Consider the following 56,152-nt stretch of genomic DNA (forward strand, 5'->3'; position numbering starts at 1 on the left):
AAAACAGCCTTCCGGAACGCCCAGAACCGGCAAAATCCACCTATATAAAACGAAAAACCTCGGGTTTGTGCGAACCCGAGGTTTTTCATGTCCTAGTTTATGTGCAAACTGTGATTTAAGTGTACTTTTTTTCTCACCTAAGGGCAAGATGTGAACGACATATTCGAAAAAAATGTCATAATTTGTTCACAAACGTAAGATTTTCTTGTTTTTATACTGATAAAGCTTCTTTCAGTTCATCTTTCGAGCGTTCCCACATGCCTGCGTCGTGGGTTTGCAGAAAGCCCTTCAGGATGCCTTTTGACTTGTCGTCCATATGATCAAGAACGATTTTACGCTTGATGGATTTATCCATATTGTTTACATGCTCAGGCATCGACTTGTAGCCTCTCCGCTTTTCGCGGTTCACGACAAGCTCACAAGCGGTCACGCCGGCGTAATAAGGACCGGTATCTAAACGGTCGATGGTCACCCAGATCAACCAGTACAGCTTGCCGCCTGCAGAGTCTTCACGATTGTTCGTGAATTTGATCCCTTTTTCGATCGGGCTTCTCGCATGCATCGCTCCAACTTCGATCGTCGCCACCCCTTCTTCGACGTCGACCATGACCGGCGACACATTATCAAGGCTCAAGGATCCTACCCCGTAGCCGCCGTGGCCGTCTGTCGGATCACTTTTGATGATGTTGAATCCAATGTTCTTTTTCTTTTCCATGAATCTACACTCCTTTAGCTAAAGATAGAAAATATCGTTGTAAAAATCACACTGAACGCCTGATTCGTTGCAGTCATTCCGCCTTGCAGCAGCGGCCAGATCGTATATTCATCAAGTGGCGTGATCACGATGATCAGAAATAACAGCACCCCGTACTGCTCATACTGGGTCATTTTTGCCCTGATGTGATTCGGTGACAGGTCCTCTATGATCCGGTACCCGTCAAGAGGCGGGAACGGTAAGAGGTTAAAGATGAACAGCAGTACATTCAGATACACGATCATCTGTAAAAGATCGATGACAAAGGGTGGAACCCCGACTCCGCCGGTCACCCCTACAAAGAAGTAGAAAAAACCAAAGGCGATGAAAGCGAGCAAGAAGTTACTCAGTGGGCCCGCCACTGAAACGAGCACTCCCGCCAGGCGCGGATTCTTGAAGCGGGATCTCATGACCGGCACAGGACGCGCCCAGCCAAACCCGGCAATTAATATTAAAATGGTCCCCAGCGGGTCCAAGTGTTGAATCGGATTCAATGTCAGTCTTCCCTGATCCTTCGCGGTCGTATCCCCGAATTTGTATGCCACAAAGGCGTGGGCAAATTCATGAACCGTAAAGGCCATGACGAGGGCGATCACCACAAACGGCAGCTCCTCCAACCGGAACACGGAAATCGACTCAAAAAGCTGGCTAAATAATTCCAAAGTATGTACTCCTTTTAAAAAAAGTTTTACTTCCTTATTCCACAGTATACAGAAAAATCCCTGCAAGCATGACGATCCACAAAAATTCTGTTTCCATCATACCAAACTTGCTCTCTCTCCCGCCAACCCTTACATTTAAAAGGTGGGCAGCAAAAACAAGCTCACCTCAAATTGTACCAAATCCACCAGTCAGGAGCGAACGATAATGCCTTATATCACAGTAAAAATGCTCGAAGGTCGCACGGAAGAACAAAAACGTGCCCTCGTCGAAAAAGTGACCGAAGCCGTAAGCGAAACCACCGGTGCACCGGAAGAGAAAATCGTTGTCTTCATTGAAGAAATGACCAAGGGCCACTATGCCGTAGGCGGAAAAAGACTGAGCGATCAATAACGAAAAGCGGAAGCGGCTTGATCAGAGGCGACCAGCATAAGACAATCCTGCCGGAAAGGCGTTCTTACCCTTTTTGGCAGGATCATCTTATGCCCCGGTTCCTCAAGTCCCTCTCCCATGAAAAAAAGGGGTAACTTCCACAAATGAAGAATACTATATACTAACCCCTACGAAAGGACGGAGGAGAGTGCATTTGAATATTGGCGACGTCATTTTCCAATTGGTCATGATGGCTTTACTGGTTGCCATGATGGTTGTCGTTTACATGATTGCAAAGAGCTTTCGGAACAGAAGGATCGAACAGCGGAAGCATGATAAGCAAATCGAGGAAAAGCTCGATCAGATCCTCGAGAAGATGGATCAAACGAAATAAATCCGCTGAAATCGTTGCGCCTATCGTGACGATTTTTTGTTTGGACATAAAAAGGGATCAGCCGCTGGCATTGATCCCTTTTTCATTCATATAGGAACGTCCGCTACTGGACGATTTTTTTCGTTTTTAGTCCTTCAATGTAGGCGAAGGCTTCGTCGATTTCTTCTTCTGTGTATTTCTGCTTGCTCTTGAGTGTGAATACTTTCTCCACTACTTCTTCTTTTGGCAGGCTGTCAAAATATAAGACTGTCGAAACAAGTTCAAGAAAGCGTGCTGATTGAGTATTCATATCCGTCAGGCAATCTTCCAGACAGGGCATCTCTTTTTCATAGATCCGCAGGAAGTCTTCCCCTTCTTTGGTGACGGCGTACCGGTACTGATAGTATCCGCCTTTTTTCTCCTTCACTTCGGAGATGAAGCCCATATTGCACAGCTCCTCCACCCGGAGCGTCAACTCTTCTGAATACGGCCCGTAAAAATGAAATTGGAATTTTTCCTGAAATGGAAATTCAAGCTTCTTGGCGATGAATATCATCTTCTGAAGCTTCTTTCTCCCCACCACTTCACCCGAGGCTAAGAAGGCACTCATTAATTTCGCATGATCTTTCAACAATGTACGTCATCTCCTACTCCTAGTATTGCGTTTTTCAGGTCCTCATTGGCTGCAGTGTCTTAAGTCAGTTCTAGAATCGTACGTATTTGTCTCTTGATGTTTTTCTTCGTTGATTCGTCATATAGTAAATCCACCGGATAATACAGTTTATGGTCTGTTCGCCGTTTGCCGGAAATCGAGTCGACGATGTCCGACTGCCGTGATAATTCACGGAGCTCTTCATTCCGCATCAGCAGGTGGATCGGAAGGCGTTCTTCTTCCTCGCCCGGTCTGTAGAAGTCGTACGGAAGATCAGATGATGAGTCCACGACCAGATAATACTCGGGGTCGATCCCGGCTTTTTTGAAGAGGGCTTCCAGCTCACTGTGCTTCTTGTATTCCTTCGCCGGATCGAATTCAACGTACTTGAATAAGTTCCGGTTCATGAACCGCTCGCATAAGTCACGCAGGATCGGATCGTCTTCTTCCTGCCAAATCTGGAAATAGTACATGACGACGGCCTCATCGAGCTTCAGATAATCTGCCAGGGACACATCCCCTTCAAACAGTGAATAAAAATGGATCGGCTTTTGCTTAAATGTATAATCGTCCTCATAAAGCTCCTTCGCCCTATGGAGGATCTTCGTCAAGATCACTTCAGCGCTCCGTGTGACCGGGTGGAAGTACACCTGCCAGTACATTTGGTAACGGCTCATAATGTAGTCTTCCACGGCATGCATGCCGCTCTGCTTAATGACGACCTGATCCTCACGCGGTCTCATGACCCGAAGGATCCGCTCCATATCAAAATGCCCATAGCTGACCCCTGTAAAATAGGCGTCACGCTGCAGATAATCCATCCGGTCCGCATCGATCTGGCTTGAAATCAGGCTGACGACCAGCTTATTCTTATACGTCTTCCCGATCACCTCTGCCACATGCTTCGCAAAATCCGGCCCGACCTTAGAGAGGACCTCATTCACTTCTGTATCACCTAAAATGATCGCCTGGGTGAAATGCTCGTGGTCCAGGTGAAACACCTTTTCGAAGGAATGGGAAAACGGACCGTGTCCGAGATCATGCAGTAACGCTGCGCACAGGGATAAGAGACGCTCATCCTGGTTCCACTCGGGCCTGCCGTCGAATACATCATCCACGATGCGGCGGATGATCTCATACACGCCAAGGGAATGATTGAAACGGCTGTGCTCCGCCCCGTGAAAGGTCAAATAGGTGGTTCCCAGCTGCCTGATCCTGCGAAGTCGTTGAAACTCTTTCGTCCCAATCAAATCCCAAATCACGCGATCCCTTACATGAACATACCGATGAACAGGGTCTTTAAATACTTTTTCTTCATGTAATTTCTGCTTGGCATACTCCATCTTCAACCCTCTTCCTAAACTAGCATATTTCTATTATAGCGACTTTTTTCCTCGTCTTCATCTCGAAACTTGTCGAAAAAAATAGGTATTTGGCTTATGAATGACGGCCTGCAAGCACTCTCCCTAATACAAAAAAATTTCAAGAAAGTGCGCCTCTTGACAAGAACATATGTTTCAATCATGTTCCCCGACCGTTCCTATTTATTTCTCTATCCCATTACAAGTTTCCTTTTTCAAAGACGACCAAACCTTTATTTATTTTTTCAGGGGAAAAGAAAAAACTCCCTTTGAGGAAGTTTCCTTTTATTTCTTTATTTTCTTGATCACTTTTTCCATTAGTTCATCTTCCGTCAAAGCCGCTACAGGACGATTATTCACAAACGCGAATGTCTTCTTCCGCCCCGGACCACAATAAGACTGGCACGCAATGTCAATCGGTGCCTCCGGGTCAAGTTCTTTTAATTTGGGAATTAAGGTTTTTAAGTTAACGGCCTGACAATCATCGCAAACACGAAATTCATTTGCCACCTGCCAACAACCCTTTCTATCTATTGAAATGGATATGTTACGTCCTAAACATCGATTTATAGAATACAGTTTTCCGCGATGATTTGCAAGAGAACATCGTTTCCAATTCGGGAAAACCGCTCCCTACCCAACGAAACTAGCAGACAGAAAATAATTTTAACATATTCGTATAAAAACCCTTTAAATGGTCCATCCTTTAACCAACGAATACTTTAAGTAAAATTTGGGAGTTGAGAAGAAATGATGATGAAAACAAGACAGGATGCCTGGACGGAAGAAAATGACCTGCTTTTAGCCGAAACCGTCTTGCGTCATGTACGGGAAGGCAGCACACAATTGAATGCCTTTGAAGAAGTCGGCGACAAGCTGAACCGGACGTCCGCCGCATGCGGATTCCGCTGGAACGCAGTCGTCCGCCACCAATACGAGAAAGCTCTTCAACTAGCAAAAAAACAGCGCAAACAGCGGCACCGCATACTTGGAAAAGACCAGGGCGGCAAGAAAAAGCTCCTTTACCAGCCACCTGCCCCTTCATTCGAAGATTTAGATGCTATGTCTCTATCAATGTCTGAAGCTGAAGAAGAAATGGAATTCGCCGAATACGAAAACTACGTCCCGGAAACAGAGCAGCTCGGAAAACAACCCGAAGAAGCACCGGCCAATTTCAATGTCGAAGCAGCAGAAGAGCAAGTCTTCACCCAACAGCAGGCGCCAGCCCCTAACCACGGGATCAAGGCAGCCGGAATCAAAGGCGACATGACCCTCGAAAAAGTCATCGCCTACCTGCAAAACCTGGCTCAATCCAACCTGAGTTCCGACTATATCAAAATCGAGAATCAGAGATTGAAACAAGAAATCGCAGACATCCGCAAAGAAAATGCAGAGCTTGAAAAGAAAGTCGCATCCCTGGAAAACAACTCAGTCACGATGCAGGAAGACTACGAAACACTTATGCAAATCATGAACCGTGCCCGAAAACTCGTCCTCTTCGACGAAGACGACGCCAAGGCACCCCGCTTCAAAATGGACCGTAACGGTAATTTAGAAAAAGTAGCTGAATAATGAGGACTATAAGCCGGTGCTCCCGTGTGGGGTGCCGGTTTTTGAGAGAATCAGATGCTTTTTCCTTTCTTAGCGTATGGTTTGCTTCAAGATCGGAATGCCGCAGCGGCCGATTGCGTCGTTTTCAAGTGGTATTGCGTCAAAGACAACGGTCATTGCGTCATTTTTCTTTTATTTGCGTCTAAACCGGCCTTGATTGCGTCAACATTTCCTTTTATGCGTCTTTTTCCATTTCCATACAAAAAGCCGGATCCCCCTCAGGAATCCGGCTTTCATCTATTTCAATACCTTTTCATTCCGCTCAACGACCCGCTGATAATACATTTCATACATTCCGTACTCTTCCCCTTGAAGGGCACTACTGTAAAATGACCCGCTGAACCCTTTCAGCGACTGCAGGAAGCGGAGCATCACATCCTGAACCGTCAGCTCCACCCCGAACAATTCCGATAGTGATGCCATCACATCCGGTTCGATTACAGGGAATGTGAACTTCGTCGTCTCACCCTTCAGGCCCGTCTCATAGAATTGCTTAATCAGCTCCGCACGTTTAGAACCGCTCCCATTGACGCACAGGTACACCTGAACGGCCACCCCGTTTCTGATCCGGCGCTGGGAAATCCCTGCGAACTTCTGGTCATTGATGCTTAAATCATAGCTTCCGGGACAGTAAGATGCCGAAATCTCCTTCGCCTCGATCTTCATGCCGAAATCCTTGAACATATCCTCGACCAGCAGCCACATTGCATCATAACCCCTGTTTATATCGATCCCTTTTTCAGAATCGGGGAAGACCAATGAAAGGTTCAACACCCCTTCATCCAGCACGACCGCCAATCCCCCGGAATTTCTTACAATATATTGATAGCCTGCCTCTTCCAAACCTTTTAACGCCTCTGAAAGAAACGGCAGCTTCGTATCCTGAATGCCGAGCACCACCGTTTGATGATGAACCCACGAGCGCGCCGTCGGATCAGACTGTCCCGCACCGATTGCCGTACACAGCGTATCATCCATGGCAAACGACTGCAGGGCACCGAACATCGGCCCTAAACTTGATTGATCAACCACTCTCCATCGGTCTTGACGGAGCAGTGCATATGCTTTTTCCTTATCCATCACGCTTCTCCTTCGCTTACAACATGCGAGCTCATTATATCATATTATGGCGGGGTTGCTGAACGTGGGGGCGCGTTTGTCAGTTGAAATTGGGAAGATATTTGTCAGTTGAATTCTGGCAGTAATTTGTCTGTTAAACCCATGCACGTTTTTGTCAGACAAACTTCTCCACTATTTTGTCAGGCAACTCATACATTTGCCTGTTAAAAAAACCAGCATTTTCAACTGACAAACAATCCCGTTTTTTTAACAGGCAAAATCAATTGGCAAAATCAAACCAAAAAAACCGAATCCCCCAAAAGGATCCGGCTCAATCAACCACGATTACAGCGCCTGTGCAGCCGTAATCAATGCTAGTTTATATACGTCTTCTTCGTTGCAGCCACGTGAAAGGTCGTTCACAGGGGCGTTCAGTCCTTGAAGGATTGGGCCGACTGCTTCGAAGTTCCCTAGGCGTTGGGCGATTTTGTAGCCGATGTTTCCAGCTTCAAGGCTTGGGAATACGAATACGTTCGCGTTTCCTTGGATGTCGGCGCCCGGTGCTTTTTTCTCTGCCACTGATGGAACGAAAGCAGCGTCGAATTGGAATTCGCCGTCGATTGTCAGTTCTGGTGCTTTTTCTTTGGCGATTGAAACAGCTTCAACGACTTTTTCTGTTTCAGGCGACTTGGCAGAACCTTTTGTAGAGAAGCTCAGCATCGCAACACGTGGATCGATGTCGAACATGTCTGCTGTTTTCGCACTTTCGACCGCGATTTCAGCAAGATCCTGGCTGTCTGGGGAGATGTTGATCGCACAGTCAGCGAACACATACTTTTCTTCTTCGCGCACCATGATGAATACGCCGGATGTTTTGCGGACGCCTTCTTTTGTTTTGATGATCTGAAGGGCAGGGCGAACCGTATCAGCCGTTGAGTGGGCTGCTCCGCTTACAAGGCCGTGAGCCTGTCCTGTGTAGACAAGCATTGTCCCGAAGTAGTTGCCGTCAAGCAGGATTTTCTTCGCATCTTCTTCAGATGCCTTCCCTTTGCGGCGTTCTACGAATGCTTTGACAAGCTCGTCCATTCCAGGGAATGATGCCGGGTCAACGATGTCACAACCGTCAAGCTTTACGCCCAGGCGGTCTGCTTTGCCGTTGATTTCTTCCACGTTACCGACGACGATCGGTGTCAGGATGCCGTCACCCGCTAAACGGGATGCTGCAGTCAGGATGCGCTCGTCTGTTCCTTCAGGGAAAACGATTTTTAATTCTTTGCCTTTCACTTTATCTGTAAGTGTTGTAAATAAATTGCTCAATAGAGGTACCTCCTTGGTTTATACATATCCAATCTTAGAATACTCTTCTCATATAGGAATTCAAGAAAAAGGCGAAATGTTATCGGTTTCACGGTAAAAGTCTTTGTTTTCTAATAATTTCTATACCCGATTGGATCTGCGGTTAAGCTTATGTATGTCTTCATTTAGTGTGTTCCAGAATACCAGGGGCTATCCGGCTTTTGTGCCAGTTTATCGACATTGGGTTTCGGATTCCTACTCTGCTGCCAAACTATGATATAGTAGAGTTGGGAAAAGTACTTAAAGGAGTGATTACAGTGGCAGAACCGGCACAAACATTAGATGGTTGGTATTCCCTGCATGATTTTCGTGCGATGGACTGGACTTCATGGAAGATGCTTCCGAGTGAGGAAAGAGACTCGGCGATTTCTGAATTCCACGGTTTCTTAGATCGATTGAACAGTACGCAGGACGCAAAGGAAGGCAGTCATGCCCTTTATACAATCGTTGGGCAAAAGGCTGACTTTATGCTTATGATCCTTCGTCCGACAATGGAAGAATTGAATGAGCTTGAAAATGAGTTTAACAAGCTGAAAATTGCTGAATTTACGGTCCCTACATATTCTTATGTGTCTGTGGTTGAGCTTGGCAATTACATGCCTTCCGAGGGTGATCCATACGACAATCCATATGTACAGGAGCGTATCTACCCGATCCTTCCGAAAGCGAATCATATTTGCTTCTACCCGATGGATAAGCGTCGCCAGGGGAATGATAACTGGTACATGCTTCCGATGGAGGAGCGTCGTGACATGATGAGAAGTCATGGCATGATCGGCCGCCAGTACGCTGGAAAAGTAAAACAGATCATTACAGGTTCTGTTGGTTTCGATGATTACGAGTGGGGCGTCACGCTGTTCGCAGATGATGTGCTTCAGTTCAAAAAGCTTGTGTACGAGATGCGTTTTGACGAAGTGAGTGCCCGCTATGGTGAATTCGGTACTTTCTATGTAGGGAATCTGCTGAAAGAAGAAGCGATTTCGAAATTCCTTCATGTGAACTAAAGATATGCCAAACGACAAGCTCCTTGCAGCTTGTCGTTTTTTTATGCTTTCTTTACTGACGAAGTACGAATATATCCCCCCACCCCCTCATAGACATGAAATAGTGAAACAGAAAGCGTCTTCTAGAAATGAGGTGGGAAGATGGCTGTGATCCCTTACAACGAAAAGGAAGTAAAGCTCCTGGCCCGGCTGATGAGGGCTGAAGCCGAGGGTGAAGGGCAGCTTGGTATGTTGATGGTCGGGAACGTGGGCGTCAACCGGGTGCGCTCCGACTGCCTTGACTTCAAGAAACTCGCTTCGCTCCAAGATATGGTGTTCCAGAGTCCCGGCGGTTTCGAGGCCACACAGAAAGGCTATTTTTATCAGCGTGCGAGGCAGAAAGAAATTGATTTAGCGAGAAAGACCATTAAAGGAGGCAGATATCACCCGGCCCAGTATTCCTTATGGTTTTTTAAGCCGGCAGGGGACTGTCCCGATAAATGGTATAACCAATCCAATTCGGGGCGATTCAAGTCCCACTGTTTCTATCAACCTACTCAAGGTGATTGTCCGAAAGTGTATTAACGTTAATCAAAGGAGGTATTCGGTTTGGCGAACCAACAATCAAACCCCTATATGCAAGGGTATAATCAATCTGCATATAATCCATACGGGCAATATTATGGAGGCGGTCAAGGGCAGGGTCAGGGACAGTACTATCCTCAACAGCAGGGTGGCGGTCTCCAGGTGCCCCAGCCGATGAATGCCCCTGCTCCTTCCCAAAATGTGCAGGGCATGCTTCCCATCGAAGAATCTTATATCGAAAATATCCTTCGCCTGAATAAGGGGAAGGTGGCCACGGTTTATACGACATTTGAAAATAATAAGGAATGGAATGCGAAAATTTTCAAAGGGCTCATTGAAGCGGCAGGCCGTGATCATTTGATCATCAGTGATCCGCAGACAGGTACCCGCTACCTCATTCCAATGATTTATCTCGACTACATTACCTTTGATGAAGAAATTGAATATGAATATCCTTATGGGGCTGGAGGCTCCATGCAAGGCTATTCGCAACGATGAAAAAAATACCCGGCAGGGAGAACTCTCCTTGCCGGGTATTTTCATTTATAATGTTTTCGCTGCGAAGAGGATCAGAAGCACCCATGCGGCGAGAAAGCTGACTCCGCCGAGTGGGGTGATCGCTCCCAGCACCTTTACGCCTGTGATGCTGAGGACGTATAGGCTTCCGGAGAATAAAATCGTACCGATCAGCATTAGCCAGCCTGACCAGGAAAGCAGTGAAGTCGGGGTGACATTCCCCATCAGCACGCCGACGATGATGATTCCGATGGCATGAAACATTTGATAAAGAACGCCTGTATTCCAAATATCAATGTATTTCTGTGAAATCTTCCCTTCCAGTGCGTGTGCACCGAAAGCTCCTAAAGCGACCGATAAAAATGCGTTGATCGCCCCGATGATGATAAATGTTTTCATGGTGACCCTCCTAGCGAGAATTAAAAGTCAAACAGTGAACTCCCATTGGCACCGTCATCTGTTTCAAGCGGCTCTTCCTCTTGAATCGAAACGGGCTTTTGGGTTACCTGTGGTTCCTGCACATACGGCATCGTCTGCCGGGATTGGGAAAATGATGGTGCAGGCGCACTGACACTGTCTTCCTCCAGCAGCAATTCGCATAATGCTTTTATAGAATAAACATGCTCACGGATGTGCTGGGACTTCTCTGCTGCCTTTGCTTTCCCGAGTTCATGTTCTATTTTTTTGATGAATGATTGATGAGGGATATTCACAATCGATGACTCCTTCCACAAAATCTTACAATATGTACGGCTTTACCTACTTCATTATCCTAATTCTTATTGAAAGATTTCGCAAATGTCATCTTTGTTTGGCCTTGAATTTAAGGCATGGGCTTCCAGACGATCGAAATACGACGAGTGAAGGCATCGCTTTCGATTTAAACCCGTACCCTTTGCATCCCCGGGGATGGGCCGGCTCCCAGGTTGTGTAAAAATGCTGGCATTGAAAGCAGTTGATGCGCGCTTCCTTTTTCACCTGGTGTCCTCCTTCCAGTGTTTCACGTGAAACATCCTGTGGTTATTCTATGCACCAGTCGATTTCTCCCATTCCCTGTTCACGTAAAAAACCGTTGGCTTGTGAAAATGGCCGGCTTCCAAAGAATCCCCTGTGGGCAGACAGCGGACTTGGATGGGGAGCCGTCACAATGAAGTGCTTCGAGGCGTCGATGAGTTTCTTCTTCCCCTGTGCCGGTTTCCCCCACAGCATAAATACCACCGGTTTATCCCGTTCATTCAATAGAGAAATGACCTGATCCGTCAACCGTTCCCATCCTTTCCCCCTATGTGAGTGTGCTTTTCCGTCCTGAACGGTGAGGACCGTATTCAGCAACAGGACACCTTGTTCTGCCCACTTGACCAATGAGCCGTGGGAAGGAATGTCGCAGCCGATGTCATCATGTAGCTCCTTGTACATATTTCTGAGGGACGGGGGGATTTTCACCCCTTTTTTCACAGAAAAGCTCAATCCTTCCGCCTGGTTCGGTCCGTGGTATGGATCTTGTCCGAGTATCACGACCTTCACATCCCCGTATGCCGTGTAATGAAACGCATTGAAGATATCCTGCATGGACGGATGGACGGTCCCGGATGCATACTCCCCCTTCAGCCAGTTTCGGAGATTAAGATAGTATTCCTTCTGGAGTTCATCCTCCAGTACTTCAGCCCAGTCGTTATGAAAAATCGTCGACACGATCACACATCCTTTCTAATCTTGGAATTCGATCGTCATACTGTAGCCTAATTGTTCAAAGAGACCCTTCAATGACTTTTCGGCGTTTTTCTCTGCCGCCACGAGGATCCCCTGCTCGACCGCTTCCTGACTGATTTGATCCTTCGCTACTTCTGCAAGGGCGAAGCCTTCATTCCAGTCTACATCGTTTCGAAAAATCCCTTCTACAGAAAACGTCTGGATGTTGTCTGTATCAATCGAAGGTTCCTGCAGAATCACAGCCCTCGGCACAGTCAGCCGGATCTCCTTCTTCTCTTCATCGACTACGATATCGTCTTCCCCGATTCCTTGCAAATCAACCCCTGCAAGGACGGTCCCCGGTACAACCATCAGAAGCTTCCGTTTCGTTCCGGGAAGATCTGTATTGATTTCTTTACCGAACAATCGATTATCCTCCTGTTGAATCACGGCCTTCACAAATCCCTGTGCCGTTGCCAATGAACTCATTTCCTGGATCCTCTCCACAAACGAACCCTTTTCTTCTGTAAACGTCGAGCCTGACAGCCAGCTGTAGACCCCGATCGATGCCCCTCCGATAAGGAGGACAAGGACGGACAATAAGATTACCACCCTGCTTTTCCAAAGGGACAGAAGTGATGTGGCTATCCTCCACGGGGGCACCTGCCTGCTTCTTCTATGATCAATGGCCATCGCGCTGCTCGTTTCTCTCTCAGATGTTTTCAACTCTTCCAGGATTGCTTCTATTTCTTGTATCTTCTTTGCTTGATTCGACACATTTCTTCACCTCCCTTCTATTATAGAAAATAATGTAGAATCTTGGAAACAATAATTCTCTTAAATGAATTTCTATATTATGGAAAGTTTTAGAGGGGAAGAATCGGGAATACAAGGGACAAGCAACGAAATTCTTTCAGGAGGTATGCAAAATGTATAAAGTTCAAACAGCGGAAAATGTGGTAGAGGTAAAAAAAGAAATCGAAGCTCTGGCAAGCGAAGGCTTTTCAAAAGATGAAATCTACGTATTTGCCCACGACAAACACCGTTCCGAGCATATTACAGAAGCGACTGATACAGACTCCCCTGGACTGAAAGAGCAAGGCATCATCGAATCACTCGGCAACCTGTTCAACCGGCGCGGGGATGAGCTCAGAACCAAGATGAAAGCGGTCGGGCTGAACCAGGCGGAAGCCGATGCTTATGAAGAAGAATTGGATAAAGGAAAGCTTGTCATCGTCGCCTCCAAGGAAGCGACCGATAATGACGCTAAACCTTACTGACCTTACGGGGACGTCGAAAGAGATTCTTTCGGCGTCTTTTTCCTATAGGAAACGATGGAATTTGTATTTCCATGGGGGTTATTATATCCTTTAGTCAGACTTTTAGCATGTTAACAAGCTATTTTCATAGGAGGAATTTAACGATGACATTGAAGAAAACCCTGACGATTGCCGGGTCCGATACAAGCGGCGGCGCCGGGATCCAAGCCGACCTGAAGACCTTCCAGGAGCACGGCGTTTACGGTATGACAGCCCTCACTACGGTCGTGACGATGGATCCCCACAATCATTGGCATCATAACGTTCATCCACTAGCTATCGATACGTTGGAAGCACAATTGGAAACCGTCCTTTCTGTCGGCATCGACGCCATGAAGACAGGGATGCTCGGAACAGTCGAAATCATTGAACTTGCCGCGAAGAAAATCGATGAATTCGGTTTGAATCAGGTCGTCGTTGACCCGGTCATGGTATGTAAAGGGGAAGATGAAGTCCTGAATCCGGAGACGACGGTCGCGATGAGAGAGCACCTTCTCAAGCGTGCCACAGTCGTGACGCCTAATCTGTTCGAAGCAGGTCAGCTTGCTGAGACCGGTCCGATCAAGACCATCGACGATATGAAGACAGCTGCCAAGCGAATCCACGAATTGGGCGCAAGCAATGTCGTCATCAAAGGTGGAAAGCAGCTGCAGCATGACAAAGCACTGGACCTCTTCTACGATGGAAATGAATTCATCCTGCTCGAAGAAGAAAAGGTAGACACCACGTACAACCACGGAGCAGGCTGTACATTTGCGGCAGCCATCACGTCGAACCTTGCAAACGGACAAGACGTAAAAGAAGCAGTCCAAAACGCCAAAACCTTCGTCACAGCAGCCATCAAACACGGCTTCAAGCTGAACGAATACGTCGGCCCCGTCATGCACGGAGCATACAACGCATTAGAAAAATAACCAACAACCCGGTGCCAGGCACTGAACTCCCCGTTCAATGCCCGGCACCTTTCCCTTCATGGGGACGGACCTCTGAAAAATCCCTTTCCCCACTGAATTCATCACCATCATCCACTCCCCTCACCTCAATCATACTTTTCGCAATCACTCATGAATTTTAGTAAGATAGTACATAATGGTTAAGAGTCTTTTCTGTACTTAAGGAGGAAAAAGAATGGAACCGATCAAAATGGCCGATGTGCAGGGCTTCATCAACAAGCTTGCACAACAGGACGTTTATATACATTTGGAAACAACGAACGGAGCCTATGCTTCTCACTTCAACGAAGGCTTCTTTTCTGCCGGAGCTTACATACGGAATGGAAAAGTCAACTATGAGCACGGAAAGATCATCGGGGACGGACCTTACCGTGTCGGCCTGAAGATCGAACTAGGCTGGATTTATGCTGAAGGGCTGACTCATTATGAATTCGATGAATACGGACGCCTCCTGCTTGCAGGACATGGCGGGGACGGAAAGCTCGCCGTTGCACTGGAGATCAGTCCGACACCTTTCGCATAACCACCGATCACTTATATGATGAGAAAAGGAGAGGTCATAATGGAAAAAGAAAGACAGCTGCTCGTCATCTTCCCCCATCCGGACGATGAAGCATTCGGCGTTTCAGGGACCATTTCAACCCATGTGAATAACGGGACACCGGTCACATACGCCTGCCTCACCCTGGGGGAAATGGGGAGAAACTTAGGAAATCCGCCATTTGCGACGAGAGAATCCCTTCCGCTGATCCGGAAGAAAGAACTTAAAAAAGCGGCAGAAGTCATGGGTATCCAGGATCTACGCATGCTGGGTTACCGGGATAAAACACTGGAATTTGAAAATGACGATAAGCTTACGGATATGGTGACCGGGTTAATCGAAGAAGTAAATCCGTCGCTGATCATCACCTTCTATCCCGACTACTCTGTCCATCCGGATCACGAGGCGACAGCAAGGGCCGTCGTCCGGGCCGTCCGCCGCATGCCTGAAGGATCAAGACCGAAACTCCACTGCCTTGCCTTCTCGAAAAATTGCGAAGAGCACTTGGGCAAACCGGATGTCCTTGTCGACATCACACCGGTCAAGGACCAAAAGATCGGTGCCATGAAGGCACACATCTCACAAACTGCATGGATGCTTAAAGACTTGGAAAAGGGCATTGAGCAGAAGGATCCGGAAGCGCTGAAATGGGTGACCGTTGAACGATTCTGGAGCTATCAATGGGAGAACGATACTGTACGATAATGAAAGGGTTTGGCTTCTTGCCAAGCCTTTTTTTGTTCCCTTCTAAATTTAATGAGTATGCATAAATTATAATATGAGTGATTACTCACTTTACAAATCCCGCCATCTATTTTATATTAAAAGTGAGTAATCACTCACTAACCTCTGAAAGGTGTGATCCAAATGACATCCATCATCCAACTTCGGGAGATTTCTAAATCATTCGGCTTCCAGGATGTATTAAAAAACGTTTCACTCGATATCCCAAAAGGTAATATCTATGGCTTATTAGGTCCGTCCGGGTCAGGCAAAACGACGATGATCAAGCTGATGATCGGACTTGAGACACCCTCGAACGGAAGCGTGACCTTTAAAGGGAATAAGCTGAAAGCAAATGAGCTTTATCCTCACATCGGATATATGGCTCAATCAGATGCCCTTTATGATGAACTGACAGCAAAAGAGAATCTCTCCTTCATGGCATCCCTGTATGGGTTGAAGAAAGCAGAGAGAAAGGCTCAGATAGAAAAAGTGATGGAAACAGTCGATCTCCTTGATCATCTGAACAAGCCTGTCCATCAATACTCCGGCGGAATGAAGCGGAGACTTTCCCTTGCCATCGCCCTCTTACATGACCCGGAAGTGCTGTTTCTCGATGAACCGACCGTCGGGATCGATCCTGTACTCCGCAAAGAAATCTGGGACAGCTTCCACCGCCTGAAGAGCGAGGGACGGACCTTGATCATCACGACACACGTCATGGATGAAGCAGAAAGATGCGACCTCCTCGGTCTTTTGCAGCACGGTGAAATCATTTCAAGCGATACACCGGCTGCGATCAAAGAAAGCCACGGGGTATCGTCCATTGAAGATGTATTCTTATTAAATGGAGGTGTTTCCGTTGAGAATTAAAGGATTTGTCATTCGCATCCTCCAGCAGCTCCTCCGGGATAAACGTACACTGGCACTGATGTTCCTTGCACCACTTTTGATCCTCAGCATGCTGTCACTTGTATTTGACTCTAAGGATTATGAAGCCAAGGTAGCCATCGTGGATCTCCCACAGCAGCTAGAAGCAAAATTCGATTCTAAGGATTTTGAAACCTATTCAAGTGCTGATCAAGCTTTGAAAGATGTGAAAAACGGCGAGCTTGACGGCTATATATCTTTTGAGGACCCTGCATCCCCTTCAATCACCATTGAAGGAAGTGACCCTACCGTCAACGGGGCCGTCATGAAGAAGATCCAAACCCTGTTCCCAACAGGCTCAAACAACCTGTCAGATGATGTGAACTATGTGTACGGAAATAAGGACATGGAAATGTTCGATTCCTTCGGTCCGGTGCTCCTTGGATTCTTTGTCTTTTTCTTCGTCTTTTTAATCAGCGGGGTATCTTTCCTGCGGGAGCGGACGACAGGAACACTTGAAAGGCTGCTCGCTTCCCCGGTGAAAATTTGGGAAATGGTCATCAGTTACGTCATCGGCTTCGGGATCGTGACACTCCTGCAGGCATCCTTGATTTCCTGGTATTCGATTTATGTGTTGGACATGATGATGATGGGAAGCTTCTTCCATGTGCTGATTATTATCGTGTCGTTATCCTTCACTGCCCTGACGCTGGGAATATTGTTGTCGGCTTTTGCCAAGAATGAATTACAGATGATGCAGTTCATTCCGATCGTGGTCGTTCCACAGATTTTTTTCTCCGGGTTATTCAACCTGGATACGATATCCGACTGGCTCAGCTGGATCGGTCCTGTCACGCCCCTTTATTATGCTGCTGAAGCACTTCGGGATGTGATGATCCGGGGAGCTGCATTTGAGGATCTGCTCTTTTACTTAGCTGTCCTGATCGGGTTCTCTTTACTCTTTATCATCCTGAATGTTGCAGCCCTGAGAAAATACCGTAAAATATAAGGTAAGTAATTCTCTTATTAGGAGAACGAGAAGTTAGGGGTTTATGTATGTTAGAAGACGACAATTTATTCAAGCATCTCTTCGATCAGGAAGAAAAATTGACCGATAAACAGCAGAAGATTGTGGAAGCGGCCATTGAAATGTTCGCTGAAAAAGGCTATGCCGCCACCTCAACCAGTCAGATCGCCAAAAAAGCAGGCGTCGCAGAAGGAACGATTTTCAGGCATTACAAAACGAAGAAGGATCTCCTTCTGTCCATCGTTTCGCCTACGATGGCTAAAATGATCGCCCCGTTTGTAATCCGGGATCTCAATAAGGTGCTCGACGCCAAATATGACCGGTACGAAGATTTTCTCAAAGCGCTTCTTCTCAACCGACATGAATTCCTGAAGGATAATATGACCGCTTTTAGAATCCTCATCCAGGAGATTCCGTTCCATCCTGAACTGAAGGAACAGTTCAAAGAACATATCGCGGAAAAAGTGTTCGAAAAACTCATCCGCCTGGTGGATCTTTATAAAGAGAAAGGCCAGATTATAGACTTACCCACCCCGGCAGTCGTACGCTTTTCGGCCACCAGCATTTTCGGACTGCTCCTTGTCAGGTATCTCTTCCTTCCAGAAGCTGACTGGAACGATGAGAAGGAGATCGAGATGACGGTGGAGATGGTGATGAAGGGGATTGGAAAAGAGTAGCTGATTGAAGAGGACGCCAAACAATTTGGCGTCCTCTTTCATTTTTTGACGGAATTCATTCTCAACTCCCCCCACCGTTTTCCCCCTCCCCCAAACGGGTAAAGCCTACTATCTATCAACAAGGAGGGTAAAAAGATTAGTTTCCTATTTCATGAAAATACGTTGATTGACCAGCATATCCTCATCACTGGAGCGACCGGCGGCATCGGGTATGAAACGGCGAAAGGGGCGGTTCAGGCGGGAGCAAAAGTCACGATCACCGGCCGGAACGAAGATAAGCTGAAGGAATTGCAGGACGCATGCGGGGATCCGGATAAGGTCCTCTCCTATAAAGCAGACCTTACGAGCGATGATGACCGGAAGAAGCTGCTGGCAGCGGCCGAAGAAGTTCACGGCCCCATCACGGGACTGGTGAATTCTGCCGGGATTGGCGGTGGTGATATCGTGGAAAGTTTGTCAGAAGATGATTTACGAAACATCATGGAACTCAATTATTTTTCATTGGTCCAGCTTTCTCAGGACGTCTACCGGAAGATGAAGGAGCTAAAGAAAGGCTCGATCGTCAACATTTCTTCTCTGTCCGGACTGCGTGGTACCCATGGAAACAGTGCGTACAGCGCTTCAAAGTTTGCGGTGACCGGATTCACCCAGGCCTTTGCCCATGAGGCGATTGAACATCAAGTGCGGGTGAACGCCGTCTGTCCAGGCTATGTTGATACAGAGATGGGGCGTAACGCCATCCAGTCGAAAGGGGAACGTGAAGGGCGGAGCTATGAGGAACAGCTGAAAGTGGCTGAGGAAAGCATCCCTTCCGGCCGGTTGACCTCACCTGTCGAAGTCGCGAACACGATCGTGTATCTATTGAGCGATGCTGCCGGGAACATCGTCGGCGAGTCGGTGAAAATCTCAGGCGGCAGTGTCATGCGCTGATTAAGCAATAAGGTGCAAGGGCCCGGAGACCCTTGCACCTTAATTTTCCCCTTGGGAGCCTTCCTGAATTTTCTTTTTGATTTCTTCGATGTATTTTTTCTTTTCTTTTTCATCGGTCAGTTGAGGACCCGCTTTGTCCTGGAGATATTTTTGGAGAGCCTTCTGAATCTCTTCCGGGGAGGCATCTTCTGAAATCACACCGTTCTTCTTCAGCATTTCTATGATCTTCTCATCGTTGGCCAGTACGTCCATATTTGTCTCGACCGCCTCTCCTTCAGCTTCGGATTGCTTCTGAGCGTCGTTCTCCGGCTGTTCGTCTGCCATGCAGCCATTCAACAGGAGGGGAAAAAGCAGGATTAAGAAAAAACATTTTGCTTTCATGTCGTCACTTCCCTTTCTTTTGGGATAGAGTCTGTATCATTCTTATTATATACGATTCCCTTAAATCCCTTCATTTAGTTAATATGTGGGGAAAAAGGGAAAATTAGTGCATTTCCACCTTACCTCACCTTCCCATTTATGGTTTAATAGATAGTACGATGGAACGATATTAAAGAAGAAGGTTGTGAATTCATCCCCGTCCTCTTCTTTATAAAGTAAAAGCTGAGAGAGTTTTCTCCTCTTTTTTTTACTTTAAAATCGAACATACGTTCTATTGGTGGTGAAAAAATGGATTCGTTGATTAGTAAATTTTATCGTCATTATCCTCATCTCAAACAGAATAAAGCCGTTGATTCCTTTATCAGCCAACCGAACAATCAGGAAATGATAGAAGATTTCTTAGAACAGCCGAGCGCCCATAAGGAAGATCGACTAAACGAAGCATTTAAAGCCCATTACTTTGATATCCGCTTTACCTCTTATGTCAGTTCATCCCTCTATTTTCACAGTGTAAACTTTGACAAGTCTGCAAGGAAATACAGTGAAAGGCACCCTTTGACATTGGATAACAAAGAGAATCAGGAAGGCGGGGCATTCGTCGATCTTATCCCTGATCCTGCTGCTGACATCGCACCTTTCACGAACTTTTCGACTTTGACAGAGTGCCTGGAGAATGAAGGGCTGCTGAAAGCATTTGAATCGCTGACCGACAGGCAGAAACATATACTAGATCTCGCTTATGTGCAGGAATTCAGTGATACAGACATCGCCAAGGTGCTTGGCGTATCCCAGCAGGCTGTCTCGAAAGTTCACCGAAAAGCATTGCGCACATTAAAAACCATTTTAGAAAAAGGAGAATCATAACCGATGGGAATTCTATATGATCTTGTGAAAGAAGCAAAGGGCAATTCAGAATATGAAACGAACGTCATTGAAACATTTGAGCCGAAAATAAAGAAGTCCCTGTACTTAACCAGAAGTGAAAACAGGGAAGATCTCGAGCAGGAGCTGAAGATGAAGGTAATCAGGTATGTCAGGGATTATTCACTGGAGAATGTCCCCGGATTATTCGATTTAAACAGAAAGTAAAGAAGGACGGGCACCCCAATCCCGGTGGGTGCCCGTCTTTTTTTATGGGAAAATAAATTTCCTTTTCAGGTTGTCATTTTCATCCCCCATCCTTCTTTATACAGTGTAAGGCAAACAAAACGGAGTGAGCGGGATTGGGATGGTCGTTCTCACTCTTCATCCCCTTTGCCTGAAAACATTTAAAGGGAGCGATGATGAATGAATTGGACAAGAACATTACGACAAGGTGATTCAGGAAGTGATGTAAAGGAACTTCAGATCAGGGTTGCAGGATGGGCGGCAGGTTCCCCTTCCAAAACTCATGTGGCGGTCGATGGTGCATTCGGACCGGGTACGGAGGCTGCTGTGAAACGATTCCAAAGTGCATATGGTCTGTCGGCTGACGGTGTAGCCGGACCGAATACCCACAGCCAGCTGAACGCCCTTGAAGACAGTGATGGTTCGACGGTCCACTTTTCTTTCAGTGAATTCCACTCCAAGGACGGAAGCGGGTTCTCAGGAGGAAATGTCGGCTCAACTCAAGTGAAGGAGAACGTGCGACGACTCATGTACAAGCTTGAAGCCCTCCGCAAAAAATTGGGGAATCCGCCAGTCGTCATCAACTCCGGTTTCAGAAGCATCGCCCATAATAAAAGCGTAGGCGGCGCTTCGAACAGCATGCACACCTACGGGATCGCAGCCGATGTCGACCCATCAGGACATACCCCTTCCCAAGTGGCAGAAGTCGCCAAGACATGCGGATTCAGCGGCATCATCAAGTACTCGACCTTCGTCCATAACGACAGCCGCATCGAATATCCATACGGCGCTGCGTCATATTACTGGGATTAAATCATAAAAGGGGGAATGACTCATGCCAATCATTGTACTCGATCCTGGACACGGAGGAACCGACCCAGGTGCAACCGGTAATGGACTTCAGGAAAAGAATCTCACCTTAACGATCGGACAAAAAGTGAAGCAAAGGCTCGAAGCAACCTATATCGTCGATGTCAGAATGACGAGGGAAACGGATCGATACGTCGGATTATCTGAGCGTGCAGCCTACGCGAACAGTCTTGGAGCAGCTTACTTTGTCTCCCTCCACCACAATGCAGGCGGTGGCACCGGCTTTGAAAGCTATATTTATCCAGGGACAGGTTCTTCTGAAACCGGCAGGCGCCAGGATGTCCTCCACGGAGAAATTATGACATTCCTCTCAGGTTACGGCGTTCGGGACCGGGGCCAGAAGGAAGCGAACTTTGCCGTGCTGAGAGAAACGGCCATGCCGGCCATCCTGCTAGAAAATCTCTTTATCGACACGGTGAATGACGCGAATCTATTAAAAAATCCAACCTTCATTTCCGGTCTATCTAACGCGGTCGCAACAGGCATCGCCAAAGCGCTGAATCTCTGACAATCGTACAGGCTTGCACATAATGATAAAAGGAGGAACTACAATGGACTATTCCGTGTTCGTTCAACTGCTCGGAAATTTCGGATTCCCCATTGCCGTCACACTCTTCCTATTGGTAAAGCTTGAAAAGAAACTGGAAAAGCTTGAACACGCCATTCATGCCCTGTCAAAATCATTCAGCGAAAATGATAAATAGCCTGTCATCCTTTCTGATCATTCTTCTTGGAATCTAGTGATTTCAAACAGGCAATATCCATGCCTCCTACATACACAATAGTAGGAGGTGTTTTCTATTAAAAAAATCATACTATTTTCAGATACCGGCATAGATGATGCGATTGCCTTGATCTATGCCTTGAAAAATCCGGCCCTTGATGTGGTGGCGATCGTGAGCGGCTTCGGTAATACCGACAGAAACAAGAGCTACCGTAATGCTGAATATCTATTGAAGCTGGCCGGCAGGTCGGATATTCCGGTCATCGCCGGAAGTACCGGTCCTTTGAACGGGGACGAGCCTGAATACTTTCCTGATATACACGGTGTCGAAGGTCTCGGACCGATTTTGCCGCCGGTGCCTGAGGAAAAGTACCGGTACAAAACCAATTTCAGTAAGCTGTTTAAATTGATTAAACATCGGGATGAGATTACGATCGTCAATGTAGGGAGATGTACGTCCCTTGCGATTGCATGGTTGCTGAGTCCTGAGGTGATGGGATTGGTGAAGGAGACGTATCTCATGGGAGGTGCATTCCTTGTTCCCGGAAACGTGACTGAAGTCGCCGAGGCGAATTTCTTCGGGGATGCAACAGCAGCGGACATTGTGTGCAGGCATGCGCCGAACCTGACCGTGATTCCCCTCAATGTCACAAGGAAAGCATTGCTTACCCCAGGGGAGGTTGATTTCATCGCTTCTCGGGCAAGGACCCCGCTCGACCGCATCATCAAACCGCTCCTGGATTTTTACTACAATGCCTATCAGCAACTGGAGCCGGGGATTCCAGGGACGCCCCAGCATGATTTGTCCGCCGTCATGGCAGCGGTGCCGGTAGACGGACTCTTCACCTACGAAAAAAGAACAATCCGCGTCCAGCATGAAGGGAGCTATGCCAACGGATTAAGCATCGCCGATTTCAGGCCCGGAAGCAGGGACTGCTTCGGGACAGACTGTTCACGGATCGCAGTCGAAATCAATGAAAATATTTTCACACAAAATGTATTAGACGTTTTAACAAAGAAAGCAGAGTGATCCCAAAACATGAAGCCGCTTGTTCAGGGCTTCATGTTTTTCATTTACCCTGTATAGGACAATCTACGACCCGGGAAGCCTTAGAGTAAGGAGGCGGTGCAAATGGATACATTTGAAGTCATTTCTCTGATGCTCAGCTTTGGGATGTTTGTGATTGCCATCTTGAAATATAAAGATCATGATGAAAATAAGAATTCGTAAAGGGTTCGGGGGCTAAAACTAAAAATGAAGCTCACCTGAAACTGATGTTAATGCTTCCCTCTCCGTGGATGGGAATCAACAGCCGGGATCTGGACCCATATTAAAAAATCCGAACGATCTCCACATTCATCAACGAATGCGGAACGATCGTCCGGATTTTCTTTCTCTATGTCTCGTCCTCTTTTTATTCTTCCAATGAAAAAGACGTCAAATCCACCTTATACAACGTATCATCCTTCTCACGGGGGATGCCCCGGCCATCGGTGTTATTTGTGATGAAGTATAGGAAATCCCCTTCAACCCTTACATCACGGACCCTGCCAAAACCGGTGAGCAGTTCTGTAACTTTTCGTGTTTCACTATCAAAAACTTTCACGCTTTGACCGGCCAGGGAAGCAAATAGAAGATCCTGATGCCACCGGTCGATACCTGACGGCGCCCAAGAAGGCTCTCCTGAATGGGCGAGCGGGGAAGTCATTGATTTGCTTCTTTCATCCCCTGTCACCTCCGGCCAGCCATAATTACTGCCGGCTTCGATCAGGTTGATTTCATCATAGCCGTTCGGTCCATGCTCTGTTTCGTACAGATTTCCGTCCTCAGTCCATACGAGGCCTTGAGGGTTTCGATGTCCGTAACTGTAGACGTAGGAACCCTTGAAGGGATTATCCTCCGGAATGCTCCCGTCCAGATTCATGCGGAGTATCTTGCCGCCCAGGTATGAAATGTCTTGAGCATTTTCCTTTTCCGTTGCATCTCCGGTTGTGATATAGAGCTTGTGATCGGGACCGATCCCGAGCCGCCCTCCGTGATGATATTGGCCGCTTGGTATTCTGTCGAGCAGCACGTCTTCTTCGATCCATTGATTTCCGGAACGCCTCAATTTGACCACCCGGTTGTAACTGTCCCCATCATCCTCGTACGTATAGTAGGCAAAGGCTTCCCCGGCTCCACCAAAGTCAGGGTCAAGTACAAATCCCAGCAGCCCTGCTTCCGGACGCTTGGATAAGGGTTGTGAAAACTTGGTCGTGACGAAGGACTTCTTACCATCCTTTACTTCGACAATGCCTCCGGTCCTTTGGGTAAGGTAGAAAACATCATCCCATTTCTGGATCTCCCAGGGGATGGAGAGGTTGTCTGCGATGACGGTCGCCTCCACACTTGGCTTGATGGCTGATTCACTTTCTTCCTGCTGTACATTCTGCTGTCCTGATTGGCATCCACTGAGCAGTAAGAGCCCAATGACGATTATCCCGATTATAGATTTACGGTTTCTCATGTCATATCTCCCTTTAACAGTTTTTAACCAGTATGGACAACATGGGTATTTTCGTTACATTCTCTCTGGTTGAAGTGCCTCCTGGATCGCTTTGGCGACGCCGTCTTCCTTGTTTGTTGCCGTGGTGATCGGGCAGAATTCTATAATCTGATCGAGGGCATTTCCCATCGCCACCGGTCTTCCAACCACCTTCATCATCGAAAGGTCATTAAGGTTGTCTCCCATGGCCATGGCATCTTCCACTGACAGCCCTTTGTCTCGTAGTAGATTCTCCAGCGCCACACCTTTTTGTGCATCTATGCTGTTCACTTCCAGGTTTTCTTTACCTGATGAACTGATGGCAACGCCTGAAATGTTCTGTAATTTCTCGTTTGCTTCCGTTAATGTTTTCTTATCATAGGAAAAGACAAGGAACTTATATACTAGCTTTGAAGCATCTTCAAGAACGACTGCATAATCTTCGACAACCTGGATGTGGCCTTTTTCAAAGCGTTCCCTCGCAGCCTGTCTCACCTGCTCCCTGCTGATGTCCGGGTTGGCCGTCGTATAAATGTCGACAATGAGTTCGATCCCCATCTCTTCATCCTCTGTATACGTCCCCTGATCTGTATATATTTCGAAGTAGACGCCTGTTTCACGCAGGGCTGATGTGATATTTTTTGCCAGTGCATCCTCGATCGCCGCTTGATAGACAATTTCCCCCTCTTTATTTCGGACTTCAGCGCCGTTTGCACAAATGATGTCACAGGAAATCCCTGCGTCCGCTATGACGTAGCGGGCTTCTTCGTACGACCTGCCTGTTGCGACGATCACTTCTACTCCCCGCTCTTGTGCATCGAGGATCGCTTGCTTATTGGCAGCGCTGATTTCCTGCAACTCATTTAATAACGTACCGTCCATATCTGTCGTAATACTTGTAATCATGTATGGTCACTCTCCTAGTCTGTATTGTTAATTTAGTCATTGTATCACGAAACATTCGGCACTTTGTACTGAATAAGCTCCCATTTTATGAATACACCGGGAATATTAGGGTATGAGAATATAGAGAACGTTTGTCTTATAAGTCAGGAGGGTTTATTCATGGGTAATCGTACATATTTGAACAAAGTTTTTTGGATTTCTGCCATCATCGTATCTATTTTGGTTGTGTTCGGGGCTGCTTTTCCGAAGCTTTTTGCTTCCGGGGCAAACGCTGCTTTCCAATTTACAACCTATTCGTTTGGCTGGTTTTATCTTTCTGCCGTCTTTTTCTTCGTACTCTTCCTTCTTTTCCTGATGGGGAGTAAATACGGGAAAATCCGTTTGGGAAAAGATGATGAACGTCCGAAATATCCATTTTTCACATGGATCGGCATGTTATTCTCGGCTGGATTCGGGATCGGCCTTGTATTCTGGGGGATAGCCGAGCCGATGAGTCATTTCTTTGAAACGCCGATACCGGGTGTGGAGGCGCAAACAGAAGAAGCGGCCCGCCTTGCCATGGGCTATTCCTTCTTCCACTGGGGCATCAGTCAGTGGTCGGTGTTTACGATTGTCGGATTGATCATTGCTTATTTTCAGTTCAGGAAGGGAGAGAACGGACTCGTTTCCACTTCCCTGTCCCCTATGATCGGGAAGGGAAAAAGGACGCAGGGAATCAAGAATACCATCGATATCCTTGCTGTCATCGCCACCGTCATGGGGGTTGCAACTTCCCTTGGGCTTGGGATCCTCCAGATCAACGGAGGGTTGAATGCAGTATTCGGCATAAGTGACGGCACCCTTTCTCAATTACTTATTGTGCTCATCTTACTCATCCTTTATCTCGCTTCATCCACCACAGGTCTCGATAAAGGGATCAAATGGCTCAGTAACCTGAATTTATCATTGGCCCTTCTATTGATGTTGTTTGTCTTCATCGTCGGTCCTACCGTGTTTATTCTAAATACGTTCACACTTGGAATCGGCGACTATATTTCGAACTTCATCCGTTACAGCTTGCGCCTGACTCCATACCAGGGAGGCACCTGGGTACAGGACTGGACCATCTTCTATTGGGCATGGGTCATCGCCTGGTCACCATTCGTAGGGGCTTTCATCGCCCGGGTATCCAGGGGACGGACTATCAGGGAATTCATCATCGGGGTCCTGGTCGTTCCGCCGCTGATCGCCCTCATGTGGATTGCAGTCTTTGGAGGGACAGCCCTTCATCTTGACCTGTTCAACGGCACCTCGATTGCCGAAGGGGTGAATAAAGACGTGACGAGCGCCTTGTTCACGACCTACGGGGAGCTCCCATTCACAATGGTTCTGTCCGTGCTGTCCATCTTACTGATCTTTACTTTCTTGATCACTTCCGCCGATTCTGCGACCTATATTCTCAGCAGCATGACGACGGAAGGGAGCATGAATCCTCCGATGGTAGTCAAGATTGTCTGGGGTGTGCTGATCGCGGCGATCGCGGCAGTATTGCTGCTTTCGAGCGGGCTTGAAGGCTTACAAACCGCCTCCCTCGTTTCCGCGCTGCCTTTCACACTCATCCTCATCCTGATGTGTGTGACCTTATTCAGGCTTCTACGGAGTGAACTGAAGAAAAAGGACCGCGCCGCCAAGAAATAATCTTATGCGCCTGAACCCATAAAAGGGACAGGCGTTTTTTTTGTTTCATATTTTATCTGGTAATGAAAGGGTTTTCACTTTCTGTTATAGAAGAATAGGAAAGATGAAGATTTTACTTAAGGGGGAGAAAGATGAAAGCACTTATATCATTATCGAACAAAATCATGCAGCGCTATCTGCCTGACCCATTTTTATTCGTGGTCATTCTGACGCTGGCCGTTTTTGGATTGGGGCTGCTTTTCACCGACAGCACAAGCCTTCAGATGGTTGAATATTGGGGGAATGGTTTCTGGAGCCTTCTTGCCTTTTCCATGCAGATGGTCCTCGTTCTCGTGACCGGATACGTTTTGGCCAGCAGTCCATTATTCAAAAAGTTCCTGGGTTTTCTTGCCGGGTTTGCGAAGTCACCCGGTTCTGCCATTGTGATCGTCACGCTCGTGTCGATGATGGCAAGCTGGATCAACTGGGGATTCGGACTTGTAATCGGGGCATTATTTGCGAAAGAATTGGCGAAACGGGTGAAGGGCGTCGATTATCGATTGCTGATTGCGAGTGCCTACTCCGGATTTGTTGTCTGGCATGCCGGGTTCTCCGGATCGATCCCGCTGTCGATCGCCACAAATGATCATCCATTCCAGGATCTCATCGGGGTCATTTCTACAAGTGAAACGATTTTTGCAACATCGACGCTGATCATTGTTCTTGCTTTATTCATCATCCTGCCAATCACCAACAGGATGTTGATGCCTTCTAAAGAAGAAACGGTCACCGTCGATCCTGAAATCTTCCATGAGACGGCTGCCTCACTCGAGAAAGCAGCGCTGACGCCTGCCGACCGCCTCGAGAACAGCAGGAGCCTGTCGATCATTGTCTCTGTGCTCGGGATTGCCTTTTTATTCTCATACTTTGTTCAAAAAGGATTCGCCATCAACCTTGATATCGTCAATTTCCTCTTTTTATTTCTCGGGATCCTTTTTCACGGGACACCGAAAAGATTCCTGGCTAGCGTCCAGGAAGCCATTAAAGGGGCGAGCGGCATCGTCATTCAATTTCCGTTTTATGCGGGCATCATGGGAATGATGACTGCTTCAGGGCTTGCCGTTGTGATGAGTGAGGCCTTCGTGTCGATTTCAAACGACGTCACCTTTTATTTCTTCGCCTTCCTCAGCGCCGGAATCGTCAACTTCTTCGTCCCGTCCGGAGGCGGACAGTGGGCCGTACAGGCACCAATCATGCTCGATGCAGCCCAGACCCTCGATGCCTCTGTGGCCAAAACCGCCATGGCCGTCGCCTGGGGAGATGCATGGACCAACCTGATCCAGCCATTCTGGGCATTGCCTGCTTTAGCCATCGCCGGATTGAAGGCAAAGGATATCATGGGGTATTGCGTGATCATCCTGATCATAAGCGGTGTGGTCATTTCAATGGGTTTATTATTCTTATAACAAGGGAATCCGGACGAGATTTTCGTCCGGATCTTTTTATTCCAGATGCTTTCTTTCACAATAAAAAAGGCTGATCCCAGGAGAGGACAGCCGTTTATGTATAGTGTTCATTATACTCTATCATATTTACCTTTTTAGCGGACACTTTCCCTTCTCTCCAGCTCACCTTCCAGCATCTCTAAAAACTCTTCTTCCAACCCTTCCTCCTGGGCTAATTGGTAGATATTAGCCAATTGTTCTTCTGTCAGTTTCGTTAAAGATGTCATCACTTACAACTCCTGCCTCACCAAGGTATGGGTTCTTTATACCCCCGGAATTAAAAGCTAAACCTTATTTCTGAAAAATATTTTTATTTTTTATAGAAAGGATCAGGCTACTTATTTTCAAAATATATTTAAATTTTTCAATAATTTTAGTAGAATAGAAACATACTGAGAGATAGCGCTTTCTTTTTGTTGTTTTCTTTAAAAAACCGGTTTATTCATGCTTTAGGTTTCACCTTCTCATCTTACGGGAATACCAACTGTGGATTACATACGAAGCAACCCGTAACTTACTATGGACAATTAAATATGTATGCATTAGAATGAATAATGTTTCATTTTAAGCAACAACTACATCTGAGGTGAATTTATGAATCAACAACGCTTTACGGCCACAAGCCATTTACGATTTATCATCCCTTCCCTTTTGGGAATTTTTCTATTTATGACACCAGTTCCAGGAGAAGACGGGATCACGATCCCGATTGCGATTTTCTCCGGCATGCTGCAAGATGCGATCGGAGGCTATGTACCGGCTATCATGACAGGATTGATCATCCTGACTGTATTGGGCACGTTCCTTACAAAGCTTGCGCGACCGGCATTCATTGGGAAATCACCATTTTTCACCACTCTGTTTGACGTAAGACCTGTATGGGTGTTCGTTCGGTTGATCGGTGCCATCTTTGCCGTCATGACCCTGTTCAAGTTAGGGCCTGAATGGGTTTGGTCCGACGCGACAGGCGGTCTTCTGCTAAACCCGGACGGCCTTCTGACGATTTTGTTTTCAGTGTTTTTATTTGCAGGACTGTTTCTGCCATTATTATTAAATTTCGGGTTATTAGAATTATTTGGCGCTCTTTTGACGAAAGTGATGCGTCCCGTATTTGGCCTTCCCGGCCGTTCTTCGATCGATTGCCTGGCTTCATGGTTAGGTGACGGTACAATCGGGGTACTGCTGACAAGCAAGCAATATGAGGATGGATACTATACGAAGAAGGAAGCTGCGATCATCGGTACAACGTTCTCTGTCGTTTCTATTACATTCTGTCTTGTCGTCATTTCAGAAGTCGGACTCGGTGAATACTTCATCCCGTTCTATCTGACAGTCGCGATTTCAGGTGTCCTGGCCGCAATCATTCTGCCAAGAATCCCGCCGCTGTCCCGTAAGCCGGACACATACTATAACGGTCAAGAAGGAAAGAACACGATGGAAGTGATTCCGGAAGGGTATAGCCGTGTCGGTTACGGATATGAGCAGGCACTTATCCAGGCAAAGAACAACAACAGCGCCTCTAAATTCTTCTCTGACGGAATGAAGAATGTACTTGATATGTGGATGGGTGTTGCCCCGATCGTTATGGCGATCGGTACAACGGCACTGATTGTAGCGGAGAATACGAAGTTCTTCGAATACATCGGCATGCCGCTCATCCCGATCCTTGAGCTCCTTCAGATCCCTGAAGCGACGGAAGCATCACGCTCTATCCTTGTCGGTTTCGCCGATATGTTCCTTCCAGCCATCTTTGGTTCTGGAATTGAGAGTGAACTCACGCGCTTTGTGATCGCTTGTTTATCAGTTACACAATTGATCTACATGTCTGAAGTCGGCGGACTGCTGCTCGGGTCCAAGATTCCAGTTGATTTCAAGGATCTCGTCATCATCTTCTTACAGCGTACGTTCTTGACGTTGCTAGTTATTGTAGCAATTGCTCATATGATCTTTTAATTGAAAAGCCCCCGGGATCCGTATTGGATCCCGGGGGCTTATTTAGTTATGAACACTTACGCTTTCTCCACGGGAAAGGTGATTTCCACACATGTCCCTTTATTTTCTTCCGACTCGATTGACAGTGAGCCTTTGTGGTCTTCTATAATCTTTTGGCTGATTGTCAGGCCGAGGCCCATCCCTTTTTCTTTCAAGGTGAAGAACGGCTCTCCAAGCTTCTTCAAACGCTCAGGGGGAATCCCTGTTCCCTCGTCTTGAACGGAAATGGTGAGGGAATTTTTCCGGATGACCCAGTCGACGTCGATATCCCCTTCTTCCATCGCTTCAATCGCATTTTTTAATATATTGATGAACACCTGAATGCACTGATTCTTATCACCGACAACATACATGGGGGACGAAGGCAGGTGGACGTTCAAGGTGATTCCCTTCAGGAGTGCTTCATGGCCCATCACCTTAATGACGTAGCGGAGGACTTCACTCATGTCAAAGGGCTGATATTCCCTCATTTGCGGCTTCGACAGAATGAGCAGCTCCCCTACGATCTGATTGATCCTGTCCATCTCGGAAGACATGACCGTCAAGTAATGGTCCGATACATGCTCATTTTCTTCCAACAATTGAATGAATCCCTTGATGCTCGTGAGGGGATTCCTGATTTCATGGGCGATTCCGGCTGCAAGCTCCCCGACAACAGACAGCTTCTCCTTTCTCAGCAGCATGTCTTCTGTCATCTTCTGCTGGGAGATATCCCGCCCGATAATAACAAGTCCTTTTCTCGTCCGGTTTGGATGAAAAAGGGGGACTTTGATGACATCGAAAGTCTTGTAATCTCCGTTCGGCAGGTAGAATGACTCTTCGCAACGTGTCATCTCCCCTGCTTTCCAGGACTTTTCATCAGATTCTGCACAAAAATTGAAGGCGTCTTTAAAGAAGGGAACCGATTCGCCTAGCTCCTCGTCTGTTTTGCCTTCATAATCGATTTCTTCCAGATCATAGAGCTTCCGTCCGAATTGATTGACCTTCAGCCATCGTCCGTCCCCGTCCTTGAAACAGACGAAGTCCGGCAGGGCATGAAGGAGGGTCGAAAGCTGGCTTTCTTCTTCCAACAACACACGGTAGCTGGTGAGGAAGGACTTTACCTCTTTCATCAACAGGGCAAGGACAGCCATCCCCGCTGCAGATAAAAGGAGGGTCGCGATCACAAGCCATGTTTTTTCCAATACGAAAACGGAGATGACCTGAAGAATGAATAGAGCCATCAAGGTCCATATTTTATTGTAAAATGGTCGTTTTGCCTCTATCATTTTTGTCACCCGTTTCGTTCTTTATGAATGGCTGATGTGGTAAGTTGCTTTTTACTAGTGTCAGATGGTTGATGTCCTATTCATGTGTATAGGGTCCCTTGCTCAATAAAGATTAAAAATATAAGGTCCGATTGATGTGATATAAAATAAGACATAGATGCCCATGAAGTAAAAGGCGCCTGCGAATGATCCCCACTCCGGATCACGGCCTTTTTTCCAGATGATCCAGGTCATGGCACTTATGAGCAGTAATAAAATATAACTGCTTCCAGGGAAGATGAAATAGTCAGGTGCCACCTGATAAAAGTAAGCGTTCATCGCATTGCCTGTGTAACTGACCGGCATGAAAAGGAACAGGATAACAGCCACATATTCTGCCCAGCTGATTCCGTCTTTTTCAAATACGTTTGGCCTGAAAATATATAACAGGATCAGAAGGAACAGAGACGGCAGGAACCAGTAAAAGGAGGTGAGGATCGTGACAAGGCTGCTGAACATCATCAGCACACCGTTGTTCACCGCTTCTCTCACCGATCTTTTTGTCCAGCTGGTGCTTTCTGACACCACTTGCTTATCCTGGGAGGCACCGTATAGTTCATATGTACCACCATCATAATTCAGCCAAACCATGGATTGGCCTGTCAGTTGAACAGGGTAATATGTGACATGCTTGGTTGTGCTGACAGGGGATGCTTCTAACTGATTTTCATTTTGATAAGGTGCCACATACAGGCGGATCGAGCTGTTATCCCCGATCTGCTGGCCTTCAGACGTGAACATGACAGCATCGGTTCCGTTTGCGTCCACGAATTGGACACTGGACGGGCTCATGAGCTTCTCACCGCTGGAATGGTTGATGAATTCCATCTTTTCCCCGGCAAGGAGCTTTGCACCCACTTCATCTAGTGGTGCCTGAACCTTATACACACTGTAAGAAAGTGCTCCCTGGGTCCTTGATTTCTCATTATAAAAGAGGACGAGATGCCCATCCGCTTCTTTAAACGTCAGCCCTTCTGTTTTCTTATTCGGGGCCGTGTTGATGAGTAGAAAAGGATTTTTGCTGATTTGCTGATCACTGTTCATATAGTGCACAAAGTCATGGCTGTCGTCCTTTTTCACCTGAATGACGGAACTTCCATCTTCATTGATGTGAATATCGGAAATGTCAGAACTGAATTGGTGGACTTCATTTGAGGTTCCGTCTTTCAGTCTGTATTCATACAGCCTTGCACCTTTCCAATAAAAGACGTGGTCTGGTCCTGTCCCTAATCCCGTGATGCCTTCAGCGAGTATGTTATCTCGTTTATTGGTTGTCAGAGTAAGATTCCCATCCCTGTAGTATATGACGTCCTTCCCGTCCGTCCAATAAGGGTAGCCCCTTGTGATTTTCGTATCGATGACATCGTCTTTTGAAACCTTCATCTGATCATTGATTGACAGGGCATGGATCTCCCCTTCACTCGACACATACAGCGCTCCATTTTGAGCAAACACCTGAGGTTTTTCTTCCGATGTGAAAGCAAGCGGGAGCGAACGGCTCCAACCTTCCTGCGGGAGTTCTTTTACCAGGAAAAGCTGGTGAATGAACAATGCAGCAACAAATAGGAGCATCACTCCTATCGGTATTCCGATCATTTTTATTTTTTCTCTCATCTGGATCCCCCTATTGCGAAATATTAGACTTCTGAATTTTAGCACAATTCAGGGTATTTTTCACCATTTTCTTCCACATAAGAGAATTGCTATCTATGATTATATCATTGAGTTTGATTTTTGTAACTATTTGTCACTTTGTGTCGTAATGAGGTTAACTTAATTAGTTGAAGAGGAACGAAAGAACCCATAATAAAAGCTGTTTTCGTACACATTGTGGCTTTTAAACAAGCGAGATGCGGTTGATTTCCGCTCCAGATGCTCGCTTTCCGCGGGGATGGCGGTGAGCCTCCTCGGACTTCGTCGAGGCCACTGATAATATGCCGATTATAAAAATTTAATGAGTGTTTTAGAACAAAAAAAGAGTGGATCTTGGGATTTCTATCCCAAGATCCACTCTTTTCCTTTGTTTATTCTTACTTTTTGTCATTTATTAGTTTTATGATTCGTTTGATATTTACCGCGAAGATGGAAGTGGCGCCTTGTATTTGCATACCTAATAGACCCGCGGCGTGGGCTTTATTGTACCCGTGTCTATTTTTAAGTTCACTATTCTTAGCTTCTATTTTATATCGGGAACGTGCGAGTTCTTTGAACTCTTCAGAATGTTGGAAGCTCTCGTGCTCCGAATGTTCCTTTGACTTAATGGTCAGAGAGTAGCTCTTTGTCTTCGCCCCTTCTGTGTAACACCCCTCTCGTATCGGACACTTTTTACATTTTTCTATGTCCCAATAGAACTTAATTCTTGTGTTGCGATTTTTATCTCTCTTTTTAATGTGCCCGTCGTTTTTAGACAAATGGCCTGCCGGGCACATATATCGCCCTGCATCTTTATTATAAATAAATTTGTCGTCTTTTCTTGTGCCATTGGTTATAAGTGGATGTAGCTTAGAAACGAGCTTGAATTTTTCTTTATTGGCATAAATGATGTTCTCTTTTCGAGAGTAAGCTGTGTCACCAATAACCGCCTCAATTTCCACCCCGTTGTTTTTCGTTTTTCCAATTAAGTCTGGAAGATAGTTACCATCCGATTTTTCGCCTGAAGTAATAATGGCCGCAGTGATAATTCTTTCATCCGAAAGGGCAAGATGGGTCTTATACCCAAGGAAAGAATGGTCTTCAGATTTGTGTCCGACTCTCGCATCTGGATCTGTTGAAAAAATGGGTATTATGTTTACTATCTTCAACAGCTTCTTTTAATACGTTCATTTTTTCCTTCACGGAAGGTACTTTAGCGATTGTTGGAGTTTGTTCAATCACGGACACTAACTGTTCGGTGTACGCGAGCTCTTCTTGGAAGCCCCCACCGACTGGTTTACTGGGGAAGTGTTCTTTCATCTTTTCATCATATTCGAAAATTGTCTTACGAAGCTTTTTGGACAGTTCTTGTAAGTGTTGGGTAGCTGACTTAGCGTTATAGCGGGAAGTGGAATGGGTGGCGTCTATGATAATAGATTTTCCTAATAAAAGATTGTGTTCAAGTGCTATTTCAACGGTCTTCCCGATTAATAAATCAAGTAAATTCATATCCTTAATACGCAACCGGCGGAATTTAGTAAGAGAACTTGGATCAATAACTGGATCCTCTGGGGCCATATCGAGGAAATACTTAAATGACAGATCGTATTGAGCGCGTTCGACAACATCGACATCTGATAAGTTATAAAACACTTTAAGTAAGAGATATTTGAACATACGAATGGGTGGTATGGCGTTTCGGCCATGATCGATACTATAATTCGTTTTCAGTTCGTCCAAGATAAACGAGAAATCAACCAGTTCTTTCGTTTGTCTAAGTAGGTTATCTTTTGGGACGACAAGGTTGTATAGCTCGTTGTAAGGACTTAAAATAAACTCTTCTTGTTTTGATAACATTAAGAACACCACCTATTCACTAATGTTTTCATTATAAAATAAAACAGTTATACATGCTTCATAAAAATGAAGCATGTATAACTGTAAAAAGACTTTTTCAGTGGCCTCGACTTCGTCCTGCGGGGTCTCACCTGTCCATCAGTCCCCGCAGGAGTCGAGCATCTTCCGCTCCAATCAACCATCCAAGATAAAAACCAAAAATTACGGAATTAACTGCTTATTCATCTTCTAAATAGTAGTGATAAACTTAATTCAAGTACATTCCCCTTGATTCATTGATTTATTACGCAGTCTCAAATTACTGAAGCTACAATGCTCACATTAACATCTAATAATAGCAACAATCTATGCGAAAAGAGCCTAAAAAAAGCCGACAACCACTTCAACAGGTCGTCAGCTAACTTTCAAAATGAGATTTATTTTGTTTTTAATTTATCCAACATATCTGCAGTCATCTTGGCCAGGTCGTATTCTGCCTTGAAGCCCCATTCGTTCATGGCTGCGCTGGAGTCGATCGCGTTTGGCCAGCTTTCTGCTATGCCCTGGCGCACTGGGTCTACGGCATAGTCCAGACTGAAGTCCGGCTGGTGGACACGGATCGCTTGTGCGACATCCTCAGGTGCCACGCTCATCGCAGACACGTTGAAGGAGTTGCGGTGCTCAAGCTTGGAACCGTCTGCTTCCATCAAGTCGATGATGGCATTGAGGGCATCCGGCATATACATCATATCCATGTACGTCCCTTCACCGATATAAGAAGTATAGTGATTATTTTTAATCGCTTCATAGTAGATTTCAACTGCATAATCAGTCGTCCCGCCGCCTGGCAGCGTTTCATATGAAATCAATCCAGGGAAGCGAAGGCCTCTCGTATCCACACCGAATTTCGTGAAATAGTAATCAGACAGAAGCTCACCAGACACTTTATTTACACCGTACATCGTCGTCGGGCGCATGATTGTATCCTGTGGCGTCTCATTTTTAGGCGTTGACGGACCAAATGCCCCGATAGAACTTGGCGTGAAGAATTGGCAATCAAGTTCCCGTGACGTTTCAAGGGCATTCACGAGACCACCCATGTTTAGATTCCAGGCAAGCAGCGGCTTGGCTTCTGCCGTCGCCGATAATAGAGCCGCCAGGTGAATGACCGTATCGACATTGTTCGTTTTCGCGATATCAAACATTCTCTCACCGTCTGTCACATCAAGCTGTTCAAAAGGGCCATTCTTGACGACCGGACTGTCCGTCTCACGGATATCCGTCGCGATCACATTGTCTGTTCCGTATACATCACGGAGCTTATTGGTGAGCTCAGAACCGATTTGTCCAAGTGCACCCGTTACTAAAATTCTTTTCATCGTCTTTCCTCCTGCATTTCCCTTTGGTGTTGAATCACACAGACAGGGCTGGCCCGTTCAGGCAGCCCCATTCTTGTTTCTGGCAAAACTTAAATGATGCCCATTTCTTTTCCGACTTTCTCATACGCTGCGATCGCCTGATCCAGCATTTCCTTCGTATGCGCAGCCGAAGGCATATTTCTTACACGGCCTGTTCCCCGTGGCACCGTTGGGAACACGATTGATTTCGCATAAACCCTTTCTTCATACAGGCGTTTACTGAAATTCTGTGTTGCCTGCTCTTCTCCGATGATGACAGGTGTGATAGGCGTTTCACTGTTTCCGATATCAAATCCGAGCTCTGTCAGTTTCTCTTTCAGATAGCGGCTGTTTTCCCACATATTATCCTGAAGTTCAGTCGAGTTCATGATAAGATCAAGCGCTTCTGTACAAGCCGTCACATCTGCCGGCGTCAATGAAGTAGAGAATAGGAATGGACGTGAACGGACCTTCAGCCAGTCGATCAGATTCTGCGTTCCTGCAACATATCCTCCGACAACACCGATCGCTTTCGATAACGTACCCATTTGGAAATCGACTTTATCAGCAAGTCCGAAGTGCTTGACCGTCCCTGCACCTTTTCCAAGGACACCTGAACCGTGGGCATCATCCACATACGTCATGATGTCGAACTCTTCTGCGATCTCAACGATTTCCGGAAGTTTACACACATCTCCGTCCATTGAGAACACACCGTCAGTGATGATCATGATTTTCTTGTAAAGGCCCGATTCCTTCGCTTCTTTCGCTTTTGCACGAAGATCTTCCATATCCGAGTGACCAAAGCGGATGATCTTCGCTTTGGATAAACGGCATCCGTCAATGATCGACGCATGGTTCAGCTCATCAGAAAGGATCGCATCATGCTTGTCCATCACCGCTGAAATGGCCGCCATATTGCAGTTGAACCCAGATTGATACGCAATCGCTGCTTCTGTTCCCTTAAACTTCGCAAGCTTTTCCTCAAGCTTCACATGAAGATCAAGCGTCCCGTTGATCGTACGGACCGCACCAGCGCCGACGCCGTACTCCTTCACTGCTTCGATCGCTACTTTCTTCAAGCGCTCATCTGTCGCAAGCCCAAGATAGTTATTGGAAGAAAGGTTCACAAGTTTCTTTCCATTAATCGTAATCACAGGTCCATTCGCACCTTGCAATGGATCGATTTCATTGTATAAACCACGTGATTTTAAATCTTCAAGATTTTCTTGTAAAAAATGATCTAATGTCTTACTTGTCATGTACTCGTCCTCCCGTTATGTAAGCGTTTAAAAACAAATGTCCACTCCAAAAACACAATATTTATCCGTTGTTTCTTAGTATTTTCTCATCATTATTCTGCTTCTTAGTTTAACATGTTTTTTCGTGATGGACAAAAATTATCTTCGCATTCAGCACATATATTAGTGTACCCGATAATCGAAAAAAACTTCAGGCGAGTCAGCCCTGTGGAAACTGTCATAAATAATCCACAAAGTTTGTGAAATGATGAGCAATCTTGTATTACAATAAAAATATAAATAAAAAGTAGGTGACATCATGTCTGTACTCGAACTCATCACATCCTTGACTCCGGTCTTGGCCGTTCTCATTTTTCTTATCATTCTGCGTTTACCCGCTTCGATTGCAATGCCGATCAGTTTCTTCATGACGGTCCTGCTCAGCCTTGTGATTTGGAAAATTCCATTTGTTGAAATCAGCGCTGCGACAATCGAAGGGATGATCATCGCCTTCACGATCCTTTGGATTGTATTCGGCGCCATCCTGTTACTCAATACATTGCAAAACAGCGGTGCAATGGAAACGATCCGAAATGGATTCTCTGTGATTTCCCCTGACCGCCGCGTTCAGGTCATCATCATTGCATGGCTTTTCGGATCATTCATTGAAGGGGCTGCCGGCTTCGGAACGCCCGCTGCACTCGCAGCCCCATTGCTCGTTGCGCTCGGTTTCCCGCCACTTGCTGCCGTGTCGCTCGCCCTGATTGCCGATAGCAGCGCCGTCTCTTTCGGCGCTGTCGGGACCCCCGTCATGGTAGGGATCGATCAGGGCCTCCGGCAGGGCGGGGCTCTAGCGACTAAAGTTGAGCAGGCGGTCGGCAACCAGCCGATGATCGACTATTTAAGTGAGGTGGCCGCCCAGGCCGTGAGCATTGATTTATTCGTAGGCAGCTTGATCCCTCTCTTACTCGTGACGATGCTGACCCGTTTCTTCGGCCGTAACCGTTCATGGAAAGAAGGACTTGCATTATGGAAATTCTCTCTCTTTGCAGGGTTCTCGTTTACACTCCCGGCGTTGCTTGTAGCCCTTTTTCTCGGCCCTGAATTCCCTTCAATCATAGGAGGGCTCGCCGGCTTGCTGATCGTGATACCGGCTGCGAGGAAAGGTTTCTTATTACCGGATGAAGCGTGGGATTTTGAAAGTGAGGAGGCAACAAGGGCAGAATCCGTTCCTGGCAAAGCAATGCCGATCTGGTTGGCCTGGGTCCCGTACTTGCTTGTAGCAATCTTCCTAGTGATGACCCGTCTTGATATATTGCCGGTAAAAGCATGGCTCAAAAGTGTGACAGTCCGGTGGGAGCATATTCTGGGGACCGAAATTTCCACCCAGTTCGAGCCTCTTTACCTTCCGGGTACCATCTTTATTCTTGTCGTAATGATGACAATCTTCATCCATAAGATGAACAAGAATGAAATCAAGAAAACCTTCCATCAATCATTTCTCACGATCCAAGGAAGTATCGTTTCATTGATGGCCGCCGTGCCGATGGTGAGAATCTTCATTAACTCCAGCGTGAATGAAAGTGGATTGGTCAGTATGCCGATGGAACTTGCAACACTCGTTTCAGGCCTGGTCGGGGAAGGCTGGCCCTTCGTCGCCCCACTTATCGGCGCACTCGGCTCATTCATTTCAGGGAGCGCCACATTCAGTAATATGATGTTCTCCCTCTTCCAGTTCAGTGTGGCAGAACAGATCGGCGTCGATCCGCAAACCGTATTATCCCTGCAGGTCCTCGGGGCAAATGCCGGAAACATGGTATGCGTCCTGAACGTAGTGGCCGCCGCTTCCGTTGTGCATCTGAGCGGAAAAGAAGGCCAGATCATCCGGACCACGATCGTACCGATGATGCTTTATGTACTCTTATCCGGGATGATCGGGGCAGCTGTCCTTTACGTGTTTCAATAAGAAAAAAAGAAAATCCGGACGGTTCGAAAACCAGTGGTGGTCTTCGAATTGTCCGGATTTATGTTGGGGATATGTAAGATCCCGCCGGCGGGTGTCACCTTCCCCGCACGGTGCATTACTTCACCACGGCAGCTTGCCGATTCAGATGCTTCAAACCTTCCCTCTTGCTCAAAGGGGCGAGCTCCTCTGTTTCGATAAAATGCTTCACTGATTCAGGGTCGGTTTTGGAATATTCTCTCAGCACCCAGCCGATCGCTTTCTGTATAAAGAATTCCTTTGATTTGTTATGCATGAGGATATACCTGAATAACCGGTCTTTATCCGTATTGCCCTTGTATTTCAGCTGGTGCAGAATCGCGGTCCGGTTCAGCCACATATTCCCGGAGTGAATCCATTTTTCTAAATAGGCATCGTCTTCCTCCGATTGATAAATCTTCCCTACGTGATTGGAAGCAATGTGGTCAATTGTATCCCACCACGACTTCGTGACAATCATCTCCTCCAATAGCGGCAGATGTTCCTTCGTTAAATACCTTGCCTGTTTATCCAGAAGGGCGAGGGCGACATACTGGCACTCCCTTTCCGGCTGAGCCCATAGGTCCCGTACAATGGACGGACATTCTTCAATCGAAGGTTTGCCGTGTTCTTTCAGAAATACTTTCAGCAGTTCCTTCCGTTCAGGTGACTTAATCCCGAAAAACTGAAACTGATCCTTTAAATAAGCCGACATCGCTCCCTGGTTTTCAATATGTTCATGTTCTTTCAATACGGCAATGATTTTATCTGCATATTCATGACTCATTTTCTCGTTCCTCCTTCTCGCGGACGTAATAAATATAGTCTGTTGAAACGCCTTTTTCACCCAACTGCCAGAGCATGGCGGAGATATTCCCCCGGTGATACGTACCGTGATTGACGATATGGTACAGAATTTCTTCTGTAGCATTTTCGAAGGCTTCTCCATCTGACGTTTGATATAAGATGTCCCCACCTTCATACTCCCACTCGGCGATTTCACGATGCAATTTTTGAAAATACTTTTTGCATTCTGATGCAGTTGAAAACCGATCCACTTCCAACGGCCTCTCTTGTTTCCTCAATCGTGAAAACCAAAGGGCATCCACTTCATATTGGTGATAAAGCGTCCGTTCAATCGAAGGGAACACGCTTTGAATCTCAGCATGAAAGACGGAATCCTCCAGCGAATCCAAATGATCGAGCAACTTATCGGTTGCCCATAGATGGTAACCCAATTTATGATCCAAACAAATCCTCTCCTGTCTGTGGGGCTCTTTTCATACTTCTGTCTTTGGAGGGAGAAAACCTTTTTTTATTTATGAGAGGAGTTTGGGTTCCTTTTCATAAAAAAATCGATCAAAATGAGAGCATTTTGAACGGTAGGACAGGAAAACGGGGAAAAGAAGCCTGGTTGAAAGGGTACAGTCAGGCAAAACGTCTGTCCCAACAGCATTTATGAGCCGGTTTTCACTATTTATGATCCACTTTTTTCATATATGAGCCGGCTTCCGGATTTATAATCTGGGATCCTGAAATATGATCCCCTTTCCAATTTTATGATCTTTTTGTCGAAAAATCTCCAGCAGCTGTCATAAAAAAAGACAACCCTTAGCTTGCCAAAGGATTGTCTCTTTTCGTCATTTGCCTCATCAGGAAGAAATGCAGCAGTTTTTTGCTTTGCGGCAGTGAAACACCAACGATCGATCCGAGTCCGAGGGCAATGAGGACCGTTCCGATCCCGACCGGCCCTCCGAGCAGCCAGCCAAAGAAGAAAACAATGACTTCCATGCCGTTACGCACCCATTGGATTTTCCAGCCTGTCTTTTCAACGACTAGCAGCATGAGGCTGTCCCGCGGTCCTGCTCCCAGATTTGCTGATACATACAGACCAATCCCATAGCCGATTACGACGACCCCGGCAGCAAACACGACGATTTGTGCCCATAAAGTGTGGGGATCCGGCAGTAAGTAATTGAATACATCTATGAAAATACCGATTAACAACATATTGATAAACGCGCCGGCTTTCGGGAATGATCGGGTCCCGACACCTGTCACGAACAAGATGATAAATCCTACAATGATGGACCAGGTGCCGATGGTCAGTCCAAGCTGCTTGAACAATCCATAATGAAACACGTCCCAAGGTCCGATTCCAAGATCCTTTCCTTTGATCGTCAAGCTAATGCCAAATGACAGCACCAGAAGGCCCACAAAGAAAAACGACCAGCGTAATACCTTTTCTCTATTCATGAAAATCCCTACCTATACCATAGTCAGTTCATTTTATTACCCGGATAACTGTATCACAGAATCCACGACAAAAAAATTTCATAAAACCTATGGGGTTGGTGGGGTTAACAGCCTGGTAAAAATGTATCTTCCCACCAGGCTTTACATAGAGAAATCAACCTCAACCTTCCTCAACAAGCTCAATGATTTCCCCTTCAGGTCCAAAGAAAAAGGCGACCTTCCATCCATTTTCAAGAAGGAGCGGACCTTCGACAGGCAGCAGCCCCTTACTTTTCAAGACCTCAAGCTCATATTCCAGGTTCTCTACACTCAAGGCAATATGAACAAAAGTCCGTCCCGTTCCCCTTTCTTCTCCCGCTTCTTCTATCAGCTCAAGCCGGAAATCTTCTTTTTTCAGAAAAAGGATACTTTCGCATCCCCATTCCAGGTACATTTCTTCCTCGAATCCAAAATAGGTTTGATAGAATGCCTTGGACTGTTCCAGACTTTTGACATTCATGCCAATGTGATGCAATTTCATTTTAAATCTCCTTACCTTCTTCAAAGTCCCTACAGTGTATAAGACCCGCCATCAGCCTGCATCATCTATTGGAAGGCAAAGAAGGTACGGAATTAGAAGGAGTCTTCTCTCAGTCTTTTGATGTAGTTTTTACAAAAACACGAACATTACTACTAGAAATTAATTTTATATTCGTGTTACAATCAAATTGAGCAAACATAAATGAAGCAGTGACTGGCGAAAACGTGGAATCAACCACAAGGGAGCTGCGAATCGTACGAAATTGAAGCCATTAGCCGTTCGCCTGGGCAGAAGGCAAGGGGGAACCCTTGTCTTTTTTTACTATAATCAGGAGGGATTGCAGTGGAACCACTAGTATTAGACGGGAAACTTGTAGCATCTGAGGTAAAAGAAAGCCTGAAGTCGAGGGTCGCTGAATTAAAAGAGAAGGGCATCACCCCTTGTCTCGCGACAGTGCTTGTCGGGGACGATCCGTCGTCTGCCACGTATGTCAAAATGAAAGGGAATGCCTGTGGGAAAATCGGGATGGAATCAAGAAGGATCCACCTCCCGAAAGAAACGACAACGGAGGAACTGCTTGATATCATCAACGAGCTGAATGAGGATACTTCGGTCCATGGGATTCTCTTACAGCACCCTGTTCCCGACCATATCGATGAGCGGGCGGCTTTTGAAGCCATCTCCATAGAAAAAGATGTGGACGGGGTCACAAGTCAGGGCTTCGGTCAAAACTCATTGGGATTCGGTGAATATCCATCCTGCACGCCGGCTGCGATCATGAGCATCATCGATTATTATGGTGTATCCCTTGAAGGGAAGCATGCCGTCGTGGTTGGAAGAAGCCCGATCCTCGGAAAGCCGGTTTCGATGATGTTATTGAACCGGAACGCCACGGTCACGACATGTCATTCGTATACAGAGGATCTACCTGCCATGCTCGCACATGCCGATATCGTCGTCGCAGCTGTCGGGAAGCCGAACTTCATCAAAGGTGACTGGTTAAAAGAAGGAGCTGTCGTCCTGGATGCCGGCTACAACAAAGGCAATGTCGGTGACGTCGACTATGAAGCATGCTACGAAAAGGCAAGCGCCATCACCCCTGTTCCCGGCGGTGTGGGCCCTGTCACCATCTCCATGCTGCTAAAACAGACCGTCGATTCTGCCGAGAAATACGGAACTGCATAATGAATCATCTGATGAGACTGACTCCATGACGGGTCAGTCTTTTTTGTTATCGGACTTATTTTTTCTTGATCACGGGGAGAGAATGATAGGGAAGCGAAAGATAAAGGAGCGTTATCATGGACTTTCAATCTGACAAAGCTTTTCCCGGCACACCTGAACCCTATTGGCGGGAAACCGCCGCACTGCCCTCTTTCAAGAAACTTGATCAGAATATTAAACCGGATGTCACCGTGGTCGGCGGCGGGATCGCAGGCATGACGACTGCATACCTGCTTGCCAAAGGCGGGAAAAAGGTGGCCCTTATTGAAGCCGGCCGTCTTTTGAACGGAACAACGGGGCATACCACAGCTAAAATTTCTGCACAGCACGGATTGATCTACGATGAACTCATCCACCATTTCGGGGAGGAATTTGCAAGGAAGTATTATCGATCTCAAACGAAAGCCCTACAATTCATCAAGGAAACAGTCGAAACCCTTCACATCGATTGTCACTTTTCACATGAAGATTCCTATATCTACTCGACGTCGGACCATTATGCCAAAAAGGTCGCAAAGGAATACGAAGCTTATCAAAAGCTCGGGATCAACGGGGAGCTTGTCAACGAATTGCCTATCGACATGCCCATCAATAATGCCGTCGTGATGAAAGATCAGGCTCAGTTTCATCCCCTGAAATACTTAAAGGCCTTGATTGATGCATATACATCAATGGGCGGTCAGATCTTCGAAGGGACGGCGGCCAAAACTATCAATGAAGGGAACAGCACCCAGGTCGTGACAGCAGACGGCTACCATCTGGACAGTGAGTATGCGGTCATATGCACCCACTTTCCTTTTTACGATGGAATGGGCTTCTATTTCACGAAGATGCACGCTGAACGGTCGTACATCCTTGGGGTCAAAGCGAAGAACACCTTCCCGGGAGGCATGTACTTAAGTGCCGAAGATCCTGTCCGTTCGCTGCGCGCTGCCATCGGTCAGAGTGGAGAGGAACTCATCCTGATCGGAGGGGAAAAGCACAAGGCCGGCCAAGGAAGAGATACAACCGAACACTATGATGCCCTGAAAGCATTCGGGGAAGAAGTGATCGGCGTGGAGGAAGTCCGTTACCGATGGTCTGCCCAGGACCTGATCACATTGGATAAAGTCCCTTACATCGGAAAATTGACGGAGAAACATTCTTCAATCTTTGTGGCAACAGGATTCAATAAATGGGGCATGACCTCAGGCACGCTTGCCGGGCAAATCCTCTCTGACCAGATCCTTGGAAATCATCATATTTACGCCGACCTGTATACCCCATCCAGGTTTACGGCAGATCCAAGCATCAAACATTTCATTATGGAAAACACGAATGTTGCCGTTGAATTCATATCAGGAAAGTTGCAGATTCCAACCATGAAGCCAGGAGAGCTTAAGAAGGGGGAAGGCGCAATCGTCAACCATAAAGGGCGACGCTGTGGGGGCTACAGGGATGAAGCCGGAAAACTTCACCTCGTCGATGCCACCTGCACCCACCTCGGCTGCGAAACAGAATGGAACCACGGAGACCACACATGGGACTGCCCATGCCACGGCTCCCGCTTCTCCATCGACGGCACCGTCCTTGAAGGCCCTGCCAAGGAACCACTCCCAACCTTCAATGGAGGGACGGACCTCTGATCAACTCGTGTCGAATATAGCCGGGGAAATAACCGGACCATACAAGGATAATGACATATTTTGTCGCTTTCCCTTTGAGAATATTTCCTGACATTCTCCCCACACTATAAATGCTTCAGTGACTAAATCAGGGAAGGATGATATCGATGGGTCGCACTAAAAAAGGCAACCGCAATGCCCAAAGCAATACGAATGCGAAAAAAGGAAATCGTACGAGCTCTGAATTGGTGGAGTTCACAACCGGGCAGGAAAACACGAAGAAGAACCGCCCGCAGGATTAGCCACCATAGCAGGACCCGAACTGAAAGACTAACCTTTACAAGCAAGGTTAGTCTTTTTTCATGAGTTATGAAGAGGAATCAACGGCCATACCCCGAATATGTAAGGGAAAGGGGGTATACATATGAATGATCACATGCTTTTTCAACAGATGGATTTTATCCGCCAGCGGACCATCGCGGCACTGGATACGACGACGGAAGCACATGCAGACGAGATACCTTCAGGATTCAGGAATTCGATCCGATGGAACCTGGGGCATATCCTTTTATCTCATGAGAACCTTGTTTACTCTTTCGCAGGGGAAAACGAACAGAAATCTCTTCCGCCAACGTATGATGAGCTGTTCAGTTTCAACACAAGTCCTGAAACATGGGGCACGCTTGTCCCTCCATCTTTGGCGGAACTGAGGGAACATCTTGAGGCACAGCCGAAGCGCCTGAGGGAAACATTCTCCGGCCGCCTTGATGAGACCGGGGAGAAACCGTTTGTGCTTGGCGGCAACACGACATTCACCACGATCGGTGAAGTGCTGTCATTCGCCAACTGGCACGAAGGACTGCACCAGGGGACCATCACGTCCATCAAAAGGGTCCAAGGCATTGAAGACCTTTGGTCCAAGACTGAAAGGTAAAAAAGAGATATGGCGCTCCGCCATGTCTCTTACGTTCCACGAAATAAAAGCAAAAAATCCCCGTATCCTTCTTCTTCGAGCTTCTCTTTCGGGATGAATCTCAATGCGGCAGAGTTGATGCAATACCTCAGACCCTTTGGTCCCGGTCCGTCGGTAAAGACATGGCCGAGATGGGAATCCGCTTCCCTGCTTCTCACTTCCACCCGGGTGGAGCGGTGGGAAAGGTCATATCGCTCGTTTACGCTTGCATCCATCACCGGCTTTGTAAAGCTTGGCCAGCCACAGCCGCTGTCATATTGATCCCTGGAAGTAAATATCGGCTCTCCTGATACAATATCCACATATATTCCTTCCCGGGTATTATCCCAATACTCATTTTCATAGGGAGGCTCGGTCCCGTTTTCCTGGGTGACGAAGTATTGCAGATCTGACAGCTGTTTCTTTAAATAAGACCGGTCTTTCGGCCAATACTTCTTCAGAAAATCTTCCCTGCTCCTCTTGTAGAGAGCATAACGGAAGGCGTTTTTCCTATGAAATTCCTGGTGATACTCTTCGGCACGGTAGAACGGTCTTGCCGGCAGGATTTCTGTCACAATCGGATCCGTGAACTTTCCGCTCTCTTCAAGCAGTTCCTTCGATCTTTCAGCCAGCTCCCTTTGATGATCATTGTGATAGAAAATGGCGGTCCGGTAAGAACTTCCCCGATCCTTGAACTGCCCACCGGGATCGGTCGGGTCGATCTGCCTCCAGTACAGGTCAAGTAGCTGTTCATACGGGAATATGCCCGGATCGAACGTGATCTGCACCGCTTCATAATGGCCACTTTCTCCAGAAACCACTTCTTTATATGACGGGTTCTCCGTCGATCCTCCGGTGTAACCGGATACGACCGACTTGATCCCCTCCTGATCTTCAAACGGCTCCACCATACACCAGAAACAGCCGCCTGCAAATATTGCGGTCTCAACATTTTTCATTTCACTTCACCCCTCAAAATAGAGATGATAATGATTTTGGCAGCCCGGGTTGAAGGATGCCTGGCAGTGGGGACAGACCGATTGGCAATTCATATATTGTAAAATCGTCAACTCGCCCTTGCATGCGCCGCAAAGAATCGCTTTTGCGTTCCATTCATCAGCCGACCACAGCACGGGGGCATGGTCAGCCACTTCATCATGGCAGGCATGGCAAGGGTAGTACGTGTCACAGCATTTAAATTTAATGGCAATGATATCTGCCTTTGTCCGATAATGCTTGCATCTTGTTTCCGAATCCACTTCGACACCAGATACCGGGATCATCTTTTCAGTCATGGAAATCCTCCCTTTTGAAAGCATACAGTCCGTTTTCGATCTTCTTGTATGATATTCCTGCTAAAACGGGATCGAATCATCTATCTGTACTATACAATGAATGATCACGGAATGGGAGGGGGAAGATTCTTCAAGTGACCTTAAAAGGACAAAGGTCCGTCCCCCATCAGGAGACAGACCTTTCCTTAGTTGATATGTTCGGTGATGCCAGTCAGATCTTTGTACACATAATCAGGTTTCACGCCCAGTTCATCCATTACCTTATCCTGTCGGTTGATCCAGGCTGTGTTGAATCCGAAGTTTGCGGCTCCTGCAATATCCCATGGATTCGACGACATGAACAGCACTTCCTCCCTTTTGACGCCAAGCTCCTTCAGCACCAGCTGGTAAGACATCGGTGTCGGCTTGAACTGCTTCACTTCATTCACTGTCAGCACCCTATCCAGTAAGTGAGAAAACGGGGACTGATCCACTAGTGGTGAAAGCATGTCAGGGGAGCCATTTGAAAAAATCGCTGTTTGATATGATTGAAGCCGGTCCAATACACTTTCCACTTCATCATAGTGAGTGAGCTTTAAATACGCCTCTAATAATACCTTTTCCTTTTCATCAGTAAGATCAACTTCCGCTTGGACACAAGCATAGTGAAGAGCATCCTTCGTGATGGAGAAGAACGTCGCATACGTACCCATCAGCTGACGGAGAAAGCTGTACTCCAGCTGCTTCTGACGCCACACCTGACTGATTTCCTCCCCTTTATCGGGGAACAATTCATTGCATTTTTCAATCACGGAATGGACATCGAATAACGTCCCGTACGCATCAAACACAAACGCTTTTATATTGAGTTTAGACATACAGATCCTCCTCACAGATTCTTTTAAATATAATAGACTCTTTTTCAAAAATTAAACTTTTTTCTGCCGGTTTGCAGGCAGGCGAATTCTTTTTCATCCTTGGAGCTTTATGGTATATTCCCTTCGAGTATCTAAATATATACAGGAGGTGATCAAGCATGGCTGAAGACCAACATTCCTCTTCCCATACGAGGACGATCCTTTTCTTAAGCCTGACGATCTGGCTTGTGGTCATGAATACGACGATGTTCAACGTCGCACTGCCGAATGTCTTAAAAGATTTCTCACTGAAACCGTCTGAGGGCGCATGGATTGTATCGGGCTACTCGATTGTCCTTGCCATATGCACCATCACTTATACCCGCCTGGCTGATTATATACCGATTAAACGATTGCTGATCCTCGGTATTTCTATTTTCGGTCTTGCTTCTTTTACCGGATTCTTCGCCGATTCTTTCGCATGGCTTCTGGTCTCACGTCTTTTGCAAGCGGCTGGGGCAGCAGCGATTCCAGGTTTGTCAATGGTGTTTGCCGGACGGTTCATCCCTATGCATAGAAGGGGCCGGGCACTCGCCATGATCGCTTCAGCTTCATCCCTTGGATTTGGGTTGGGACCGGTTGTCGGCGGGGTGATTACCGATCATTTCAATTGGAATTATTTATTTTTAATCACATTGTGTGTCCTTGGAATGATCCCGGTGCTCTACCGGATCCTGCCGGACGAAGGAACAAAGAAAGGATATTTCGATGTGTGGGGAGGGTTGTTGACCGGAATCGGGATTACGTTTTTCCTACTCTTCATCTCTACCTATCAATGGATTTATTTCGCAGGAGCGGTCATCTCACTCGGTGGATTATGGTTCCGCATCCATCGCATTGAAATCCCCTTCATACAGCCGGCTTTGATTCGGAATAAAGGATACAGACAGCTTCTCTATATGAGCTTCCTTGGATTCGCCACCCACTTCTCCATCTTGATCGTCATGCCGCTTATGCTGCAGCATGTTTTCGGCAAGAATCCTACCGCCGTCGGATTCATCATTTTTCCGGGTGCGATGCTGTCTGCGGTGGCTGCCATCTATGTGGGAAGGCTGATCGACCACTACGGGAATATCAGGGTGATGTTTCTCGCCCATATCCTTCTCATCGTGTCGACGATTTTATTCTACCTCCTGTCACCGCAAAGTGAATACATGATCATGGCTGCGTACATGTTTACAAGTTTCGGATTTTCGAGTCTTTCATCGAGCTCCACAAACGAAGTGTCACGGATCATGCCGAAAGAATTGACGGCTTCCGGAATCGGAATGAAACAGCTCATCCACTTCGTCGGCAGCGCATCAGGCTCTGTCCTAGGCGGCATCATAGTCGAATCAGGGGGTGCAGACTTCCCGGTAAGCTCCTTTCAGCATACCTTCCTGGTCCTCATCCTCTTGATGATCCTGTCACTCATTCTCCTGTTTACCTATCAACAGCGGATCAAATACGATTGATTTGAACGCCAGGCAGCTTTCTGCCCGGCGTTTTTTTCATGGCAGGATTCTCCCCTTACCAATATGGGTATAGTAAGAGAAAAACAGTAGAACAGGGGAATGAACTTGAATACTAAGAGAAAATGGTATAAGAAGAAACGCTGGTGGATTGGAGGTGCCGTCATCCTGATCCTCGCAATCGTCATGACCTATCACAGGGTCAAGCCGCTGCCGCCGGGCATCTCCTACGCAGGACATACTTATGAGATCCCGGAAAAGGACGTGGATTTCCTTTATGATCTTACCTATCAAAAGGACGGAAAAGAGATATATGATCAGTCCATCTTTGATGAAGTATACAGCACGATCGAAAACGCCGAGGATTTCCTCATCCTGGACTTATTCCTAGTGAACGGCTACACAAAGGGAGACCGGGATTACCCGCAAATCAGTGAAACCTTATCCCGAAAGATCAAAGAACAAATGAAAAAGAATCCTGAGCTGAAAGTGGTCTTTATCAGTGATGAAATCAATACAACCTACAACTCGCATATGGCGAGACAAATTGAACCGTTGAGAAAACTCGGTGCCGAAGTTGTCTTCACTGACCTTAACCGCCTCAGGGACCCTAACATCCTTTATTCCGGCGTCTGGCGTAGTATGCTTGGCTGGTTCGGACAGGACGGCTATGGATGGCTGCCGAATCCATTGGCCCCATCTGCCCCCAAAGTCACAATGAGGTCCTACTTGAAGCTATTGAATATCAAAGCTAACCACCGGAAAATCGTCATCACGGAAAATGAAGGGCTTATCCTTTCTGCGAATCCCCATGATGCCAGTGGATTTCACTCAAATATCGGATTTAAGGTGAAAGGGGAAATTTTGAAAGATATGGTCAAGGCAGAAAAAGCTGTCGCCAGGTTCTCAGGCGGAAATCTTGATGCTTTCCCGACAGAGCAGGAATTGGACGAAACCATCACGACACTCTCTCCCGGCAAGTCTTCGGTTAAAGCACAGATCCTGACCGAGCGGGAAATCCAAAAAGGGGTGGTCGATGCACTCGATCATGCCAAAAAAGGGGACGAAGCCTGGATCGGGATGTTCTACCTCGCTGACCGGGATATCATTGACGCAATAGAAGATGCGGCTGGGCGGGGCGTAGACATTCGCATGGTGCTCGATCCCAATCAAAATGCGTTCGGACAGCAGAAAATCGGCCTGCCGAACCTCCCGATCGCAGCCGAACTCCGAAAGCTCGAGAGTGACCAAATCACCATCAGATGGTATCACACGAACAAAGAGCAGTATCATACGAAGCTCATCTATGTGAAAGGCGCTGAAGAAAGCACCGTGATCGGCGGATCCGGTAATTACACATCCAGGAATATGGATGATTATAACCTGGAAGAAAACCTCAAGCTCACAGCACCTGCCGACAGTGAAACCATGAATGAAATAGACACCTATTTCAAACGAATCTGGAACAATGAAGACGGGACGTACACGGTTGAATATGAGGAGTATCAAGATAAACTTCCGGCATTCAAATATATCATGTACATCCTCCAGAAAATTTTCCAAGTGACTACGTATTAGGTTTTGATTCCTCAAAAACGGGGAAATCACCTTATAACAACATACAAAATCAATTATGGAGGTAAGAAAAATGGGTATTATTTTATATTTGATTGTCGGAGGAATCATCGGCTGGTTAGCTGGACTTATCCTTGGTAAAGACGTGCCAGGCGGCGTCATCGGGAATATCGTCGCCGGGATCATCGGTGCCTGGATCGGAGGAGAACTCCTTGGAAGCTTCGGCCCATCCCTTGCAGGCATCGCCATCATCCCGGCGTTGATCGGAGCCATCATCTTCGTCTTCCTATTAAGCCTGCTGCTAAGAGGAATGAGAAAAACTTCTCATTAATAGAACAATAAGGCCGGGACAAAAGAGTGCCCGCCAATGAAAAATCCGAGCGAAGTTGAGAATTTACTTCGTTCGGATTTTTTGTGCTTTATAGAAGTTCGTATTTTGAATAAAAGGCCTTAGTGATGTCCCCGCCCCTTTTTTTGCACACAAAAAGAACAGCCATTCATCGGCTGTTCTTTTTAATACGTCATCGATTTCTTATGTCTTCTCTTATTCCGGTACTTCTTATAAATCGGGTAAATAATCGGTCCCCATTTGATCAGTCTGCCAATGAGTCGTTTCATGAAGGTAACCTCCTTTTATACTCTTCTATACCCCCGCCCTGCACAGGGAAAACCTATGCTAGAATGAAAGGAATACATATAACGGGGTGGATACGATGCATCTGACGGAAGAATTAGCTTATCCGATCATTTCTAAACTGAAGACGATCGTTCACTACAATATCAATATGATGAATGAGTCCGGCGTCATTGTGGCTAGCACCGATCCCGGGCGCAAGGATCAAGTGCACGAAGGGGCCCTCCATGTTTTGAAAGAAAAAAAGCCCTTCATCATTTACAAAGAAGATATGGACAAGTACCACGGTTCCAAGGAAGGGATCAACCTTCCGATTGAATTCCTCGGTGAAACAATCGGTGTCATCGGCGTGACAGGATCCCCCCAGGAACTGGAGCAGTTCGTCCAGATTGTGAAAGTAACGGTCGAAGTCATGATTCAGCAGGTCCATTTCCATAATCAATTGCAACATCAAAAAACATTGATGGATAACTGGCTGCTGGACATTGTTCATCCCCATTATTTTGACAAACGGAAAACGGAGTCGTTCGCCCATCACTATCTGCACCTTGATACGGGTCAGGACGTCCAAGCCATCCTCTTTCAATTTGAGGACTTAAATGCTCATTCCACTGCCATTCTTCCCCTTTCTGCGGTCAAGGAAGAATTGTTAAGGAGAATCCAGCTCCAGCTGCCTGATGTATCATTCCAGTCCTTTATTTCAGATACCCGCTGTATCATTGGGCTTCCGGGCCGCAGCGCAAACAAAGACGAAGCGATACGCCTGACGGAACGGCTGCTCCGTCATTTACAGGAGAAGAGATACGCCGTAAGGGCCGGGATTGGGAACGCCTATGAAGGGGTTTCAGGGTACAGACAATCCTATGTGGAAGCTTCAAACTCCCTTGAACTGCAACAGAGCTTCCCTCAATTCACCACGGTTCATATACAGGACTGGGGGATTATGGATTTCATCAAGCAGATCCCCCTTGAAATCCGCAAAGCGTTCATGAACCGTTACGAAGACCAAGCCTTTCAACTCAGCCCGACCTTGAGACTGACCTTGCAAACGTTATTTGACTGTCAATTGAACATGAAAGAAACCGCCGAAGCACTTCATATTCATCGCAACACCCTGCTATATAGACTCGAAAGCGTTGAAAATGCGACCGGTCTGAATCCCCGTCGATTCGATGACGCCATTTTACTCCGCTTCATCTTGATCATGCTCGAAATCAACCGATGATCTCATTAGATGATTGTGCATTTGCACAATCTTTTTCTTTTTCAGCGGGAAAAATTTAGTCCCCGCAACATTGTAAACGCTTACTAAACTTGATTAAATGGATGAATAGATTATATTTTCTGAAAAAAGGAGCCGCTATGAATATACTGATTGCCCCAGATTCATTTAAAGGAAGTTTACGCTCAATTGAAGTTGGAACCGTGATAGAAAAGGCTTTTCGTGATGAATCCACAGCTTTCCATACTACCGTCATTCCCATGGCTGACGGCGGTGAAGGGACGCTCGAAACCTTGATCTATGCGACAGGGGGAAAAAGGGTCCAGACGAAAGCCACCGGACCTCTCGGTGTTCCCGTTTCTACAGAGTACGGTGTATTGGGAGATGACAAAACAGCCGTCATTGAAGTCGCTTCAATCGCAGGACTTACAATGGTACCGGCCGAGAAACGGAATCCCTGTCACACCACTTCTTACGGGATTGGAGAAGTCATCAAAACGGCGATGGAAGACGGCTGCCGTTCGTTTATCATCGCACTTGGAGGCAGTGCCACAAATGACGGCGGTTTTGCGATGCTTCAGGCGCTTGGCGTGACCTTCCTCGATGAAAATGGGAAACCGGTTGGAAAATTCGGCCGTGATCTTCAGAGCATCTCCCGGGTTGAGTGGGGTACCATTCATCCTCTCGTAAACGAATGTACCTTTCTGATCGCATCGGATGTCGACAATCCGTTATGCGGAGAAACAGGGGCCTCTGCCATATTCGGTCCACAAAAAGGGGCAAATGGAGAACAGGTAAAAGCACTCGATCATCAGCTCCTTTCTTTCAGCCAACTGCTTCAACAGGATAGAGGCGTCGATTTTCATGGAGCAAATGGAGCCGGTGCCGCCGGAGGCCTCGGTTTTGCCTTCCTGCACCTCAATGGCCGCATCGCATCCGGCGCAAAAGTGGTCGCGGACGCAGCCGGTCTTCAAACTGCCATTGAAAAGGCAGATTGGATCCTTACCGGGGAAGGTCAAAGCGATCATCAAACGCTTTTCGGCAAACTGCCATTTTTTATCTCAACACTGGCGAATGAGCATCACAAGCCTGTCTCACTTCTTGCCGGCAGCCTGGGAAAAGGCTATGAAGCGTTATACGAACATTTCACCAGCTGTCATTCCATCGCGTCCGGTCCCATGTCATTACAAGAAAGCTTCGATCGGGTCGAAGAGCTGCTTTACCATGAAACAAGGAATATCGCACGTATGCTTAAAGTTACAAAGGGGTTATAAACATAAAGGGGGAAATCAAATGTCTGGAATATGGTTATTCACGGTCATCGTCCTAGGGGTAGGATTTATCATCTTCACAACGGCTAAATTAAAGCTTCAACCGTTTTTATCTTTACTTTTTGCAGCATTCTTAGTCGGAATTTTCGCCGGGCTGCCACTGGCTACCGTGGTGGAATCGGTGAACGCAGGATTCGGCGGACTGATGGGATACATCGGAATCGTCATCGTCGCCGGTACGATTATCGGTACGATTCTTGAGAAGTCTGGCGCAGCGTTGAGGATGGCTGAAGTCGTCCTCCGCTTAGTCGGTGAAAAGCGGCCGCAACTGGCCATGTCTCTGATCGGGGCGATCGTCAGCATCCCCGTCTTCTGTGACTCCGGTTACGTCATTCTTTCAAGCTTGAAAAAAGCACTGGCCAAACGTGCCAAGGTGACGCTCGCTTCCATGTCGGTCGCGCTGGCAACCGGGTTATATGCGACCCATACATTGGTGCCGCCTACGCCAGGACCGATTGCTGCCGCCGGGAATATTGGCGCAAGTGACTATTTGGGCACAATCATCTTAATTGGTCTGATCGTTGCCATTCCGACGATTTTGGCCGGCTATCTATGGGCCGTTAAAGTCGCCGACAAGATCGAAATTGAAGGAGAAGGGGATCTAGAGCTTGATTATGATGAAATCATCAAATCCTTTGGAGAGCTCCCTTCTACGTTCAAATCCTTTGCCCCGATCGTTCTGCCGATCCTGTTGATTGGTGCAGGGTCTGTCGTGAGCTTCTTCCAATGGGAAGGCGGGTTGGCTGATGGACTATTATTCGTCGGATCCCCTGTCGTCGCGCTGCTGATCGGCGTGCTGGCTGCCTTTTTCCTCATGCCGAAATGGAATGAAGAAACCCTGAACGGTTGGGTGACGCAAGGAATGAAAGACGCCACCAATATTTTATTGATCACCGGTGCCGGCGGGGCATTCGGATCCGTAATCAAGGCAACCCCCGTTGCCGAATTGATCCAGGGCATTGCCGACGGCGGACTGCTTTCCGGTGCGCTTGTCCTTCTCATCCCATTCGTGGTCGCTGCCCTTTTGAAATCTGCACAAGGGTCATCAACTGCTGCACTCGTCATCACTTCGTCCCTGATCGCTCCCCTCCTTCCACAAATGGGGATCGATGGGGCAGTCC

Annotated in this window: 62 protein-coding genes, 1 pseudogene and 1 riboswitch (1 of these 64 running past the window's edge); of the genes and pseudogenes, 35 read left to right on the forward strand and 28 right to left on the reverse strand. The window is 46.9% G+C overall.

Features of this window, described 5'->3' with window-relative positions; translation table 11 throughout:
- Nucleotides 1-211: 211 nt before the first annotated feature.
- On the reverse strand, nucleotides 212-715 hold the full coding sequence (locus KH172YL63_RS20850) for a YwhD family protein (protein ID WP_173107875.1): 504 nt from the start codon (nucleotides 713-715) through the stop codon (nucleotides 212-214).
- Nucleotides 716-729: 14 nt separating this feature from the next.
- Nucleotides 730-1,335: a site-2 protease family protein gene (locus KH172YL63_RS20855; RefSeq protein ID WP_173108328.1), complete on the reverse strand. Its 606-nt coding sequence runs from the start codon at nucleotides 1,333-1,335 to the stop codon at nucleotides 730-732.
- Between the two features lie 286 nt (nucleotides 1,336-1,621).
- Between KH172YL63_RS20855 and KH172YL63_RS20860 the strand changes: the two genes are divergently transcribed.
- Together KH172YL63_RS20860 and KH172YL63_RS20865 are read left to right on the forward strand one after the other, a co-directional pair.
- On the forward strand, nucleotides 1,622-1,807 hold the full coding sequence (locus KH172YL63_RS20860; protein WP_173107876.1) for a 2-hydroxymuconate tautomerase: 186 nt from the start codon (nucleotides 1,622-1,624) through the stop codon (nucleotides 1,805-1,807).
- A 193-nt stretch (nucleotides 1,808-2,000) separates the two neighbouring features.
- Entirely contained in the window at nucleotides 2,001-2,180 is a 180-nt protein-coding gene (locus KH172YL63_RS20865) for a DUF4083 family protein (RefSeq protein ID WP_173107877.1), read from the forward strand.
- Nucleotides 2,181-2,283: 103 nt separating this feature from the next.
- Here KH172YL63_RS20865 and KH172YL63_RS20870 read toward each other — a convergent pair whose 3' ends face one another.
- From KH172YL63_RS20870 to KH172YL63_RS20880, 3 genes are all read right to left on the reverse strand, one after another.
- Nucleotides 2,284-2,793 (reverse strand): YwgA family protein, encoded by a 510-nt coding sequence (locus KH172YL63_RS20870; RefSeq protein WP_173107878.1) that lies wholly within the window; start codon nucleotides 2,791-2,793, stop codon nucleotides 2,284-2,286.
- A 59-nt stretch (nucleotides 2,794-2,852) separates the two neighbouring features.
- On the reverse strand, nucleotides 2,853-4,154 hold the full coding sequence (locus KH172YL63_RS20875) for an HD domain-containing protein (RefSeq protein WP_173107879.1): 1,302 nt from the start codon (nucleotides 4,152-4,154) through the stop codon (nucleotides 2,853-2,855).
- A 303-nt stretch (nucleotides 4,155-4,457) separates the two neighbouring features.
- Nucleotides 4,458-4,682: a YuzB family protein gene (locus tag KH172YL63_RS20880; protein WP_173107880.1), complete on the reverse strand. Its 225-nt coding sequence runs from the start codon at nucleotides 4,680-4,682 to the stop codon at nucleotides 4,458-4,460.
- Between the two features lie 246 nt (nucleotides 4,683-4,928).
- Here KH172YL63_RS20880 and KH172YL63_RS20885 point away from each other — a divergent pair, with 246 nt between their 5' ends.
- Nucleotides 4,929-5,744, forward strand: a complete 816-nt coding sequence (locus KH172YL63_RS20885) for an RsfA family transcriptional regulator (protein WP_269475219.1) — start codon at nucleotides 4,929-4,931, stop codon at nucleotides 5,742-5,744.
- A 276-nt stretch (nucleotides 5,745-6,020) separates the two neighbouring features.
- Here KH172YL63_RS20885 and KH172YL63_RS20890 read toward each other — a convergent pair whose 3' ends face one another.
- Together KH172YL63_RS20890 and pta are read right to left on the reverse strand one after the other, a co-directional pair.
- Nucleotides 6,021-6,863 (reverse strand): octanoyl-[GcvH]:protein N-octanoyltransferase, encoded by an 843-nt coding sequence (locus KH172YL63_RS20890; RefSeq protein ID WP_173107881.1) that lies wholly within the window; start codon nucleotides 6,861-6,863, stop codon nucleotides 6,021-6,023.
- Nucleotides 6,864-7,187: 324 nt separating this feature from the next.
- Complete coding sequence (pta, locus tag KH172YL63_RS20895; protein ID WP_173107882.1) at nucleotides 7,188-8,159, reverse strand: phosphate acetyltransferase; 972 nt, start codon at nucleotides 8,157-8,159, stop codon at nucleotides 7,188-7,190.
- A gap of 296 nt (nucleotides 8,160-8,455) precedes the next feature.
- Here pta and hemQ point away from each other — a divergent pair, with 296 nt between their 5' ends.
- The 3 genes from hemQ (at nucleotide 8,456) to gerQ (ending at nucleotide 10,264) form a co-directional block, all read left to right on the forward strand.
- Nucleotides 8,456-9,202, forward strand: a complete 747-nt coding sequence (hemQ, locus tag KH172YL63_RS20900) for a hydrogen peroxide-dependent heme synthase (protein ID WP_173107883.1) — start codon at nucleotides 8,456-8,458, stop codon at nucleotides 9,200-9,202.
- Between the two features lie 141 nt (nucleotides 9,203-9,343).
- On the forward strand, nucleotides 9,344-9,766 hold the full coding sequence (locus KH172YL63_RS20905; RefSeq protein ID WP_173107884.1) for a cell wall hydrolase: 423 nt from the start codon (nucleotides 9,344-9,346) through the stop codon (nucleotides 9,764-9,766).
- A 51-nt stretch (nucleotides 9,767-9,817) separates the two neighbouring features.
- Entirely contained in the window at nucleotides 9,818-10,264 is a 447-nt protein-coding gene (gene gerQ, locus KH172YL63_RS20910) for a spore coat protein GerQ (protein ID WP_173108332.1), read from the forward strand.
- Nucleotides 10,265-10,309: 45 nt separating this feature from the next.
- On the opposite strand, the gene KH172YL63_RS20915 is transcribed toward gerQ, so the two are convergent.
- The 5 genes from KH172YL63_RS20915 to KH172YL63_RS20935 form a co-directional block, all read right to left on the reverse strand.
- Nucleotides 10,310-10,681, reverse strand: a complete 372-nt coding sequence (locus tag KH172YL63_RS20915; protein WP_173107885.1) for a DUF423 domain-containing protein — start codon at nucleotides 10,679-10,681, stop codon at nucleotides 10,310-10,312.
- 20 nt (nucleotides 10,682-10,701) lie between these two features.
- Entirely contained in the window at nucleotides 10,702-10,995 is a 294-nt protein-coding gene (locus KH172YL63_RS20920) for a YwdI family protein (protein WP_173107886.1), read from the reverse strand.
- Nucleotides 10,996-11,083: 88 nt separating this feature from the next.
- A complete protein-coding gene (locus tag KH172YL63_RS20925; protein ID WP_173107887.1) occupies nucleotides 11,084-11,260 on the reverse strand; it encodes a uracil-DNA glycosylase in 177 nt (58 codons plus the stop codon).
- 42 nt (nucleotides 11,261-11,302) lie between these two features.
- Nucleotides 11,303-11,974, reverse strand: a complete 672-nt coding sequence (locus KH172YL63_RS20930) for a uracil-DNA glycosylase (RefSeq protein WP_173107888.1) — start codon at nucleotides 11,972-11,974, stop codon at nucleotides 11,303-11,305.
- Nucleotides 11,975-11,989: 15 nt separating this feature from the next.
- Nucleotides 11,990-12,748 (reverse strand): DUF4230 domain-containing protein, encoded by a 759-nt coding sequence (locus KH172YL63_RS20935; protein ID WP_232066072.1) that lies wholly within the window; start codon nucleotides 12,746-12,748, stop codon nucleotides 11,990-11,992.
- Between the two features lie 152 nt (nucleotides 12,749-12,900).
- Between KH172YL63_RS20935 and KH172YL63_RS20940 the strand changes: the two genes are divergently transcribed.
- From KH172YL63_RS20940 to KH172YL63_RS20975, 8 genes are all read left to right on the forward strand, one after another.
- Complete coding sequence (locus tag KH172YL63_RS20940; RefSeq protein ID WP_173107889.1) at nucleotides 12,901-13,251, forward strand: YflT domain-containing protein; 351 nt, start codon at nucleotides 12,901-12,903, stop codon at nucleotides 13,249-13,251.
- Nucleotides 13,252-13,394: 143 nt separating this feature from the next.
- Complete coding sequence (gene pdxK, locus KH172YL63_RS20945) at nucleotides 13,395-14,204, forward strand: pyridoxine/pyridoxal/pyridoxamine kinase (protein WP_173107890.1); 810 nt, start codon at nucleotides 13,395-13,397, stop codon at nucleotides 14,202-14,204.
- Between the two features lie 214 nt (nucleotides 14,205-14,418).
- Nucleotides 14,419-14,766 carry a YojF family protein gene (locus tag KH172YL63_RS20950; protein WP_173107891.1) on the forward strand — a complete coding sequence of 116 codons (348 nt, stop codon included), beginning with the start codon at nucleotides 14,419-14,421 and terminating at the stop codon, nucleotides 14,764-14,766.
- Nucleotides 14,767-14,805: 39 nt separating this feature from the next.
- A complete protein-coding gene (gene bshB2, locus KH172YL63_RS20955; RefSeq protein ID WP_173107892.1) occupies nucleotides 14,806-15,489 on the forward strand; it encodes a bacillithiol biosynthesis deacetylase BshB2 in 684 nt (227 codons plus the stop codon).
- 162 nt (nucleotides 15,490-15,651) lie between these two features.
- Nucleotides 15,652-16,380, forward strand: coding sequence for an ABC transporter ATP-binding protein (locus KH172YL63_RS20960; protein WP_173107893.1), 729 nt, complete (start codon nucleotides 15,652-15,654; stop codon nucleotides 16,378-16,380).
- Nucleotides 16,370-17,386, forward strand: a complete 1,017-nt coding sequence (locus tag KH172YL63_RS20965; RefSeq protein WP_173107894.1) for an ABC transporter permease — start codon at nucleotides 16,370-16,372, stop codon at nucleotides 17,384-17,386. Before KH172YL63_RS20960 ends, KH172YL63_RS20965 begins: the two co-directional genes overlap by 11 nt.
- 47 nt (nucleotides 17,387-17,433) lie before the next feature.
- Complete coding sequence (locus KH172YL63_RS20970; protein WP_173107895.1) at nucleotides 17,434-18,081, forward strand: TetR/AcrR family transcriptional regulator; 648 nt, start codon at nucleotides 17,434-17,436, stop codon at nucleotides 18,079-18,081.
- Between the two features lie 162 nt (nucleotides 18,082-18,243).
- On the forward strand, nucleotides 18,244-19,011 hold the full coding sequence (locus tag KH172YL63_RS20975; protein WP_232066073.1) for an SDR family NAD(P)-dependent oxidoreductase: 768 nt from the start codon (nucleotides 18,244-18,246) through the stop codon (nucleotides 19,009-19,011).
- Between the two features lie 39 nt (nucleotides 19,012-19,050).
- On the opposite strand, the gene KH172YL63_RS20980 is transcribed toward KH172YL63_RS20975, so the two are convergent.
- Nucleotides 19,051-19,392, reverse strand: a complete 342-nt coding sequence (locus KH172YL63_RS20980) for a hypothetical protein (RefSeq protein ID WP_173107896.1) — start codon at nucleotides 19,390-19,392, stop codon at nucleotides 19,051-19,053.
- Between the two features lie 288 nt (nucleotides 19,393-19,680).
- Between KH172YL63_RS20980 and KH172YL63_RS20985 the strand changes: the two genes are divergently transcribed.
- The 7 genes from KH172YL63_RS20985 to KH172YL63_RS21680 all read left to right on the forward strand — a co-directional run bounded on the left by KH172YL63_RS20985 (nucleotide 19,681) and on the right by KH172YL63_RS21680 (nucleotide 23,324).
- A complete protein-coding gene (locus KH172YL63_RS20985; RefSeq protein WP_173107897.1) occupies nucleotides 19,681-20,256 on the forward strand; it encodes a sigma-70 family RNA polymerase sigma factor in 576 nt (191 codons plus the stop codon).
- Between the two features lie 3 nt (nucleotides 20,257-20,259).
- Nucleotides 20,260-20,481, forward strand: coding sequence for a helix-turn-helix domain-containing protein (locus KH172YL63_RS20990; protein ID WP_173107898.1), 222 nt, complete (start codon nucleotides 20,260-20,262; stop codon nucleotides 20,479-20,481).
- Between the two features lie 198 nt (nucleotides 20,482-20,679).
- Entirely contained in the window at nucleotides 20,680-21,312 is a 633-nt protein-coding gene (locus tag KH172YL63_RS20995) for a D-Ala-D-Ala carboxypeptidase family metallohydrolase (protein ID WP_173107899.1), read from the forward strand.
- A gap of 22 nt (nucleotides 21,313-21,334) precedes the next feature.
- A complete protein-coding gene (locus tag KH172YL63_RS21000) occupies nucleotides 21,335-21,877 on the forward strand; it encodes an N-acetylmuramoyl-L-alanine amidase family protein (protein WP_173107900.1) in 543 nt (180 codons plus the stop codon).
- 43 nt (nucleotides 21,878-21,920) lie between these two features.
- Nucleotides 21,921-22,073 carry a YvrJ family protein gene (locus tag KH172YL63_RS21005; RefSeq protein WP_173107901.1) on the forward strand — a complete coding sequence of 51 codons (153 nt, stop codon included), beginning with the start codon at nucleotides 21,921-21,923 and terminating at the stop codon, nucleotides 22,071-22,073.
- An 87-nt stretch (nucleotides 22,074-22,160) separates the two neighbouring features.
- Nucleotides 22,161-23,123: a nucleoside hydrolase gene (locus KH172YL63_RS21010; protein ID WP_232066074.1), complete on the forward strand. Its 963-nt coding sequence runs from the start codon at nucleotides 22,161-22,163 to the stop codon at nucleotides 23,121-23,123.
- Between the two features lie 102 nt (nucleotides 23,124-23,225).
- Complete coding sequence (locus tag KH172YL63_RS21680; protein WP_232066075.1) at nucleotides 23,226-23,324, forward strand: putative holin-like toxin; 99 nt, start codon at nucleotides 23,226-23,228, stop codon at nucleotides 23,322-23,324.
- Nucleotides 23,325-23,508: 184 nt separating this feature from the next.
- Here KH172YL63_RS21680 and KH172YL63_RS21015 read toward each other — a convergent pair whose 3' ends face one another.
- A complete protein-coding gene (locus KH172YL63_RS21015) occupies nucleotides 23,509-24,600 on the reverse strand; it encodes a PQQ-dependent sugar dehydrogenase (protein WP_173107902.1) in 1,092 nt (363 codons plus the stop codon).
- Between the two features lie 54 nt (nucleotides 24,601-24,654).
- Nucleotides 24,655-25,524, reverse strand: coding sequence for a Cof-type HAD-IIB family hydrolase (locus KH172YL63_RS21020; protein WP_173107903.1), 870 nt, complete (start codon nucleotides 25,522-25,524; stop codon nucleotides 24,655-24,657).
- Nucleotides 25,525-25,683: 159 nt separating this feature from the next.
- Here KH172YL63_RS21020 and KH172YL63_RS21025 point away from each other — a divergent pair, with 159 nt between their 5' ends.
- Nucleotides 25,684-27,201 (forward strand): BCCT family transporter, encoded by a 1,518-nt coding sequence (locus KH172YL63_RS21025; RefSeq protein WP_173107904.1) that lies wholly within the window; start codon nucleotides 25,684-25,686, stop codon nucleotides 27,199-27,201.
- Between the two features lie 131 nt (nucleotides 27,202-27,332).
- Entirely contained in the window at nucleotides 27,333-28,646 is a 1,314-nt protein-coding gene (locus KH172YL63_RS21030; protein WP_173107905.1) for a short-chain fatty acid transporter, read from the forward strand.
- Nucleotides 28,647-28,780: 134 nt separating this feature from the next.
- Here the strand turns inward: KH172YL63_RS21030 and sda are convergent, their stop codons facing one another.
- Entirely contained in the window at nucleotides 28,781-28,912 is a 132-nt protein-coding gene (sda, locus tag KH172YL63_RS21035; protein WP_173107906.1) for a sporulation histidine kinase inhibitor Sda, read from the reverse strand.
- Between the two features lie 367 nt (nucleotides 28,913-29,279).
- Here sda and KH172YL63_RS21040 point away from each other — a divergent pair, with 367 nt between their 5' ends.
- Complete coding sequence (locus tag KH172YL63_RS21040) at nucleotides 29,280-30,638, forward strand: YjiH family protein (RefSeq protein WP_173107907.1); 1,359 nt, start codon at nucleotides 29,280-29,282, stop codon at nucleotides 30,636-30,638.
- A 56-nt stretch (nucleotides 30,639-30,694) separates the two neighbouring features.
- On the opposite strand, the gene KH172YL63_RS21045 is transcribed toward KH172YL63_RS21040, so the two are convergent.
- From KH172YL63_RS21045 to KH172YL63_RS21065, 5 genes and pseudogenes are all read right to left on the reverse strand, one after another.
- Nucleotides 30,695-31,945: an ATP-binding protein gene (locus KH172YL63_RS21045; RefSeq protein WP_173107908.1), complete on the reverse strand. Its 1,251-nt coding sequence runs from the start codon at nucleotides 31,943-31,945 to the stop codon at nucleotides 30,695-30,697.
- 102 nt (nucleotides 31,946-32,047) lie between these two features.
- Entirely contained in the window at nucleotides 32,048-33,598 is a 1,551-nt protein-coding gene (locus tag KH172YL63_RS21050; protein ID WP_173107909.1) for a hypothetical protein, read from the reverse strand.
- Between the two features lie 416 nt (nucleotides 33,599-34,014).
- Nucleotides 34,015-35,473: pseudogene (locus KH172YL63_RS21055) on the reverse strand (IS1182 family transposase).
- Nucleotides 35,474-35,889: 416 nt separating this feature from the next.
- Nucleotides 35,890-36,831 (reverse strand): L-threonine 3-dehydrogenase, encoded by a 942-nt coding sequence (locus KH172YL63_RS21060; protein WP_173107910.1) that lies wholly within the window; start codon nucleotides 36,829-36,831, stop codon nucleotides 35,890-35,892.
- An 89-nt stretch (nucleotides 36,832-36,920) separates the two neighbouring features.
- Nucleotides 36,921-38,111 (reverse strand): glycine C-acetyltransferase, encoded by a 1,191-nt coding sequence (locus KH172YL63_RS21065; protein ID WP_173107911.1) that lies wholly within the window; start codon nucleotides 38,109-38,111, stop codon nucleotides 36,921-36,923.
- Between the two features lie 298 nt (nucleotides 38,112-38,409).
- Between KH172YL63_RS21065 and KH172YL63_RS21070 the strand changes: the two genes are divergently transcribed.
- Nucleotides 38,410-40,056, forward strand: a complete 1,647-nt coding sequence (locus tag KH172YL63_RS21070) for an L-lactate permease (RefSeq protein WP_173107912.1) — start codon at nucleotides 38,410-38,412, stop codon at nucleotides 40,054-40,056.
- 115 nt (nucleotides 40,057-40,171) lie between these two features.
- Here the strand turns inward: KH172YL63_RS21070 and KH172YL63_RS21075 are convergent, their stop codons facing one another.
- The 4 genes from KH172YL63_RS21075 to KH172YL63_RS21090 all read right to left on the reverse strand — a co-directional run bounded on the left by KH172YL63_RS21075 (nucleotide 40,172) and on the right by KH172YL63_RS21090 (nucleotide 42,847).
- Nucleotides 40,172-40,858 (reverse strand): DNA alkylation repair protein, encoded by a 687-nt coding sequence (locus tag KH172YL63_RS21075; protein WP_173107913.1) that lies wholly within the window; start codon nucleotides 40,856-40,858, stop codon nucleotides 40,172-40,174.
- Entirely contained in the window at nucleotides 40,848-41,321 is a 474-nt protein-coding gene (locus KH172YL63_RS21080) for a DinB family protein (protein ID WP_173107914.1), read from the reverse strand. Before KH172YL63_RS21080 ends, KH172YL63_RS21075 begins: the two co-directional genes overlap by 11 nt.
- A gap of 361 nt (nucleotides 41,322-41,682) precedes the next feature.
- Nucleotides 41,683-42,327, reverse strand: a complete 645-nt coding sequence (locus tag KH172YL63_RS21085; RefSeq protein WP_173107915.1) for a YczE/YyaS/YitT family protein — start codon at nucleotides 42,325-42,327, stop codon at nucleotides 41,683-41,685.
- A 160-nt stretch (nucleotides 42,328-42,487) separates the two neighbouring features.
- Nucleotides 42,488-42,847 carry a VOC family protein gene (locus tag KH172YL63_RS21090; protein ID WP_173107916.1) on the reverse strand — a complete coding sequence of 120 codons (360 nt, stop codon included), beginning with the start codon at nucleotides 42,845-42,847 and terminating at the stop codon, nucleotides 42,488-42,490.
- A gap of 199 nt (nucleotides 42,848-43,046) precedes the next feature.
- Nucleotides 43,047-43,143: riboswitch (ZMP/ZTP riboswitch) on the forward strand.
- A gap of 46 nt (nucleotides 43,144-43,189) precedes the next feature.
- On the opposite strand from KH172YL63_RS21090, the gene KH172YL63_RS21095 reads away from it, so the two are divergent.
- The 4 genes from KH172YL63_RS21095 to KH172YL63_RS21105 all read left to right on the forward strand — a co-directional run bounded on the left by KH172YL63_RS21095 (nucleotide 43,190) and on the right by KH172YL63_RS21105 (nucleotide 46,609).
- Nucleotides 43,190-44,032, forward strand: coding sequence for a bifunctional 5,10-methylenetetrahydrofolate dehydrogenase/5,10-methenyltetrahydrofolate cyclohydrolase (locus KH172YL63_RS21095; protein WP_173107917.1), 843 nt, complete (start codon nucleotides 43,190-43,192; stop codon nucleotides 44,030-44,032).
- Between the two features lie 116 nt (nucleotides 44,033-44,148).
- A complete protein-coding gene (locus KH172YL63_RS21100; protein WP_173107918.1) occupies nucleotides 44,149-45,696 on the forward strand; it encodes an FAD-dependent oxidoreductase in 1,548 nt (515 codons plus the stop codon).
- A gap of 146 nt (nucleotides 45,697-45,842) precedes the next feature.
- A complete protein-coding gene (locus KH172YL63_RS21790; RefSeq protein ID WP_269475179.1) occupies nucleotides 45,843-45,977 on the forward strand; it encodes a hypothetical protein in 135 nt (44 codons plus the stop codon).
- Nucleotides 45,978-46,099: 122 nt separating this feature from the next.
- Complete coding sequence (locus KH172YL63_RS21105) at nucleotides 46,100-46,609, forward strand: DinB family protein (protein WP_173107919.1); 510 nt, start codon at nucleotides 46,100-46,102, stop codon at nucleotides 46,607-46,609.
- Between the two features lie 29 nt (nucleotides 46,610-46,638).
- On the opposite strand, the gene msrB is transcribed toward KH172YL63_RS21105, so the two are convergent.
- From msrB to KH172YL63_RS21120, 3 genes are all read right to left on the reverse strand, one after another.
- Nucleotides 46,639-47,586 carry a peptide-methionine (R)-S-oxide reductase MsrB gene (gene msrB, locus KH172YL63_RS21110; RefSeq protein ID WP_173107920.1) on the reverse strand — a complete coding sequence of 316 codons (948 nt, stop codon included), beginning with the start codon at nucleotides 47,584-47,586 and terminating at the stop codon, nucleotides 46,639-46,641.
- Nucleotides 47,587-47,592: 6 nt separating this feature from the next.
- Nucleotides 47,593-47,922: a CHY zinc finger protein gene (locus KH172YL63_RS21115; RefSeq protein WP_232066076.1), complete on the reverse strand. Its 330-nt coding sequence runs from the start codon at nucleotides 47,920-47,922 to the stop codon at nucleotides 47,593-47,595.
- A 185-nt stretch (nucleotides 47,923-48,107) separates the two neighbouring features.
- Nucleotides 48,108-48,779 (reverse strand): haloacid dehalogenase type II, encoded by a 672-nt coding sequence (locus tag KH172YL63_RS21120; RefSeq protein ID WP_173107921.1) that lies wholly within the window; start codon nucleotides 48,777-48,779, stop codon nucleotides 48,108-48,110.
- Between the two features lie 158 nt (nucleotides 48,780-48,937).
- Here KH172YL63_RS21120 and KH172YL63_RS21125 point away from each other — a divergent pair, with 158 nt between their 5' ends.
- The 6 genes from KH172YL63_RS21125 to KH172YL63_RS21150 all read left to right on the forward strand — a co-directional run.
- Nucleotides 48,938-50,272, forward strand: coding sequence for an MFS transporter (locus KH172YL63_RS21125; RefSeq protein ID WP_173107922.1), 1,335 nt, complete (start codon nucleotides 48,938-48,940; stop codon nucleotides 50,270-50,272).
- A gap of 105 nt (nucleotides 50,273-50,377) precedes the next feature.
- Complete coding sequence (locus KH172YL63_RS21130) at nucleotides 50,378-51,847, forward strand: phospholipase D family protein (RefSeq protein WP_232066077.1); 1,470 nt, start codon at nucleotides 50,378-50,380, stop codon at nucleotides 51,845-51,847.
- A gap of 70 nt (nucleotides 51,848-51,917) precedes the next feature.
- Complete coding sequence (locus KH172YL63_RS21135) at nucleotides 51,918-52,175, forward strand: GlsB/YeaQ/YmgE family stress response membrane protein (RefSeq protein WP_173107924.1); 258 nt, start codon at nucleotides 51,918-51,920, stop codon at nucleotides 52,173-52,175.
- Between the two features lie 382 nt (nucleotides 52,176-52,557).
- Nucleotides 52,558-53,703, forward strand: coding sequence for a CdaR family transcriptional regulator (locus KH172YL63_RS21140; RefSeq protein ID WP_173107925.1), 1,146 nt, complete (start codon nucleotides 52,558-52,560; stop codon nucleotides 53,701-53,703).
- 137 nt (nucleotides 53,704-53,840) lie between these two features.
- Entirely contained in the window at nucleotides 53,841-54,974 is a 1,134-nt protein-coding gene (locus KH172YL63_RS21145; protein WP_173107926.1) for a glycerate kinase, read from the forward strand.
- Nucleotides 54,975-54,993: 19 nt separating this feature from the next.
- Nucleotides 54,994-56,152: the 5' portion of a GntP family permease gene (locus KH172YL63_RS21150; RefSeq protein WP_173107927.1), read on the forward strand. It continues 197 nt past the right edge of the window; only the first 1,159 of its 1,356 coding nucleotides appear in the window; the start codon lies at nucleotides 54,994-54,996; its stop codon lies off the right edge, out of view.

The organism is Bacillus sp. KH172YL63 (assembly GCF_011398925.1).
Classification (GTDB): Bacteria; Bacillota; Bacilli; order Bacillales; family Bacillaceae_B; genus Rossellomorea.

What these genes read in the sequence shown, in the direction of transcription:
- KH172YL63_RS20850 (WP_173107875.1), bottom strand. Translation starts at nt 715, where the DNA reads ATGGAAAAGAAAAAGAACATTGGATTCAACATCATCAAAAGTGATCCG.
- KH172YL63_RS20855 (WP_173108328.1), bottom strand. Translation starts at nt 1,335, where the DNA reads ATGGCCTTTACGGTTCATGAATTTGCCCACGCCTTTGTGGCATACAAA.
- KH172YL63_RS20860 (WP_173107876.1), top strand. Translation starts at nt 1,622, where the DNA reads ATGCCTTATATCACAGTAAAAATGCTCGAAGGTCGCACGGAAGAACAA.
- KH172YL63_RS20875 (WP_173107879.1), bottom strand. Translation starts at nt 4,154, where the DNA reads ATGGAGTATGCCAAGCAGAAATTACATGAAGAAAAAGTATTTAAAGAC.
- KH172YL63_RS20885 (WP_269475219.1), top strand. Translation starts at nt 4,929, where the DNA reads ATGAAAACAAGACAGGATGCCTGGACGGAAGAAAATGACCTGCTTTTA.
- KH172YL63_RS20890 (WP_173107881.1), bottom strand. Translation starts at nt 6,863, where the DNA reads ATGGATAAGGAAAAAGCATATGCACTGCTCCGTCAAGACCGATGGAGA.
- KH172YL63_RS20905 (WP_173107884.1), top strand. Translation starts at nt 9,344, where the DNA reads ATGGCTGTGATCCCTTACAACGAAAAGGAAGTAAAGCTCCTGGCCCGG.
- gerQ (WP_173108332.1), top strand. Translation starts at nt 9,818, where the DNA reads ATGCAAGGGTATAATCAATCTGCATATAATCCATACGGGCAATATTAT.
- KH172YL63_RS20915 (WP_173107885.1), bottom strand. Translation starts at nt 10,681, where the DNA reads ATGAAAACATTTATCATCATCGGGGCGATCAACGCATTTTTATCGGTC.
- KH172YL63_RS20940 (WP_173107889.1), top strand. Translation starts at nt 12,901, where the DNA reads ATGTATAAAGTTCAAACAGCGGAAAATGTGGTAGAGGTAAAAAAAGAA.
- pdxK (WP_173107890.1), top strand. Translation starts at nt 13,395, where the DNA reads ATGACATTGAAGAAAACCCTGACGATTGCCGGGTCCGATACAAGCGGC.
- KH172YL63_RS20950 (WP_173107891.1), top strand. Translation starts at nt 14,419, where the DNA reads ATGGAACCGATCAAAATGGCCGATGTGCAGGGCTTCATCAACAAGCTT.
- bshB2 (WP_173107892.1), top strand. Translation starts at nt 14,806, where the DNA reads ATGGAAAAAGAAAGACAGCTGCTCGTCATCTTCCCCCATCCGGACGAT.
- KH172YL63_RS20960 (WP_173107893.1), top strand. Translation starts at nt 15,652, where the DNA reads ATGACATCCATCATCCAACTTCGGGAGATTTCTAAATCATTCGGCTTC.
- KH172YL63_RS20970 (WP_173107895.1), top strand. Translation starts at nt 17,434, where the DNA reads ATGTTAGAAGACGACAATTTATTCAAGCATCTCTTCGATCAGGAAGAA.
- KH172YL63_RS20980 (WP_173107896.1), bottom strand. Translation starts at nt 19,392, where the DNA reads ATGAAAGCAAAATGTTTTTTCTTAATCCTGCTTTTTCCCCTCCTGTTG.
- KH172YL63_RS20985 (WP_173107897.1), top strand. Translation starts at nt 19,681, where the DNA reads ATGGATTCGTTGATTAGTAAATTTTATCGTCATTATCCTCATCTCAAA.
- KH172YL63_RS20990 (WP_173107898.1), top strand. Translation starts at nt 20,260, where the DNA reads ATGGGAATTCTATATGATCTTGTGAAAGAAGCAAAGGGCAATTCAGAA.
- KH172YL63_RS20995 (WP_173107899.1), top strand. Translation starts at nt 20,680, where the DNA reads ATGAATTGGACAAGAACATTACGACAAGGTGATTCAGGAAGTGATGTA.
- KH172YL63_RS21000 (WP_173107900.1), top strand. Translation starts at nt 21,335, where the DNA reads ATGCCAATCATTGTACTCGATCCTGGACACGGAGGAACCGACCCAGGT.
- KH172YL63_RS21005 (WP_173107901.1), top strand. Translation starts at nt 21,921, where the DNA reads ATGGACTATTCCGTGTTCGTTCAACTGCTCGGAAATTTCGGATTCCCC.
- KH172YL63_RS21680 (WP_232066075.1), top strand. Translation starts at nt 23,226, where the DNA reads ATGGATACATTTGAAGTCATTTCTCTGATGCTCAGCTTTGGGATGTTT.
- KH172YL63_RS21015 (WP_173107902.1), bottom strand. Translation starts at nt 24,600, where the DNA reads ATGAGAAACCGTAAATCTATAATCGGGATAATCGTCATTGGGCTCTTA.
- KH172YL63_RS21020 (WP_173107903.1), bottom strand. Translation starts at nt 25,524, where the DNA reads ATGATTACAAGTATTACGACAGATATGGACGGTACGTTATTAAATGAG.
- KH172YL63_RS21025 (WP_173107904.1), top strand. Translation starts at nt 25,684, where the DNA reads ATGGGTAATCGTACATATTTGAACAAAGTTTTTTGGATTTCTGCCATC.
- KH172YL63_RS21030 (WP_173107905.1), top strand. Translation starts at nt 27,333, where the DNA reads ATGAAAGCACTTATATCATTATCGAACAAAATCATGCAGCGCTATCTG.
- sda (WP_173107906.1), bottom strand. Translation starts at nt 28,912, where the DNA reads ATGACATCTTTAACGAAACTGACAGAAGAACAATTGGCTAATATCTAC.
- KH172YL63_RS21040 (WP_173107907.1), top strand. Translation starts at nt 29,280, where the DNA reads ATGAATCAACAACGCTTTACGGCCACAAGCCATTTACGATTTATCATC.
- KH172YL63_RS21045 (WP_173107908.1), bottom strand. Translation starts at nt 31,945, where the DNA reads ATGATAGAGGCAAAACGACCATTTTACAATAAAATATGGACCTTGATG.
- KH172YL63_RS21050 (WP_173107909.1), bottom strand. Translation starts at nt 33,598, where the DNA reads ATGAGAGAAAAAATAAAAATGATCGGAATACCGATAGGAGTGATGCTC.
- KH172YL63_RS21060 (WP_173107910.1), bottom strand. Translation starts at nt 36,831, where the DNA reads ATGAAAAGAATTTTAGTAACGGGTGCACTTGGACAAATCGGTTCTGAG.
- KH172YL63_RS21065 (WP_173107911.1), bottom strand. Translation starts at nt 38,111, where the DNA reads ATGACAAGTAAGACATTAGATCATTTTTTACAAGAAAATCTTGAAGAT.
- KH172YL63_RS21070 (WP_173107912.1), top strand. Translation starts at nt 38,410, where the DNA reads ATGTCTGTACTCGAACTCATCACATCCTTGACTCCGGTCTTGGCCGTT.
- KH172YL63_RS21075 (WP_173107913.1), bottom strand. Translation starts at nt 40,858, where the DNA reads ATGAGTCATGAATATGCAGATAAAATCATTGCCGTATTGAAAGAACAT.
- KH172YL63_RS21085 (WP_173107915.1), bottom strand. Translation starts at nt 42,327, where the DNA reads ATGAATAGAGAAAAGGTATTACGCTGGTCGTTTTTCTTTGTGGGCCTT.
- KH172YL63_RS21090 (WP_173107916.1), bottom strand. Translation starts at nt 42,847, where the DNA reads ATGAAATTGCATCACATTGGCATGAATGTCAAAAGTCTGGAACAGTCC.
- KH172YL63_RS21100 (WP_173107918.1), top strand. Translation starts at nt 44,149, where the DNA reads ATGGACTTTCAATCTGACAAAGCTTTTCCCGGCACACCTGAACCCTAT.
- KH172YL63_RS21790 (WP_269475179.1), top strand. Translation starts at nt 45,843, where the DNA reads ATGGGTCGCACTAAAAAAGGCAACCGCAATGCCCAAAGCAATACGAAT.
- KH172YL63_RS21105 (WP_173107919.1), top strand. Translation starts at nt 46,100, where the DNA reads ATGAATGATCACATGCTTTTTCAACAGATGGATTTTATCCGCCAGCGG.
- msrB (WP_173107920.1), bottom strand. Translation starts at nt 47,586, where the DNA reads ATGAAAAATGTTGAGACCGCAATATTTGCAGGCGGCTGTTTCTGGTGT.
- KH172YL63_RS21115 (WP_232066076.1), bottom strand. Translation starts at nt 47,922, where the DNA reads ATGACTGAAAAGATGATCCCGGTATCTGGTGTCGAAGTGGATTCGGAA.
- KH172YL63_RS21120 (WP_173107921.1), bottom strand. Translation starts at nt 48,779, where the DNA reads ATGTCTAAACTCAATATAAAAGCGTTTGTGTTTGATGCGTACGGGACG.
- KH172YL63_RS21125 (WP_173107922.1), top strand. Translation starts at nt 48,938, where the DNA reads ATGGCTGAAGACCAACATTCCTCTTCCCATACGAGGACGATCCTTTTC.
- KH172YL63_RS21135 (WP_173107924.1), top strand. Translation starts at nt 51,918, where the DNA reads ATGGGTATTATTTTATATTTGATTGTCGGAGGAATCATCGGCTGGTTA.
- KH172YL63_RS21140 (WP_173107925.1), top strand. Translation starts at nt 52,558, where the DNA reads ATGCATCTGACGGAAGAATTAGCTTATCCGATCATTTCTAAACTGAAG.
- KH172YL63_RS21145 (WP_173107926.1), top strand. Translation starts at nt 53,841, where the DNA reads ATGAATATACTGATTGCCCCAGATTCATTTAAAGGAAGTTTACGCTCA.